The 57,671-nt window shown below is 60.5% G+C and carries 44 protein-coding genes, 1 tRNA gene and 1 CRISPR repeat array (2 of these 46 only partly in view); of the genes, 26 read left to right on the top strand and 19 right to left on the bottom strand.

Annotated elements, in window-relative coordinates:
* Together IPK79_05815 and IPK79_05810 are read left to right on the top strand one after the other, a co-directional pair.
* Nucleotides 1–3,760, top strand: partial view of an ATP-dependent helicase gene (locus tag IPK79_05815; protein ID MBK8189950.1) — the 3' portion only. The gene continues 509 nt to the left of window position 1, outside the view; only the last 3,760 of its 4,269 coding nucleotides appear in the window; its start codon lies beyond the left edge, outside the window; its stop codon occupies nucleotides 3,758–3,760.
* The gene (locus IPK79_05810) at nucleotides 3,739–4,284 is read left to right on the top strand and encodes a hypothetical protein (GenBank protein MBK8189949.1); all 546 of its coding nucleotides are present in this window, start codon (nucleotides 3,739–3,741) and stop codon (nucleotides 4,282–4,284) included. The genes IPK79_05815 and IPK79_05810 overlap by 22 nt, the downstream gene beginning before the upstream one ends.
* On the opposite strand, the gene IPK79_05805 is transcribed toward IPK79_05810, so the two are convergent.
* Entirely contained in the window at nucleotides 4,281–5,027 is a 747-nt protein-coding gene (locus IPK79_05805) for a hypothetical protein (GenBank protein MBK8189948.1), read from the bottom strand. The two genes, IPK79_05810 and IPK79_05805, sit on opposite strands and share 4 nt — an antisense overlap.
* Nucleotides 5,028–5,411: 384 nt before the next feature.
* Here IPK79_05805 and IPK79_05800 point away from each other — a divergent pair, with 384 nt between their 5' ends.
* Nucleotides 5,412–8,369 (top strand): HEAT repeat domain-containing protein, encoded by a 2,958-nt coding sequence (locus tag IPK79_05800; GenBank protein MBK8189947.1) that lies wholly within the window; start codon nucleotides 5,412–5,414, stop codon nucleotides 8,367–8,369.
* A 20-nt stretch (nucleotides 8,370–8,389) separates the two neighbouring features.
* Here the strand turns inward: IPK79_05800 and IPK79_05795 are convergent, their stop codons facing one another.
* The 3 genes from IPK79_05795 to IPK79_05785 form a co-directional block, all read right to left on the bottom strand.
* The gene (locus tag IPK79_05795) at nucleotides 8,390–8,572 is read right to left on the bottom strand and encodes a hypothetical protein (GenBank protein MBK8189946.1); all 183 of its coding nucleotides are present in this window, start codon (nucleotides 8,570–8,572) and stop codon (nucleotides 8,390–8,392) included.
* 143 nt (nucleotides 8,573–8,715) lie between these two features.
* Entirely contained in the window at nucleotides 8,716–10,623 is a 1,908-nt protein-coding gene (locus tag IPK79_05790; GenBank protein ID MBK8189945.1) for a PAS domain-containing protein, read from the bottom strand.
* Nucleotides 10,624–10,705: 82 nt separating this feature from the next.
* Nucleotides 10,706–11,635 carry a hypothetical protein gene (locus IPK79_05785; GenBank protein MBK8189944.1) on the bottom strand — a complete coding sequence of 310 codons (930 nt, stop codon included), beginning with the start codon at nucleotides 11,633–11,635 and terminating at the stop codon, nucleotides 10,706–10,708.
* 129 nt (nucleotides 11,636–11,764) lie between these two features.
* Between IPK79_05785 and uvrA the strand changes: the two genes are divergently transcribed.
* Entirely contained in the window at nucleotides 11,765–14,782 is a 3,018-nt protein-coding gene (gene uvrA / locus IPK79_05780; protein ID MBK8189943.1) for an excinuclease ABC subunit UvrA, read from the top strand.
* Between the two features lie 62 nt (nucleotides 14,783–14,844).
* Here uvrA and rpsO read toward each other — a convergent pair whose 3' ends face one another.
* Nucleotides 14,845–15,117 carry a 30S ribosomal protein S15 gene (gene rpsO, locus IPK79_05775; GenBank protein ID MBK8189942.1) on the bottom strand — a complete coding sequence of 91 codons (273 nt, stop codon included), beginning with the start codon at nucleotides 15,115–15,117 and terminating at the stop codon, nucleotides 14,845–14,847.
* Between the two features lie 195 nt (nucleotides 15,118–15,312).
* On the opposite strand from rpsO, the gene IPK79_05770 reads away from it, so the two are divergent.
* The 9 genes from IPK79_05770 to IPK79_05730 all read left to right on the top strand — a co-directional run bounded on the left by IPK79_05770 (nucleotide 15,313) and on the right by IPK79_05730 (nucleotide 25,179).
* A complete protein-coding gene (locus tag IPK79_05770; GenBank protein ID MBK8189941.1) occupies nucleotides 15,313–17,466 on the top strand; it encodes a hypothetical protein in 2,154 nt (717 codons plus the stop codon).
* Nucleotides 17,467–17,681: 215 nt separating this feature from the next.
* Nucleotides 17,682–18,119 carry a hypothetical protein gene (locus IPK79_05765; protein MBK8189940.1) on the top strand — a complete coding sequence of 146 codons (438 nt, stop codon included), beginning with the start codon at nucleotides 17,682–17,684 and terminating at the stop codon, nucleotides 18,117–18,119.
* A gap of 8 nt (nucleotides 18,120–18,127) precedes the next feature.
* Entirely contained in the window at nucleotides 18,128–18,730 is a 603-nt protein-coding gene (gene rimM, locus IPK79_05760) for a 16S rRNA processing protein RimM (GenBank protein ID MBK8189939.1), read from the top strand.
* Nucleotides 18,731–18,863: 133 nt separating this feature from the next.
* Nucleotides 18,864–20,198, top strand: coding sequence for a VWA domain-containing protein (locus IPK79_05755; protein ID MBK8189938.1), 1,335 nt, complete (start codon nucleotides 18,864–18,866; stop codon nucleotides 20,196–20,198).
* A gap of 162 nt (nucleotides 20,199–20,360) precedes the next feature.
* Nucleotides 20,361–20,573 (top strand): hypothetical protein, encoded by a 213-nt coding sequence (locus tag IPK79_05750; GenBank protein MBK8189937.1) that lies wholly within the window; start codon nucleotides 20,361–20,363, stop codon nucleotides 20,571–20,573.
* Nucleotides 20,574–20,670: 97 nt separating this feature from the next.
* Nucleotides 20,671–21,723 carry a GDP-mannose 4,6-dehydratase gene (locus tag IPK79_05745; protein MBK8189936.1) on the top strand — a complete coding sequence of 351 codons (1,053 nt, stop codon included), beginning with the start codon at nucleotides 20,671–20,673 and terminating at the stop codon, nucleotides 21,721–21,723.
* Between the two features lie 3 nt (nucleotides 21,724–21,726).
* A complete protein-coding gene (locus IPK79_05740) occupies nucleotides 21,727–22,935 on the top strand; it encodes a DegT/DnrJ/EryC1/StrS family aminotransferase (GenBank protein ID MBK8189935.1) in 1,209 nt (402 codons plus the stop codon).
* A gap of 36 nt (nucleotides 22,936–22,971) precedes the next feature.
* Entirely contained in the window at nucleotides 22,972–23,838 is an 867-nt protein-coding gene (gene ylqF, locus IPK79_05735; protein MBK8189934.1) for a ribosome biogenesis GTPase YlqF, read from the top strand.
* A 45-nt stretch (nucleotides 23,839–23,883) separates the two neighbouring features.
* A complete protein-coding gene (locus tag IPK79_05730; protein MBK8189933.1) occupies nucleotides 23,884–25,179 on the top strand; it encodes a nucleotide sugar dehydrogenase in 1,296 nt (431 codons plus the stop codon).
* Here IPK79_05730 and IPK79_05725 read toward each other — a convergent pair.
* Nucleotides 25,176–25,901: a hypothetical protein gene (locus IPK79_05725; protein MBK8189932.1), complete on the bottom strand. Its 726-nt coding sequence runs from the start codon at nucleotides 25,899–25,901 to the stop codon at nucleotides 25,176–25,178. The genes IPK79_05730 and IPK79_05725 overlap by 4 nt on opposite strands.
* Between IPK79_05725 and IPK79_05720 the strand changes: the two genes are divergently transcribed.
* The 3 genes from IPK79_05720 to IPK79_05710 all read left to right on the top strand — a co-directional run bounded on the left by IPK79_05720 (nucleotide 25,900) and on the right by IPK79_05710 (nucleotide 28,532).
* Complete coding sequence (locus IPK79_05720; protein MBK8189931.1) at nucleotides 25,900–26,058, top strand: hypothetical protein; 159 nt, start codon at nucleotides 25,900–25,902, stop codon at nucleotides 26,056–26,058. The two genes, IPK79_05725 and IPK79_05720, sit on opposite strands and share 2 nt — an antisense overlap.
* Nucleotides 26,059–26,139: 81 nt before the next feature.
* Complete coding sequence (gene serS / locus IPK79_05715; protein MBK8189930.1) at nucleotides 26,140–27,438, top strand: serine--tRNA ligase; 1,299 nt, start codon at nucleotides 26,140–26,142, stop codon at nucleotides 27,436–27,438.
* Nucleotides 27,426–28,532, top strand: coding sequence for a PilT/PilU family type 4a pilus ATPase (locus IPK79_05710; GenBank protein MBK8189929.1), 1,107 nt, complete (start codon nucleotides 27,426–27,428; stop codon nucleotides 28,530–28,532). The genes serS and IPK79_05710 overlap by 13 nt, the downstream gene beginning before the upstream one ends.
* Nucleotides 28,533–28,562: 30 nt before the next feature.
* Here the strand turns inward: IPK79_05710 and IPK79_05705 are convergent, their stop codons facing one another.
* Nucleotides 28,563–29,945: a hypothetical protein gene (locus IPK79_05705; protein ID MBK8189928.1), complete on the bottom strand. Its 1,383-nt coding sequence runs from the start codon at nucleotides 29,943–29,945 to the stop codon at nucleotides 28,563–28,565.
* A 184-nt stretch (nucleotides 29,946–30,129) separates the two neighbouring features.
* Here IPK79_05705 and IPK79_05700 point away from each other — a divergent pair, with 184 nt between their 5' ends.
* The 3 genes from IPK79_05700 (at nucleotide 30,130) to IPK79_05690 (ending at nucleotide 33,785) form a co-directional block, all read left to right on the top strand.
* A complete protein-coding gene (locus IPK79_05700; protein ID MBK8189927.1) occupies nucleotides 30,130–31,944 on the top strand; it encodes a cache domain-containing protein in 1,815 nt (604 codons plus the stop codon).
* A gap of 291 nt (nucleotides 31,945–32,235) precedes the next feature.
* A complete protein-coding gene (ftsE, locus tag IPK79_05695; protein ID MBK8189926.1) occupies nucleotides 32,236–32,910 on the top strand; it encodes a cell division ATP-binding protein FtsE in 675 nt (224 codons plus the stop codon).
* The gene (locus IPK79_05690) at nucleotides 32,910–33,785 is read left to right on the top strand and encodes an ABC transporter permease (protein ID MBK8189925.1); all 876 of its coding nucleotides are present in this window, start codon (nucleotides 32,910–32,912) and stop codon (nucleotides 33,783–33,785) included. Before ftsE ends, IPK79_05690 begins: the two co-directional genes overlap by 1 nt.
* Nucleotides 33,786–34,536: 751 nt before the next feature.
* A CRISPR array of direct repeats spans nucleotides 34,537–37,512; the repeat unit is 37 nt; unit sequence GTTTCAATCCGCATCCGCCTTGTGGGGCGGATGAAAG.
* Between the two features lie 193 nt (nucleotides 37,513–37,705).
* Here the strand turns inward: IPK79_05690 and cas2 are convergent.
* From cas2 to IPK79_05640, 10 genes are all read right to left on the bottom strand, one after another.
* A complete protein-coding gene (cas2, locus tag IPK79_05685) occupies nucleotides 37,706–37,996 on the bottom strand; it encodes a CRISPR-associated endonuclease Cas2 (GenBank protein MBK8189924.1) in 291 nt (96 codons plus the stop codon).
* An 8-nt stretch (nucleotides 37,997–38,004) separates the two neighbouring features.
* Entirely contained in the window at nucleotides 38,005–39,039 is a 1,035-nt protein-coding gene (gene cas1c / locus IPK79_05680) for a type I-C CRISPR-associated endonuclease Cas1 (GenBank protein ID MBK8189923.1), read from the bottom strand.
* The gene (cas4, locus tag IPK79_05675) at nucleotides 39,024–39,686 is read right to left on the bottom strand and encodes a CRISPR-associated protein Cas4 (GenBank protein ID MBK8189922.1); all 663 of its coding nucleotides are present in this window, start codon (nucleotides 39,684–39,686) and stop codon (nucleotides 39,024–39,026) included. Before cas4 ends, cas1c begins: the two co-directional genes overlap by 16 nt.
* A gap of 4 nt (nucleotides 39,687–39,690) precedes the next feature.
* Nucleotides 39,691–40,578 (bottom strand): type I-C CRISPR-associated protein Cas7/Csd2, encoded by an 888-nt coding sequence (gene cas7c, locus IPK79_05670; protein ID MBK8189921.1) that lies wholly within the window; start codon nucleotides 40,576–40,578, stop codon nucleotides 39,691–39,693.
* A gap of 32 nt (nucleotides 40,579–40,610) precedes the next feature.
* Nucleotides 40,611–42,371: a type I-C CRISPR-associated protein Cas8c/Csd1 gene (cas8c, locus tag IPK79_05665; GenBank protein MBK8189920.1), complete on the bottom strand. Its 1,761-nt coding sequence runs from the start codon at nucleotides 42,369–42,371 to the stop codon at nucleotides 40,611–40,613.
* The gene (cas5c, locus tag IPK79_05660; protein ID MBK8189919.1) at nucleotides 42,368–43,036 is read right to left on the bottom strand and encodes a type I-C CRISPR-associated protein Cas5; all 669 of its coding nucleotides are present in this window, start codon (nucleotides 43,034–43,036) and stop codon (nucleotides 42,368–42,370) included. Before cas5c ends, cas8c begins: the two co-directional genes overlap by 4 nt.
* A 374-nt stretch (nucleotides 43,037–43,410) precedes the next feature.
* Nucleotides 43,411–45,723, bottom strand: a complete 2,313-nt coding sequence (locus IPK79_05655; protein ID MBK8189918.1) for a CRISPR-associated endonuclease Cas3'' — start codon at nucleotides 45,721–45,723, stop codon at nucleotides 43,411–43,413.
* Nucleotides 45,724–46,179: 456 nt separating this feature from the next.
* A tRNA-Val gene (locus IPK79_05650) sits at nucleotides 46,180–46,255 on the bottom strand.
* A gap of 70 nt (nucleotides 46,256–46,325) precedes the next feature.
* Nucleotides 46,326–46,730, bottom strand: coding sequence for a helix-turn-helix transcriptional regulator (locus IPK79_05645; protein MBK8189917.1), 405 nt, complete (start codon nucleotides 46,728–46,730; stop codon nucleotides 46,326–46,328).
* Nucleotides 46,731–46,966: 236 nt separating this feature from the next.
* Complete coding sequence (locus IPK79_05640; GenBank protein MBK8189916.1) at nucleotides 46,967–47,404, bottom strand: hypothetical protein; 438 nt, start codon at nucleotides 47,402–47,404, stop codon at nucleotides 46,967–46,969.
* 429 nt (nucleotides 47,405–47,833) lie between these two features.
* On the opposite strand from IPK79_05640, the gene IPK79_05635 reads away from it, so the two are divergent.
* The 7 genes from IPK79_05635 to IPK79_05605 all read left to right on the top strand — a co-directional run bounded on the left by IPK79_05635 (nucleotide 47,834) and on the right by IPK79_05605 (nucleotide 56,125).
* A complete protein-coding gene (locus tag IPK79_05635; GenBank protein ID MBK8189915.1) occupies nucleotides 47,834–48,163 on the top strand; it encodes a pentapeptide repeat-containing protein in 330 nt (109 codons plus the stop codon).
* A 7-nt stretch (nucleotides 48,164–48,170) separates the two neighbouring features.
* Nucleotides 48,171–49,616, top strand: a complete 1,446-nt coding sequence (murF, locus tag IPK79_05630; GenBank protein MBK8189914.1) for a UDP-N-acetylmuramoyl-tripeptide--D-alanyl-D-alanine ligase — start codon at nucleotides 48,171–48,173, stop codon at nucleotides 49,614–49,616.
* A gap of 47 nt (nucleotides 49,617–49,663) precedes the next feature.
* Nucleotides 49,664–50,635, top strand: a complete 972-nt coding sequence (locus IPK79_05625; protein MBK8189913.1) for a phospho-N-acetylmuramoyl-pentapeptide-transferase — start codon at nucleotides 49,664–49,666, stop codon at nucleotides 50,633–50,635.
* A 78-nt stretch (nucleotides 50,636–50,713) separates the two neighbouring features.
* Entirely contained in the window at nucleotides 50,714–52,219 is a 1,506-nt protein-coding gene (gene murD, locus IPK79_05620; GenBank protein MBK8189912.1) for a UDP-N-acetylmuramoyl-L-alanine--D-glutamate ligase, read from the top strand.
* The gene (gene ftsW, locus IPK79_05615; GenBank protein ID MBK8189911.1) at nucleotides 52,210–53,394 is read left to right on the top strand and encodes a putative lipid II flippase FtsW; all 1,185 of its coding nucleotides are present in this window, start codon (nucleotides 52,210–52,212) and stop codon (nucleotides 53,392–53,394) included. The genes murD and ftsW overlap by 10 nt, the downstream gene beginning before the upstream one ends.
* The gene (gene murG / locus IPK79_05610; protein ID MBK8189910.1) at nucleotides 53,391–54,524 is read left to right on the top strand and encodes an undecaprenyldiphospho-muramoylpentapeptide beta-N-acetylglucosaminyltransferase; all 1,134 of its coding nucleotides are present in this window, start codon (nucleotides 53,391–53,393) and stop codon (nucleotides 54,522–54,524) included. The genes ftsW and murG overlap by 4 nt, the downstream gene beginning before the upstream one ends.
* Nucleotides 54,521–56,125, top strand: coding sequence for a peptide ABC transporter substrate-binding protein (locus IPK79_05605; GenBank protein ID MBK8189909.1), 1,605 nt, complete (start codon nucleotides 54,521–54,523; stop codon nucleotides 56,123–56,125). Before murG ends, IPK79_05605 begins: the two co-directional genes overlap by 4 nt.
* Here the strand turns inward: IPK79_05605 and IPK79_05600 are convergent.
* Together IPK79_05600 and gatA are read right to left on the bottom strand one after the other, a co-directional pair.
* Nucleotides 56,070–56,561, bottom strand: coding sequence for a thioredoxin family protein (locus IPK79_05600; protein ID MBK8189908.1), 492 nt, complete (start codon nucleotides 56,559–56,561; stop codon nucleotides 56,070–56,072). The genes IPK79_05605 and IPK79_05600 overlap by 56 nt on opposite strands.
* Nucleotides 56,561–57,671 carry the 3' portion of an Asp-tRNA(Asn)/Glu-tRNA(Gln) amidotransferase subunit GatA gene (gene gatA / locus IPK79_05595; protein MBK8189907.1) on the bottom strand. 440 nt of this gene lie beyond the right edge of the window, so only the last 1,111 of its 1,551 coding nucleotides appear in the window; its start codon lies off the right edge, out of view; its stop codon occupies nucleotides 56,561–56,563. Before gatA ends, IPK79_05600 begins: the two co-directional genes overlap by 1 nt.

Genomic DNA, 57,671 nt, shown 5'->3' with positions numbered 1-57,671 from the left:
CCTGCGCCTTCGGGCTGAAAACCGTCTGAGTCGCGCAGAGATGCGTCAGCGCGCCGTTCAACGGCAAGAGCCCTGCGCGCGCGACACCGCCCAACTGGACGCAGCCTTTGATCGCCTCTGCTATCAACTGCGCGCGCTGGACGCCAACAAGCAGACGGAGGCGTTTTTCGGCCTGTTATCCCACTCAGAGGAAGCGTCCATGGGCGCGCTTACGCCTTTTGCCGCGTCAATCCGCCGTGATATCCGGCATTTGCTGGTGGAAGACGTCGATGAAACCACGGCCGCCCAACAGGCATTTATTCACTGGCTGGCGCCGTCGCTGCACACGCTGACGATGACCTGTGATCCGCAAGGCGGCTCGCGCCAAGGCTATCTCAACGCCTACCCGCAAGGCTGGCAAGCGCTCAAAGCACTGCGTCCAGACGCTCAGCTACTGGCGCTGACACGCGACGACAGGCCGTATCGCAATGCCGGGATTCTGGCCAACAACTGGCGACAAGCGCCAGAAGCAGCCATCCCGCTGGAATCAGGGAGTTTCAGCGCGGCGCCGCGCAGCGTGACGCGTCTGGAGATGCTGGACCAATTGGCGAGCGATATCGTTTCGTGGCTGGATCAGGGACGCGCGCCGGGTGAGATCGCCATTATCACGCCTCACGACGATATTCTGACGCGCCAGGCCTTGCAAGCGCGCCTGCAACAACGCGGGATTCCGTTGCAATGGCTGTCCGGGACTGAACGGCCTTACGATCAGCCCGCCTGTCGCGCATACGTCACGTTGCTGCACTGGCTTAACGCGCCACGGTGGCAGGCGCCGCTGTCGCCGGTGGAAATCCGGGCCCTGCTGGTTCATGGCTTGCGGCTGGGAGGCAGCGACCCGGCGAGTCTTCAGGCCATTGCCGCGCAATGGGCGGGTCTGGCAGTGGACGTTACTCAGGATGCGACTCAAGACGCCGCGCTTGCGCTGAGCGAGGCCAATCAGCAACGGCTTGCGGCATTTCTGTCCTGGAGCGGGCAGGCACGGGAATTGCCGTTTGAAACCCAGTTATACAAGGGCTTTAGCGAGGTCATTGCCGAATTTTCTTCTGGCGGCGAGGACTTGTCGCAGATTCAGCGGGTGATGGAGAGCTACGTTCGCCAAAAAGCCCTTTGGCAAGGACTCAACGCCTTGCGAGGACCAGCAGAATCCCCCGACGCGCACGCGTTTGAGCGGCGCTGGCTGGCGCAGGTGAAATCCGGCGTGGTGGCCGATACGCCGGATGCGCCGGTTCGCCCGGATCCCGAGGCTATTCTGGCGGGAACGCCTCAGAAGATCATCGATGCAGGCGCTCGGCGCGCAATTCAGGCATGGCTGGACGTGGGCAGCCGTCACTGGACGCGAACCGACCGCGCGCCACTCTACGACGCTGCCGTCTACGCGCCTGACGCTCTTCATACCGACGCATCAGACGATGGGCCTGAACGCGAGGCCTCACGCGACGCCCTGCGCGCCGCCTGCCTCACCCGGACGCTGATGGCGCTGGCGGGCGAGCGGACCCGGGCCTACGCCAGCGAGCTCGATGACGCAGGAGAACCGCAAACCGGCGTACTCGAAGCCCTTCTCAAGACAGAATCGCCTGAAACCCTTGACCTTTCGACTATTTCGCGCCCCCGACTTCGCCCGGACCAGCGACCGATTCTCGATTACCGCCACGGGACGCTGGCCATCAGCGCCGCGCCGGGCGCGGGGAAGACCTACGTCAATACGGCCCTGATACTGGAGCTGATCGCCTCCGGCGTCGCCCCGCAGCAGATTCTGGCGCTAACGTATATGGACAGCGCTGCGCGCACGCTTCAGACGCGCCTGAAAAGCCTTCTGGGCGGTCACGCGCCGTTACCAACAGTCTGCACGATTCACAGTCTGGCGCTGCGCATGCTCAGCGAGCGCGATCATGCCGCGCGCGTGGGATTCTTCCCGACAGAATCTGAAGAGAGCGGCGGGATTGTGGACGAAAGCGCTCAGGATCTCATTTTATCCACGTTCGCCGCGCGTCTTTGCCCAGAAGACGTGTCAATTCCCGCCTGGATGGGGATGATGCGCCGGGGGATTTCACACGCCAAGACCTGGCGGCTGTCGCCCGACGCCTTGGCGCATGCCCGCGTCACGCCGCCATTTGCGTCGCGGCTCAAGATGTTTCAAGAGGCCTACAGGCTATATGAGGAACACTTGAAGGCCACTGGCCGCGTGGACTTTACCGATATCATCCTGAAAGCCGTTGAGCTCCTGGAGCAGCACGCAGATGCGCGGGAATACTATCAAGCGCAGTTCGCCTACGTGCTGGAAGACGAGGCGCAAGACTCCTCTGCGCTGCTGCAGCGTCTCTTAACGCTGCTTGGCGGCGAAAAGCCCAATCTGATCCGCACCGGCGACCCCAACCAGTCGATCACCACGACATTCAGCGCCGCAGACCCGCAGGCGTTTCGAGACTTCGCCGCGCAAGCCGATCACGTCGTGACGCTGGATCGCAGCGGACGATGCGCGCCCGAGATTATGCGGCTGGCCAACGGCTGGCTGGCAGCAATGCGCGCGCGCGGCGATCTGCCCGACGCCTTCTCGCCGATGACCATGCGCGGCGTGTCGTCCCAAGAGGGCCCGACGAATCCCTCGCTGCTGCTCACGCCAAAGGCCGTCTGGCTGGAAAGCGACCTCGAAGAAGGCGACTGGCTGACCGCCGAAATTCAGGCCTTCCGTCGGGCGCACCCACAGGCCAGCGTCGCCGTGCTGACCCTGACCAATGATCAGGCGCTGGCGTGGAGCGATCGATTGCAACGAGCGGGCATTGAAGCCATTGCCCTGACGGACCGGCTGAATATGAATGCCGCGTTTTCTGTCTTACTGGCCTATTTACGGCTATTGGCGTCTCCTGGGGATTGTCAGGCGCAGCTTGCCTGCTACGACGCCATGGTGTCCGCACGACTGACGGCGTTTTCAGCCGAACAGCGGGCCTTCTTGAGTGAGCGCGCGCTCATGGCGCAATCGCCCGCCACGCTGGCAGGGCTGCACGATGCGTTTCTGGCGCAGTGGGCCTATGATTTGCGCGATTTCAGCCGCGACAGCCTGGGTCGGCGCATCACCCGCCTGTTGACACGCTTGAGCGACAGGCTGTTTACATCGCCAGCGGATCGCAGTAACGGCTACCTGTGCGCGCTTCAGGCCGAATCGTTCCTGCAGCGGCGCGCCGACGAGCTGGATGAAAGCATGACAGAATCGCTGTCACCCTTAGAATGGGTGATTCAGGGGTTTGAAGCATTGGAACGCTCGCCGCGCCAGCGCCGGTCGTTTTCGGATCTGCTCAACGCCGAGGCCGCAGACGGCTTTGTCCGTGTGATGACGCTGCACAAGGCCAAGGGCCAAGAGTTTGATTTGGCCTGCATGCCCGGCTTGCGCGCGGATAAGTTCCGGGTGGACGAGACAGACAAGACGATTCTGGCGCTGGAGGCCGCGCGACTGGGCGAGGCGCTGGCCCCTGACGCGGCGCAGCGCCTCTTACGGCAGAAACAGGAAGAACGCGCGCGCCTGATTTACGTTGGGCTGACGCGCGCACGGCGCGGGCTGTTGCTGAGCGGCGCGCGGCTGACGCGAAACCGTTTCGGCAGACGCGAAACCGCCGAGCCTTCGTTGGCCTTCGAGACGCTCAGCCGCCTGATTTGCGAACCGGACTCTGATATAATTCAGACCGGTCCTGAGCAGGAGAGCGCCCCATGCGCCGGTTTATCGTCCTGATACGCGCCTACTGCGCAAGCGTTTTAAGCGTCCGGCTGCCCGTTCGCGCACTGACCATAGCCCTTTTTGCGATTTCCGCTTTTGTTATGGTCGCGGGAGCCTCCGAGCCGTGGGAATCCGCGACGTGGACGCCGTTGGCGAGCGGTCGTGACGGCGCGCAGCATTTTATTGCGGAAGACGCGATCCTGCGTCTGCCGCACGCGCCGCAAATGGCGTCGTTTTACCGAAAGATTCTGTTTGCGCAGGCGCAAGAGGTCGACGGCCTGCCGGTGGATGGCGAGGTCGCAGAAATAGTCCTCGACTGTCATTCGGGGCGCATGGACCTGATTCGCGCCACGCAGTTGTATCAGGGGCAAGCGGTGGCGCGCCGCTATTTTCGCGAAGAAAACGCGCGCCGCGTCAAGCTGGACACCTTGGGCGAAGACGCCTTGCGCCGGGTTTGCGGCAAAGACCTGCCGCGATACGTCCGCCGTAAGGATAATCCGCCGCCGATTGGGTCGGATCCGGGGGATTTGAAGCGCTAGCCTCTTTTTAAGAATGCCGCGCGGGACAGCTTTTGGGGCGGGCTTCTGTCATGGAGATAGCGGGCAGCGGCGCTTGGGGCATCGACGGATTGTGAAGACGCAGGCGTAAGGGCGAAGCGCCAGAAACGCCCGCCGTCAGAACGCCGGTTGGCTTGGGTTGCGCGCCATGGGTCCCTTTTTCGCTCATTGCGTGGGCGCAGCATCCGTTCGAGGCGACGCCGTCGCTGCATCGCGCTCGTGTTCGTAAACGCCGCCCCACAGACGTCATCCAGCGGGGTAATGCGCCGATCGCGCCCTGTCATGGCGTGATGACGCCGCCAGAAGGTCTTGCGCGTGAGCCAGCGTTGTAAAACCTGGATGGGAGAGAGCGCCGCGCGCGGCGTTTGCCGACTGCAAACCGCAGCGGGGGCTAACGTCTGCCGCGGGATCGCGCGCGAGGCCGGACGGCGCGCGGCGGGTTTCAGAACCGCTGCTGAAGCCGCCTGCCTGCAGTCGGCTTCGACGCTTGCTGTTGTTACGGGCGCGAGATCGGCAGCGCGCCGTGAACCGGCGCAGTTGAGCGGACGGCGTCTGGAGACGGGAATGTAGTTTCGACGCGCGGGGCAAAGGCCGCGGGCCCAGGCGAAGACGGCTTGTTGTGGGGCGTGAAAAACGGCGCGGGTCAGATCACGCATCCGCTGGCCGTCTTTCATGAGGGTCATGAAAAACAGGGCAGGTCGCGAACGCATCAGCGTGACAGACACGACGAAATACCTCCAGAAGTCAAAACGCCAGGCATCAACCCGTCCAGAATTTTAAAACCAGAACCCCGGAAAGCGAGCCAGACATCAAACGCATAGCAATACTAATACAATACTGCATATATCTATATTTGTCTAGTGTTTAAATCTTAAGATTTATAAGGCCCGGCCCCCGGCTTCAGGGCAGTTTCAGGGGGGGCGGACAGAAGAGCAAGGCGAAGAGCGGGGGATTGCGGCGTCACGGCGTGGGTCGGCGCGGGCGGCGTCTGATAAGGGGGATTTATTATATAATCATGTCAAGAGAGCGCTGGAGACGGGCGGCCCCTTCGGCGTGACGGCGTGCGCGCGAATGGCAGCGGCGCGCTTGCCCCCTTTGCCGCTGGAGTTATGGTGAACGCGTCTTCCCAATTGCCCGTAGAACGGTCGTCGCCGCCCACGGTACGCCGCTATGAACGGCCCGCGCTGGCGGATCGCGATAAAGATCTGCGCCAGCTGATTCGACTGGCGGGTCTGGCCAAGACGGGTCAGCCCAAGTCAGTACTGACCTGCGGCGATGCTGGCATTGGCAAGACCGCCCTGCTGGACGCCTTTTGCGACGCCATCCGCGAGCGGTATTTCTGCCGTCTGGTGGATTTACGCGCGTGTCAGCCGGAATCGGTCGAGCAGCTTTATATTGCCTTCATCGATGCGCTGCAAACGGAGGCGGGCGCGATTTTCGATGAAGCGCTGGAGGCCGTTAACGAGATTCTCGCCCCGCTGGGCCTGCGCTGGGAGCGCCCGGATCTGGCCCGCGCGGTGGCGCTGGTGAAGCTACAGGAATCCATCGGCGGCAAACAGGCGCTCTCGCAAGAAAGCCTGGTCAAGGCCATCCGCAGCGCAGTCGCCCTGCCGTCTAAAAAGCTGCGCGGCGCGGCGCTGGCCGACGTCATCGAGCAGCTCGTGCATATCATCGTCAACCCGTGGCTGCTGGTGGCGGTGAATCTCACCCAGCCGCTGACGCCGACGCTGCGAGAGGCAGTGGAAATGGCGCGCCGTCTGCGCTCAGGCGAGTCCATTGAGGCTGCCCAGAAAGCCATCGAGCGGGCGCGGCGCGCATCAGACGCCGGGAGCGGCGATACGGCGATGGACCATCATCTGGATCAGCTTCATACGCCTGCGCGTTCGACGCCGGGCGGGCGCCATGACGACGCGATACATCTGCTGGCCGCCGCGCCTGAGAGCCTGAGCGATGACGCCACAGCGCTTCATTTCGCCTTACCCGTCGCGGCGAGTCCTTCACCTGCGCCCGCCGGGGTTGCGTATGAGGCGGAAGATGATGCGCTGGCGGGTCGCGACGCGCTGGGGATTGAAACGCTGACGCGCCATCTGATGAACGCGCTGCTGTTTGTGAACAAAGCCATCGAATCGCTGGACAGCGCCCTGATTATCGCGCTGGATAGCTGGGAGCGGGTATTGTCGTTGCCCGAGCGGCGGCGCGACGACTTGAAGGATTTTCTGGCGAGTCTGCTGCGCGAGACGCTCGATGCTCCCAATTGTCATCTGATGCTCGCGCTGGCCTGCCGTAGCGAAGGGCAAAGCGAGTCGCTGGGCGGTCCGCTGTATAGCCTGTTTCGTAATAAGCTCCTATTGGCCGATATTCAGGAACGCCCGCGCCGCGCGCTCTTTCTGGCGCCGTTTCGCGAGCAGGGCGTCGAGCTAGAAGACGCCGTGCTGTCGGCAGCCTTCCGGCTGACGCAAGGGAATCCGCTCTGGTTGCTGAAATTGCGTCATGTGATACTGGAGCGCGCCTTGGCCAATGGCGTCGATCGGGTGGATATGGCGTTTTTTCGCCGCTTGGGCGTCGAGCGACGCGAAGACGTCTGGCAGGCCAGTCTGACTCGGCTTGAATTGGCGTTTCTGAATCAGGAAGACGCTCTGTACCGCGTGATTGCTGGCTTGCTGCGGCAATTTGGCGAAGACCCCTTTGAAGCGCCTGCCGCCATCGTCGAACTTAGCGCCTCTCAAGGCGTCAGCGAATTGCTGGCCGCAGAGGCTTTGCGCCATTTGTATTTACATGATTTTCTGGCAGAATGCCCGCCGGGCAACGCGGAAGGCCCGCCGCGCTATCGCGTGCAGAGTCGACAGGCGCTCGCCTTTCTGGAAGAGAAAACCCGCGAAGTGCCGGTCGATGTTTCTACACACGAGAAAATCGCGTACCTGCGTAAGATTATTCCCCTGTCGATTCAGTCCGGCGAGCTGGACCGCGAAAAAACGCGCGAAGTGCTGCAACTCTGCGCGGCAATGAACGATTTTGAGATGGCCGGGTTTCTCGAAACCTCGTTTCTGGCGTTTATTCACGACGAAAAACCAATGACGCGCTTGTCTGCGCTCAATAATCTGGCTGTTCTGGAATCGAAGCCCGCGCTGGGGGCGATTCTCGAAGCGGTCAGCGATGCGGACGCCATTGTCCGCGAGTACGCCGTGCGCAATTTGGCGGCCATGGCGCGCAAACCGTGGGACGCCGCGACGCATGAGGCCATCGTCTCGGCGCTGATTGCCGCCATTGACGATGAAAGCGACGCCGTGCGCAGTCAGGTCTATCTCGCGCTGTCGCGCTATCAATGGAATCGCGACCTGACGGCGGTGTTTATCAAGGGCCTGGCCGATGGCTGCGATGCGGTGAGAGTGACCGCCATCACGGCGTTGAGCGAGATTGAAAGCGATGCGCCGCTGGTGCGCGCGACGTTTCTCGACGCCTGCGACGATCGTCTGGCCGACGTGCGCCGTCTGGCAGTTCGCGGGCTTCAGCGCTTTGAGGGAGACGATATTATTCATCGCCTGGTGGCGATGCTTCGCGAGGAGCCGGAAAGCGCCCTGCGCGCCGCGGTGGCCGACGCCCTCAGCGCCATGAACTCCGACGCCGCTCGCGAAGCGCTGATGCAGGCGCTGACCGACGACCCGGACGAAGACGTTAAAATCACCATTGTGCGCGCGCTGGGCGGACGGCGCGGCTGGACGAGCGAATCGTGCCTGCTGCAACTGCTGCGTCCGCAAGACGGCTCGCCGGGCGGGGACGCGCTGGAGACGGATTCGCCGGGCCTGCTCTGGGCCTGCGTTCGCGCGCTGGGACAGGCGGGCGCAACGCCTCAGAGCCTGCAAACGCTGCATGGGCTGCGGGCGCGCACGCGTAACGAGATTATTCGACTGGCGATTGATGTGGCGATTCGCCGCATCAGCGATCGCGTGGAAGAGATGCGCCAGTTTGAGCGACAGTTTCATTCCGCCTTGCCGCTGGTGGTGGCCGAAGCCGAGCCGCCGCCGGACCCCGATGCGGATTTGCCGCCCATTGAAGAAGATATTTCCTAGAAAAAGCCTTAAGACCGGGCTTAGCTGAACAGCACCGCCAGGCACACGATTTGAATGGCCATGGCCACAAACCAGAGCTTCATCACCGGGCTGTTGTCGCGTACCAGTACGCCCCATAACCCGCGTCCAGACTCGCTGCGCAGGGCAGGAAACAGCTCAAAGTCGTCATGCGTCGCCGCTAACTCTCGAAACGTCATCATCATGTCCCTCACGGGATTGTCTACACTCTCACACCTGTTTGCTATCGTAGCGCGGCGCGAGACGGGCGGCATCCTGCGGACGGATTATAACTGTTTTTAGAATCTAATATTTTTAGATGAGCGTCCACGCTCTGGTGAGCTGATGGTTATACGCTGGCGCGGCTTTTTCGGGCGCGTTCGGCGCGTGAAGAGCCGGACGCGGCGATCGGCGCATCTTCTTCGCGCGGCAGCAACGACAGCCGAAACCCAAAGGTGCTGCCGACGCCGACTTCGCTTTCTACAAACACTTCGCCGCCGTGATACGTCTCGATCGCGGATTTCACCAAATGCAGGCCCAACCCTGTGCCTTTGACGGTATGGACTTCGTTTTCGACCCGGTAAAAGCGGTCGAAGATCTGCGGAATATGCTCAGGCGCGATGCCAATGCCGCTGTCCTTGACGGACACCTCGATGCAGTCGCCTTTTTCGGTGACTTCGGCCCGCACGCGGATGCGACCGCCGGTCTCCGTATATTTGACGGCGTTGCTCAGCAGGTTGCGCATGACCCGCTCAATCGTGTCGCTGTTAATCAGCACGCGCGGCAGGTTGGATTCCAGCGCGGTGGTGACGCTGAGTTCTTTTTGCTGGGCCAGCACCTTGAACGACTGCACCGTGAGATTAATGATCGGGGTAATGTCCTGAAGCTCCATCTCGAGACGGTCGCCGGATTCTTCCAGCCGCGAGAAGTCCAGGATGTCGTTGACCATTTTCTTGAGGCGGTCGGTTTCCAGGTGGATGGTTTCGAGAAATTCCTGATAGGTCTCGGCATCGAGATCCTTGCCGTGGGTGTAGATGGTATCAATGTAGCTCTTGATGGTCGTCACCGGCGTGCGCAGCTCGTGGCTGACGTTGGAGATGAAGTTGGTCTTCATGCGATCGACTTCAGCTTCGCGGGTGATGTCGTGGGTGATGATGACAAAGCCCAGTTCTGCGCCGTCGGCGTCCTGAATGGGGGAAATCATGACGTTAAGGGTGATGGCGGGCAGGGTGAGCTGTTTGGCCAGCGGCTGGCTCAGGCGGCCATGCTGGGCGCGCAGGAGATCCATAAACTCATCGACCAGCGGCGAGAGGCTGCGCTCGCCCTTGACCGAGACGTATTCGCGGATGTCGCGGCCAATTAACATGGAGGCCGAATCAATCGACAGATGGCGACAGGCCGAATTGTTGAGGATAATCACCTCATCGTCGTTGTTACAGACGATAATGCCGTCGGCGATACTCATCAGCACGGCTTGCAGCTTGTTGCGCTCAAACGTAATGACGTCGAGATTCTGGTCTTCGTAAGCGCGCAGGCGAATCGACATGTCGTTAAACGATTCGGCCAGCGTGCGCAGCTCGCCCCACAGGTCGTTTTCTGAGATTTTATAGCCAAAATCGCCGGTCGACAGGCGTTTGACGCCTTGCACCAGACGATTGAGATGCTGATGCAGAATATACGTATTGGCCGAGACCGCCAGCAGCGTCAACAGCCAGGCGCAGCCAAACACCACCAGCAGAATATTGCGCGTATAGCTGGAAATTTCGTGAATGGATTCGCCTGTAAGCTTGATATGAACGGAGCCCAGATAGCGACCGCCGCCGTTGGCCGTGATGTCTTCGATTTTGGCCATATACACCCGCGCGCTCTTGAGATCGGCCGCAGGCAGCGGCTTGTGATTCTCGTAGACGACCGCGCCGTTGGCGTCCTGGAATTCGACCGAGGCGAGATCGTTGCTGCTTTGCAGAATGTAGTCGACAAAGCTGCGAATGCGCAGTTCGCGGCTCAGAGAAGATTGCACGCGGTCTGAGCCTTCGGCGGCGACGACTGAAGCGAGCAGCGTGCCGAATTTGTCGTAGTTCTCGTTGAGCGAGGTCTGATAGCGGGCGTAGAGAACCGTGGCCAGCGCCAGAAAGAACACCGAAATGGCTCCGACGATGGCCAGCAGAATCTTGTTTTCAGAAGAAAATCGCGACAGCCAGCCCGGCGCAAGCGCGCGGGAAGCGGGGGCGTCATCAGCGACGGGGGGGGCGGCCATCAAGGCGGGAGAGGCTCCATCCTGTTTACGCCTCTTATTGTACAGGAATCCGCCCGCTTGGCGTAGGAATGCGTGAGCTGTTTTAGGGAAGCATCCTGCGCAGAGGGCCGCTCAGAGCGAGCAGGCGCGCGAAAAACCGGGCGACCGCCGACGGGCCGGGCGTTTGGCCGCGCAACGCTTCCAGTTGCGTCAGCAGGCGATCGTAGGCGTTAATGATATCGCTGACTTCGGCGGCGCCCGCCCCGCGAGCGGCTTGCCGGGCGGCAAACATCTGGGCGAGATCTGTCAGTTGGGCCTGAATACGCTCGCGCTGGCGGCGTTTCGGATTCAGGCGGGTCAGCAGCGCGTCTAGAGAGAGCAGGCCCAAGGTCGTCGTCACGGCGCGCATGACGCGCTGGCGGGCGTGGCGAAAGCGATCGGACCACAGAAAGGCGGGCGCGCCGGACAGAAACAGGGCTTTCAACTGCGCGTCCACGTCGTCTTCGTGCGCGCGCATAATTTGCAAGCGCGATTCCAGCGCGGCCATTTGCTCAGACAGCGCGGGCGAAGGGTTTTTCATCTGTTCATACTGCTGGGCATACTGCGCCAGGCGGGTCGTCAGCGCGATGCGCTCGCGGGTCAGACGCTCCTTGACGATACGCAGGCGAATTGAAGGAGATGGCAACAGGTGCTCAATGCCGGCGTTCATCTCGGTGTCCATGCCATCCAGCCGTCGCCCGCTGACCGATGCGGGCAGCGACGGCGCGCCCGGATACGAATCGCCCACGGGAATCAGCAGAAACGGGCCCTGACTGTCAGCGAAATCCAGCGCGTCGACGGGGCGCGCGTCCAGGTCTTGCGGCTGCCGCAGACGTTGTGCCAGATAATCGTGAAGAGACGTCAGCCCGTCATTATCAGGCGCGCTCATGCCAGGATCGGCGGCAAGAGGGCCTGCGCTCAAAACATCTTCCGTCTGAAACCACGTCGCATCGAGGCGTCGGCGTTTGGCGCGGGGACGGGCGTTGGAAGGCAAGGGGCCATCATCCTCTCTTCTGTTACTTGTGGATAAGATTCACGGATAGAAAAAGGCGGGCTCTTGAGCCCTCTATCGGCCAACGGGTCCGACGCTTGAATATTCGTCGGCGCATTCCAGAGGATACGCATGTTTACGCGCGGGGCAAGGCGAGCGGGGCGATGCGGCGGGTTTGCGCTAGACTGGCAGCAGGCTTGTCGCGACTTCCTGCCGGAGCGATTCAGATTGGACGCCATCGAAATCCGCCGCGCCAGTGCGCATAATCTTCAGGCCGTATCGCTGAGTCTGCCGCGCGATCGGCTGATCGTGATGACCGGCGTGTCCGGCTCCGGGAAGTCCTCGCTGGCCTTTGACACGATTTTCGCCGAAGGGCAGCGACGCTACGTCGAAAGCCTGAGCGCGTACGCGCGGCAATTTCTGGAACAATTTGAAAAGCCGGATGTCGAGAGCATCGACGGCCTGTCGCCCGCCATCGCCATCGACCAGAAAACCGCCAGTCGCAGCCCGCGATCCACGGTCGGCACCGTCACCGAGGTGTATGACTACCTGCGCTTGCTCTATGCGCGCGTCGGAAGCGTCCATTGTCCGACGTGCCAGGCCCCGGTATCGGCGCAATCGCCTGAACGTATCGCCGAACAGGTCGCCAGTTGGGGCGACGGCGCGCGCTTGCAGGTTCTCGCGCCAGTGGTGCGAGGCCGAAAAGGCGATTACAACGCCCTGTTCCATCAACTGCGCAAAGAAGGCTTCACGCGCGCGCGCATCGACGGCGAGGCGCATCTGCTGGAAGAATTGCCCGACGATCATCGCCTGGCGCGCCACAAAACCCACCAGATCGACGTGGTGATGGATCGCATTGTGCTGAAGGCCGACGAGACGACCCGTCAGCGGTTGTTAGACGCCATCAGCGCCGCGCTGCGCAAGTCCGACGGCTTTGTGATTGTCCAGCGCGTGGGCGAGGCGGCGCGCGAGCAGTTTTTCGCCAGCCATCTGGCTTGCCCCAACGGTCATGCGCTGGCGGATGAAGCTTCTGGCGGGGCGCTGGAAGAAATGGCGCCGCGCCTGTTCAGTTTTAATTCGCCTTACGGGGCCTGCGCCGCCTGCGAAGGACTCGGCGCGCATCATGAGATCGCCGAATCGGCGCTGATTCCTGACCCGTCGAAATCGTTGCGAGAGGGCGCCATTGGCCCACTGGAGCGCTTTTCAGGCCGATATTATCAGGCCTTCCTGCGCATGCTGGCCGCCCGGCATGAAATCGATCTGGACACGCCTTATCGCAAGCTTTCCAACCGGCAGAAGCGGTTTTTACTCTACGGCGACGGCAAGAACGTCGCCCCCGAAGCGTCTTCGGGCGATGAGGCCTCGGCTTGGGAAGAAATGCTCAACGCCTTTGATGGCGTCGTGCCGATTCTCAAGCGCCGCCATCGCGACGGCTCGGACGCCTCGCGCGCCTACATCGAGGGCTTTATGCGCCAGACCACGTGTCCGGCATGTGAAGGCGCGCGCCTCAAGCCACTGGCGCTAAGCGTTCAACTGGGCGGGCTGAATATTTTTGAGCTGTCCTCGTTGCCGCTGGCGCAGGCATGGCGATTTCTGTGCGACTTGCCTGCCTCGTTGAGCGAAACGCAACTCATCATCGGGCGGCAGCCCATCGCCGAAGCTGAACAACGGCTGCGCTTCCTGCTGGACGTCGGCCTGTCCTACCTGACGCTGGCGCGGCCCGCCGCCACGCTCTCAGGCGGCGAAGCCCAACGGATTCGGCTGGCCACCCAACTCGGCGCCAACCTGTCCGGGATTCTCTATATTCTGGACGAGCCGAGCATCGGCCTGCACCCGCACAATAATCGCCAACTGATTGAAACGCTCTTGCGCCTGCGCGATCAGGGCAACTCGGTCATTGTGATTGAGCATGATGAAGAGACCATCCGCGCCGCTGACTGGGTGGTGGACATCGGCCCCGGCGCGGGCCGTCTGGGCGGGCGTATCGTGGCGCAAGGTCCGCCCGAATCGCTGGCGCAGGCGAGCGAGTCGTTGACGGGCGACTATCTGTACGGTCGCGCACAGATTGCTTTGCCGACCGCCCGCCGCACATCGACCGAGGCGGGGGCGCTCGTTGTGAAAAACGCGTCGCTGAATAATCTCAAGGGCATTGATGCGGTTTTCCCGCTGGGCAAGTTGATTCTGGTCACCGGGTTGAGCGGATCGGGCAAGTCGACGCTGGTTTTTGACCTCTTGCGCGGGGCGCTTCGTCATGCGCGCGATCCCCAGCAACCGCGCCCCGAGGGCTACGATGCGCTTCTGGGCGTCGAAGCCATTGATCGCGTCATCGAAATCGATCAGGCGCCGATTGGGCGTTCGCCGCGCAGCAATCCGGCGACTTACACAGGCGTGTTTGACGAGATTCGCCAGGTGTTTGCGGCGAGCGAGGACGCAAAAATCCGCGGGTACAAGCCCGGTCGCTTTAGTTTCAACGTGAAGGGGGGGCGCTGCGAGGCGTGCCAGGGCGCCGGTCATACGACCCTTGAGATGAATTTTCTGCCGGATGCGCAGATTCATTGCGACGCATGCGACGGGCGGCGCTATAACGCCGAGACGCTCTCGATCCGCTATCGCGGCCACTCGATCGCCGATGTGTTGGCGATGCCCATTGCGCAAGCCTGCCAGACGTTTGAGGATCATCCGCGCATTCACCGGCAATTGTCGGTGATATGCGAAGTGGGGCTGGAGTACATGACGCTGGGCCAAAGCGCCACGACGCTTTCCGGCGGCGAAGCGCAGCGCCTGAAGCTGGCCTGTGAATTCGTTAAACGCGCCACCGGCCGCACGCTGTATCTGATGGATGAGCCCTCGGTCGGCCTGCACTGGCGCGATCTCGACAAGCTCATCGCGATTTTGCAGCGCCTGGTGGATCAAGGCAATACGGTTGTGGTGATCGAGCATAATCTGGACCTGGTAAAAGTCGCCGATCACGTCATCGACATGGGCCCCGAAGGCGGTGACGGCGGAGGATTCATTCTGGCGGAAGGCCCGCCGCAGGTCATCGCGGCGTGTCCCGACTCGTATACAGGGCAATTTCTAGCGCCACTGCTCGCCTCGCCCGCCGCTCCCTCGCCGCCAGCGAAAAAAGGGCGGGGGAAGGTCAAACGCTAACGGACCCGCTGCCTCGATGGCGGCGGATCCGTTTTAAGTCTTAAACGCGTAGCGGACGCGCCCTACTTGCGCAGGTTGAGCTTTTGAATGAGCTCTTTGTAGCGCTCAGGGGCGGCGGCGTTGCGGAAATAGGCCTGCAGGCGGCGGCGGCGGCCGACCATTTTCATCAGGCCGCGGCGCGTGGCGAAATCTTTCGGGTGGAGCTTGAGATGCGCCGTCAGCTCGTTAATGCGATCCGTCAGGACGGCAATCTGCGACTCCGGGCTGCCGGTATCCTTGGCGTGGCGGCCGTACTGCGAAAACAGGGCTTTTTTCTTCTCTTGGGTCATTGCCATGGGAAATCACGGGTCTCCAGTCTGGAATGCATCGTCGAGCGATGACTGTACCACTCGCAGACGGGCGATGCAAGGACGACGGCGGCTCGAAAAAAAGACCGCACAAAAACCGAATCGTTAGTTTTTATATTCATAGAATCAAAATCACGGGTGGTTTCCGTTTCCAGAATAATAACAGGGTGGGGATTTTGGCTCATGGGATGGACGGACTGGAGCAATTGGCTTCCGGCTGAAAACTATTCGCAAACCGTGCTGCGGCGCGCCGATACGATTGCCTCGGGCGACCCGCAGGCGACCCGGCAAAATCTGGCGGACGCTTTGAAACAGGACGGCTTCACGCTGTCAGACCAGCAGTTGAATCAGGCGATCGCCGCCTTCGGGAAAAGCGATGGGAAGGGATCCTCGGATCAGCAGTTATCGAATACGGAAATCGCCGCCTTGTTATATGCGGCCTCCGACCCTCAAAAAGAAGGCGTCACTGCGCAGTCGCGTCAGGAATTTCTCAGCGCCCTGAACGGCAATGCGTCAGATTTATCCACATTTGCGCAACAAAAGAATCACGAGGCTTTTACGCGACCGGAAGGCGAATTGGGACGCGTGCAAGTCCTGAATGCCGTGGGCGAGGGCGGCGCAACGGCCGCCAAAGGCGTCATTGGGGGAAGCGTCGCCGCTGGCGCCCTCATGGCGGCTGGCGTTCCGGCGATCGCGCTGGGCGTTCTAGGCGCTGCGGGAACCGGCTACGCGGGGTATCAGACCTATCAAGGCGTCGACGCCTATCAGAAGGCCAGCGCCAATAACGACGCCGAAGGCAAGTTGACCGCGATCGCCGACATCACGACCAACGGCAGCTTAGGCGTATTGGGCGTCGCGGGCGGGGTTTCTGCCTTGCGCGGCGGGGTAAAATCGCCGGGGACGAGCGCGCCGGCCAGCGCAAAATCGCCCGTAACGCCTCAAGAGCCCGCGCCAAGCGCTCCCGTCCCACCGCCGGTAGAGGCGCCGCCGGTCTTAGCGCCTGGATCTGGGGGCGCGACAAAGATCGTCCAGCCTGCCGGGCCGTCTTCGGGATCAGCGAATACCGCCCCTTCTACGCCAAGCATTCCTGCCCCACCGCCGTTGGAGGCGCCGCCGGTTGCCGCCAGCGCGACCCCCGCAGGTCCGTCGACGACGGTTTCGGCGCCGATGGGCCGTTCGCCGCGACTGACGCGAAAAATTGAGGCCCAGCAAGCCAAGCTGGAAAAGTTGACAAACGAAAAGGCAACGCTTCCCGAGCAACGCCTTAAATCTGCCGAGCGAACCAATCTACAGGAGGCGCAAGCGCGCTTGGAAGGGGAAATCAAGGCTCTCGAGCGACAACTCCCGGGTCGCGCCCGCGCGAATATGACAGAAGCGCAGCAAGCGCAGTGGAAAGACTTGAGCGACAAGCGTCAGGCCTTCGCCGACAATAAAGCGCAATTGGAGCAGCATAATACCGCGCTCCATCACTACAATCCTAAGCGCACGCAAACCCACATCGATAAGGACATTCACGCGATCGAGCGCCGGATTGCCAAGCTTCAGGGCGAAGGGGTTCCGCCGAGTCGAAAAGCGCGCGTCTTACCGATGAGCGCCGCAGGCGCGGGCGCGTTGCTGCCCGTCGCATCTTCCGGGCTTTCCAAACTGAATCCTATCCGCGAGGCGATCGCCGCAACGCCGCCGACAGCCGCTCCGGACAAGCCAGCGCTGGATTCAGCGAAACCGAAATATGATTTTCATATGGCAGAACGCCGCGCCGAGCGCGAGGCGGCGGAAAAAGCCAAAGCAGAGGCGGTCCAAAAACCAGAAAACCCTGCGCAAAAGGCGATTCCGCCAGAAAAAGCGAACTTACCGCCCATCGAGCTTGTCTCGCTTCCGGGACGCTCGCCTGCCCCGGCGCCGACGGCGACGCCGCACGCGCCAAAACCGGCGGCCCTGCCCGCTAAGCCTGCGCCCACGCCTGTTCAGACGCCGCAGACGCCGGCGGAATCGGTTCAAGACATGTTGAAGCGCCTTCAAAACCAGCCCGCTTCAGCCGGGCCGCGCCCGGCGTCTGTGGCCAGCGCGCCTGCGCCGTTACCGCCTATCCGGTTAATTGGTAAATCCGAACCAGCGACCAAAACAGCCGCGCCTGCCCGGACGATCGCCAAGCGCCCGCCGGCGGCGGTAAATTATCCCGAGCCGGATCGGCCGATTCGGCGCAGTATCGAGCGCACCGTCGTGACGCCTGCCCCGGCGCAGCGACGCGAAACAGCGCCCGTCGCGTCGCTGGCCGCGCGTTTTCCGGCGCCCGCCAGCGCGTGGGACGACAACGGCATTGGCTGGAATAATCGCTAATACGCGCCTCAAGTTCACCCTGTAACCTCCATACCTCAGGCCGGGAGCGTCTTTAAGGCGCTTCCGGCCGCCCCTTTTGGCGGACGTCCGATGGACAGAGGAGCCGCGCGCGCGCAAGCGATGGTAAAATAGCCCCAATGGCCCGGCGGCTGCGGTTGCCGTTTCGCCAGACGCATCCCGACAGAGATACCCCCGCGCAAGGAGCGAGCCCGCCCATGTCAAACGCCCAGACCGTCCGGGTCAAACGCCAAATGACGGTAAAAACGCTGGTGAACGACGCGTTTCGTCAACAGGCCAAAACCGATCTCACCAATGAAGTGCGCCTGATTGAAAATCAGCTGGCGACGCTCGATCAGCAGTATCAGCAGACCCTGCGCCAGATTGAAGATCTGTCCCAGCAAGGGCATAACGTCTCGCGCCAGCTCGAAGGCCTGAATCAGGAAGCCCAGGGCAAGCGCAGCCAACTGACGGCCCTTAAAATGGAAGTGTCCAAGCAACTGAGCAATCTGGACAAAGTCGCTAACGGGGCCTATGTCATTACCGGCGTGCTGGAAAGTTACGTCGATATCGCCGTAGGCGAAAACCTCTACGAAAAAGTCCAGAACTGCGAGCTGCTCGTCGAAGACGGCGTGATACGCGAGATTCACGGGTAACGGGGGCCATGGCGACCTGTGAGTCGCCAGACGGCGAACCGTTGATTCGCGTCGGGGCGCTGGCGGGACCGCATGGACTGGCGGGCGATATCAAGATTCGAACGACAGACGACGCGCCGGATTGGCCGGGCGTCGCGCAGGATGCCTTTATCGCCCCGGCAGGGACGTCGTCTCCTGCTGTAGCGACGCTTAAAGCCGTTCGCATTGAGCGGATTCAGATGACAGGCCCCGGCATGGCGCGCGCGCGTTTGCAAGGCTTCGCTTCGCGCACGGCGCTGGAGCAGGCGCTGGGCCCGATGCTCTCGAAGGGGACGCTGTATCTGCGACAGCGCGATGTGCCCGCGCCGCCGCCGGATGCGTTTCATGTCGACGCGCTCATTGGGCTGCGCGTGATTGAAGCGGAATCGGGACGTGAGAGCGGCGTGGTGCGCGACGTGTTGAGCGCCGGCGGGTCGGATTTTCTGGAAATCGAGCCGGCGGGCGGCGGCGAGCGGGCGACCATCCCCTTTAACCGGGATTTCTTCCCCGAGGTGGACGTCGCGGCGGGCTGGGTGCGGATGGCGCATCTGGAAGGATTTTTAGATCCCCCTTCGGGATCGCCTGCTTTGTAATCAATTGTAACGCGGCCCGTTTAATGCGATCCCTCTTGGGGGAATAACATCGGTAAGGCGCCGATTCTGGCGCAAGGCTGAGGCATTGAACGCGTGTTGCTGGCGTGTGGCTGATGGCATGAGGGCTTGCAGGATGAAACGATCGTGGATATCCGCCAAAGGGATTGGCAGCGGTCAGGTGCTGATGATCGGCGTCATGCTGACCGGGATGATGTTTTCGTCGCTGGCGGTGGACCTGCCGTTTTACTTTGCGACGCAAAATCAGCTCCAGACGGCGGTCAACGCCGCCGCGCTGGCCGGGGCCTCGCAACTGCCAGACGGCGAAGCGCAGGCGCAGCAAGCCGCTTACGAGTACGCCTCGCAAAATCCGGTTGCGGGCAGAACGCTTGCCGAAAGCGATTTGAGTTATCACTACGACGGCAGCGCCTTTGAAGTCGAAGCCCGCATGCAGGCGCCCACGCTCTTATCGCGCTTGATGTGCGGTTTGAGCGGCACGCTGAGCCAGGGCGGCGGCGGTCTTGATGGCGGCGGCTCCGGCGGGGAAAGCGTCGGCGGCGGCGGCGAAGGCGATGGCTCTGGTCCGGCGGTCGATTGCTCGTCGATGACGATCGCGGCCCATGCCAAGGCGGTTCCAGCAGCGCGCGACGTCGTGCTGGTGCTGGACACGTCGGGTTCGATGAACCGCGGCAACGGCTACCCGATGGAAGATGTGAAAGACGCCGCCGTGGCTTACGTCGATAAGGTCATCGCGCTCGATAGCGAATCGGTCGATCGCATTGGCGTGGTGAATTTCGATTTTGATTCGCGCATTGCGGCCTCGTTAACTTCAACCTACGACTCGAACGGCTACGCTACGGTGAAATCCGCCATTAATAACCTGTACGCCTATAGTGGATCCGAATGGTGGAATACCAACTATTATTCGGGCCTGAAAAAAGCGCTGGATGAACTGGAAAGCCATGGCCGCAAAAACGCGACCAAATTCGTGATTTTCTTGACCGACGGCTTTCCCAATATTCCAGACGGCCCGGACTGGAACTATAAAGACTGCATCAATGCCGATGACGCAGGCGACAACTACATGAAGCAATATAATTACTACAGAAGCCGGGGCCAGATCTCGACGGCCAACTACTATTACACCAAGGCCCAGCAGAAATACGCCTACTCGCTGAGCTGCACGCAAGGCTACACCGATTACATGATCAACGTGACCCAGGCTCAGGCCCAGCGCGCAGAGGGTATGGACGTAACGGTCAGCACGATTCAGATTGGCCCGGTCAGTGACAACAGCCTGTCGAAACTGCGCAAGATGCTCAGACAGCCAACCTGGGAAGCCGGGCTGCTGGATTACATCGCCGACACCACCGACGGCAAGCAGTATGCGGCCACCAACTATGACATGGACGCCCTTCGCGAGATTTACGACACGATCGCCCATGACGTCCACATGCGCCTGGCTTCCTGAGGCCGTTGGCCCGCTTGCCCATTGACGCGTCCGCCGCTCTGGTCGCGCGCGCCGTCATCGGCTATGATCCTCTTGTGACCCGCAATGATGCTTGTCTTTACGCCTCTGTTTTCATCCGGTTGATTTCATCCTCTTGAGCCCGTCTATAAGGAGTTCGCTGCTATGTCCTTACGAGATGCCGCCTGGTTTTTCTGTTCACTGGCGCTCTGCCTGACGCTGGCCCCTGCGCTGATGGTCCCCGCCGGGGCTGCCACGCTGAATGTCCCCGTGCTGGGCATTGCCATGGACAACGACGCCGGAACCGCCGACGGTCCGCCGGACTGCAATCCCGACGAAGAGGACGACGGCAGTTGCTCAGCCCCGCCGATTGAGTAACGTCTCCCTGGCATCGCCTCTTGAGGGCATCGCGTTTTGACAGCAAGCCTCGCTTTCCCGTATGCTCAAACGGCGGCAGACAGGAGGCGCGAAGGCAATGGCATTACGCGATAAACGGATTCTCGTCACCGGCGGCGCGGGCTTTATCGGCAGTTCGCTGGTAGACGCGCTGGCGGCGCGGGGCAATCGCGTCACCGTGCTGGATGATCTTTCCACCGGCAAGCGCGCGAATCTGGCGGACGCCCTGCAAACGGGCCGCGTCACGCTGGTCGAAGACAGCATTCTCAATTCCGACATCTTGCAAGCGCTGGTTCCGCAGGCCGACGTGATTTTCCATCTGGCCGTGCAATGCCTGCGCATCTGTTTTGATCAGCCCCATCTGGTGCATGACGTCAACGCCACCGGCACGCTTGGGCTCCTGGAGACGGCATACCGGCTGAATCCCGGTCTTGAGCGCTTTGTCTACGTCTCCTCATCGGAGGTCTACGGAACGGCCCGGCGCGCGCCGATGACCGAGAGCCATCCGCTGGCGCCGACGACGACTTACGGGGCCAGCAAACTGGCCGGAGAACTCTATACGCAGGCCTACGTCACGATGTACGGCATGCCCGCCGTCATTGCGCGGCCGTTTAATACCTACGGCATCCGCGAGCATCACGAAGGCGCCAGCGGCGAGGTGATTCCGCGCTTTATCGTCAATCTGCTCAACGATCGCCCGCCGGTCGTCTTTGGCGATGGCCAGCAAACCCGGGATTTCACCTACGTCAGCGATACGGTCGACGGCTTGATTCGCGTCGCCGAGTGCGATGCGCTGCTTGGAGAGGCCGTCAATATTGCGTATGGCCAGGAAGCGACCATCGACGCGATCGCCCGCCGCCTGCTCAGCCTGATGGGTCGCGATGCGCTGGCGATTCAATACGAGGCTGAGCGCCCCGCCGACGTGCGTCGCCATTACGCCGACATCACCAAACTGCGCAACGCCACGGGATTTGAGCCCGCCGTGAGTCTGGCCGAAGGTCTTCAGCGCGCCGTCGACTGGTTCAAGTCCTGCGCCCAGGGCGACCCCGCTGCGCTGCTGGCCCAATGCGGCGCGGCGCGCAACTGGGAAGGCGTTCAGAAAACCCCATGCGCCCCAACTTCGGCGCGATAGGCGATGACTCCGGCCTGCGCCCTACCTAAAATTCCGATCGCCCGGCCCTGCTTTGCCGACGATGCGCCGCGCGCGCTGGCCGAAGCGCTTAAAAGCGGCTGGGTGTCGCAGGGGCCGCTGGTTCAGGCGTTTGAAGACGCAATTGCCGCGCGCGCGGGGGCCGCTTATGCGGTGGCGACTACCTCGTGGACAACGGCTTTTCATCTGGCGCTGCTGCTGCACGGCATTGGGCCGGGCGATGACGTACTCTGTCCGTCCTATTCGTTTATCGCCACGGCCAACGTCATTCGCCACGTGGGGGCGACGCCGCGCTTTGTCGACATTGATCCGCAGACGCTGAATCTGGACGCCGCAACCGCCGAAGCCGTGATTCTGGCGCACTATCGCCCGGGGGCCGACGGACGCTGGCGCCATGGCGAAAGCGGCGGCCAATTGCGCGCCATTTTAGGCGTTCACCAGATTGGCATGCCGTTTGACATTGATGCGCTCGCCGCGCTGGCCGAGCGCTACGGGCTGGATCTGCTGGAAGATTCGGCGTGCGCGCTGGGCTCTGAATATAAAGGCCGCCCGGTGGGGGCGTCCGGTTTTTGCGGGGCATTCAGTTTTCATCCGCGCAAGATTATTACCACCGGCGAAGGCGGCATGCTGCTGCTGGCCGACGACAAACAGGCCGAGCGCGCCCGCCGCCTGCGCCTGCACGGCATGTCGCTGTCCGATCTGGCGCGCCATGGCGCTGGCAGTACGGTTTACGAGACGTATCCCGAAGTCGGCTATAACTATAAACTCACGGATCTCCAGGCGGCGTTGGGCCTGAGTCAATTGGCGCAACTGGATGATTTTCTGGCGCAACGTCAGGCCATTGCCCGGCGCTATGATGCTGATCTGGGCGCGTTGCCCGGCGTGAGCGCGCTGACCCCGCCGCCGTATGTCTCCTGCTGGAATGCGCAGTCCTATCCCGTGCGCCTGCTGGGAGCCGATGAACGCCAACGCGACGCCGCGATGCGGGCGCTGGATGAAGCGGGCGTCGCCACGCGGCGCGGAATCCCTCCGATTCATCTTCAGGCGGCTTATGATGAGGGGGCGATCTCGCTGCCGATGAGCGAAGCGGTTTCGCGCGAATCGTTTTTTCTGCCGATTTACCCCGGTCTGAGCGCAAATGAGCTGGATCGGATCGTCGAGGCCGCCGTGCGGGCGATTCGAGCGGTTTCTTAGACGCAACCGCGCGTTGCCGCGCGAGAAGGCTTGCTGATGACCATTCAATGGTACCCTGGCCACATCGCCAAGGCGGAGCGTAAACTGGCCGAAGCGCTCAAGCTGGTAGACGTGACCATCGAAGTGGTCGATGCGCGCCTGCCCGTGTCGACGGTGAATCCGCGCCTGCGCAAGGCCATGGCGGCCAAGCCCACGCTCACGCTTCTTAATAAGGCCGATCTCGCCGATCCGGCGCAGAATAAAGCCTGGCTGAAAGCGTTTCAGCAAGAACGCGAGGCCGCCCTGCTCTATGACGCGCACAGCGGCAAGACCCGCCAACGCCTGATTGAAGCGCTCACGGCGCTGGGAGAAGCCAAAATGCAGGCGCTGACGGCCCAGGGACGCAAGCGCCGTCCCGTGCGCGTGATGGTCGTCGGGATGCCCAACGTGGGCAAATCGACCGTCATTAACAGCGTCGTGGGGCGCCGCAAGACGCGCACCGGGCATAAGGCGGGCGTCACGCGCGCCTCACAATGGATTCGTATCCATCCTGACGTTGAGTTGATGGACACGCCCGGCATCATTCCGCCGCGTCTGGACGACGAGCAGACCGGGCTGAAACTCGCCTGGGTCAGTTCAGTGTCCGACGCCGCCTTTGACGAGGAAATTGCGGCTCAAGCGCTGCTCTCGTACTTGAGCGCCCTGTATCCGCAAACGATTCGCGCCTCGCTGCGCTTGCCTGCCGACGCCGCGTTGACGCTGGATGCGATGGCCGCCTCGCGGGGATATCTGGCGCGCGGCGGACAGGCAGATATTCTGCGGACGGCGCGGGCTGCGCTCAGCGAGTTTCGTCAAGGACGCCTCGGGCGGCTGACGCTGGAGTTTCATCCGTCGGGCGCGGCGGATATGTTGCTGCTACAATAAGGGGCGTTGTCCGCTTGTGATCGTCTCGCCCAAGGCCGATGTCGTATGATGCAGCATCCTGTCGCCCCGTCCGCCGCCGTTTCAGAAGCGTCTGAAACTTCTTCTGACGCCAGCGCGTCTTCTCTTGCAACGCTGCGCATTTGCGTGGTGGGTCTGGGGTATGTCGGCCTGCCGACGGCCCTGCTGTTTGCGCGCAAGGGCTTTGCGGTTCAGGGCGTGGATATCGATCCCGCCGTGCGCGCGATGATTGAAACCGACGCCATCGCCGAACGTTATCCCGAGTTGGCGCCGTGGGCTCAGGCCGCGCGCGATCAAACCATGCTGCGCGGCGCGCCCGCCTTCACCATCGGGCAGACGCCTGAGCCTGCTGACGTGTTTATCATCACCGTGCCGACGCCGGTGCATCCAGAATCGCGACGCTGCGATTTACGGGCCGTGCGCGCTGCGGCCGAATCCATCGCGCCTGCGCTGCGCCCCGGCTGTCTGGTAATGCTGGAATCGACGGTTCCGCCGGGAACCACGCGCAACGTCGTGCGCCCCATTCTGGAGCGCTCCGGCCTGACGGCGGGCGAAACGTTTCATCTGTGCTTCTGCCCGGAGCGCATCCTGCCGGGCAATACCACGCACGAGCTGATTCATAATCATCGCGTACTGGGCGGTCTGACCCCCGCCTGCGCCGCCCGCGCGCAAGCCTTGTGGCAGGGCGTGATTGCGGGCGAGTTGTTTCTCACCGACGATATGAGCGCCGAATTCTGCAAACTGGCCGAAAATACCTACCGGGACGTCAACATCGCGCTGGCTAACGAGTTATCGCTGATCGCCGACGAATCGGGCGTCGATCTGAAGGCCCTGCTGCCAATCATCAACCAGCATCCGCGCGTCAACCTGCACACGCCGGGCATTGGCGTCGGCGGGCACTGTATTGCCGTCGATCCATGGTTTTTTGTAGAATCATCGCCCTGGAAAACCCGTCTGATTCGGGCTTCGCGCGAAGTCAACGATCAAATGCCCGCCTATTGCGGCGAAAAAATTGCCGCCGACGTGGCGGATCTCGATCATCCCGTCATTTGCGTCGCAGGACTGGCCTATAAGCCGGATGTGGCCGACCTGCGCGAGAGTCCGGCAGTGCGCATCGCCGATTGGCTCGACGAGCGGGGTTTGACGACGCGGCGCTACGATCCGCTGCTACCCCAATATCGCGACATGACGCTGGCGCAAGCTGCCGCTGGATGCGATTATCTGGCGATTTTAATTCCCCATGCGGCCTTGCGCGCCGATCTGGCGCTGAATCGCGGGGCGATTGCCGCAGCGATGCGCACGCCGCGCATCCGGTCGTTTTAATACGGCAGTTCGGGTCGATCGTCGCGCTCGGCGGGTAGCGGGTCGCTGACGTATAGACGCGCGCCTTCGCGCACCGTGATCGTGAGAAAACGCCCATCCGCGCTAAGCGACACGTCCAGACGCGGCGCAACGGCCACGTGGTCCTGATGAATCGATTCCACCGGCTCTGGCGACGGAGCGCCGCCGGGACGCAACGGTACGAGGCCCATCGCACGACCGCCCGCCGACAGGCTCAAGGCCGGCGCCGCCCCTGAAGCCGATTGCAGCCTGGCCAGATAAAAGCCGGGCGACAGGCGCCGCGTACTGTCGAGCGTCACCGGTCGCGGCAGACGCAGCAACATCCCGGCGGAAGCCGCATGCGCGCGCGGCCCGACATTGATGATTTTCTCTTCGCTGGGCGGCGGCGGTTCTTTTTTAAAGGGGCTGCGCCGCCAGAACGATTTCTTTTTGCCGGGAATCAGCCCGCCGGCGCCGCGCGTCGGCGAGGGGGCGGCGTTGGGCGTCATACGCTCGGCAGGGCTGGGGTCCGCGACATCCGCAGGCCAATCGCCGGTGTCGGCGGTATCGCTTTGGCTTTGGGCCCACAACGCGCCGTCGCCGCCCAGCGCCAGCAGCACCCCCAGCAAGAGGAGGCCATTCAAGATCCGGGCGCATCCGCCGAAGACGCTCTTGTTAAAGCGCATCAGGCGCCCGTTGCGAGGGTGCTGGAGGAAGTTGGTCATGAAGCTGCCATCCCGGTCGTTTCGTCTGAGCAAAGAATCGATTTTGCTGATGCTGGCCCGCGCGGTCTCGTATGGCATCAACGCGCTGATTATCGCCGTGATTCTGGGGCTGGCGGCGGGCGGCTGCTACATGCTGTATCTGGCGATCACCGCCTAACGGCGAATGGGGCTGATTTGGCCTATAATCAGTCTCGTGATAACAGTCGTGATATGAGTATTGTAAGCGGGATAAAGCGTTATGCTGGATATTAAATACATTCGCGAGCGTCCGGAAGAAGTCAACGCCGCGCTGAAACGGCGCGATCCGGGGCTCTCGGTCGACGCCGCGCTGGCGCTGGACGTACGGCGCCGCCAGTTACTGAGCGAAGAAGAAACCTGCCGCAGTCGCCGCAACGAGCTGACTAAAGCCATCGGGGAAGCCAAACGCCAGGGCGGCGACGCGGACGCCTTACAGGTCGAAACGCGCCAGCTCGCCGAACGCATCAAGGCGCTGGAGTCCGAAAAAGAGTCGCTGGCCGCCGAACAGGACGACTTGCTGCTAAATTTGCCGAACCTGCCCTCGCCTCAAGCGCCGGATGGGCGCAGCGAACCCGATAATGTCTGTTTACGGCAATGGGGCGAGGAGTTTAAAGCGCGGGTGCGTCCCGACGCGCTCGCCCACTGGGATATCGGCCCGAACCTGGGCGCGCTGGATTTTGAACGCGGCGTGAAGCTGGCGCAATCGCGCTTTTCCGTCTTGCGCGGCGACGGGGCCTGGCTGGCGCGCGCGCTGAAAGATCTCATGCTCGACCTGCACCGCGACGCGGGCTATGAGGAAATCAGCCCGCCGTATCTGGTGAATCGCGACACGATGATCGGCACCGGCCAGTTGCCGAAGTTCGAGGCCGATATGTTTGCCTGTCGCGACGACGCCCTGTTTCTGATTCCCACAGCCGAGGTGCCGCTGACGAATTTATATCGCGGCGAAGAGATCGCTGAAGCCGCTCTGCCTGTGAATTTAACCGCCTATACGCCGTGTTTTCGGCGCGAGGCGGGCAGCGCCGGCAAGGACACGCGCGGCCTGATCCGTCAGCATCAGTTTGACAAGGTGGAACTGGTGAAGCTGACGCATCCCGATCAATCGCAGGCCGAGCATGAGCGCCTGATCGCAGATGCCGAGCGCGTCCTCCAGACGCTGGAATTGCCGTACCGCGCCCTTGAGTTGTGTACGGGCGATATGGGCTTTTCGGCGGCGCGCTGCGTGGATCTGGAAGTCTGGATGCCGGGCCAGGGCCAGTATCGCGAGATTTCTAGCTGTAGCAACTGCTGGGATTTCCAGGCCCGGCGGGCCGGTTTGAAATATCGTCCAGCGGATGGCGGCAAACTGGCCTATGTCCATACCCTCAACGGCTCAGCGCTTGCCATTGGGCGAACGCTGATTGCGATTCTGGAGAATTATCAAATCAGCGATCAGGAGGTGGCGATTCCCGCCGCGCTCTTGCCATACTGGAGAGGAGCCGGAAAAACAATCAAGGGAGCCTCGTTGTGTCCAGCCTGAGCCCACTGTCCATCGCCGAAGATCTCGAAACCTTTCTGCGGATGGCCGTCGCGCAAAATATTTCGGACGTTCACTTGCGCTGCGGATATCCGCCGATGCTGCGCAAAGACGGCGAGATGATCAGCACCAAATTGCCGCCGATGGACGAAGACTCCATGACGGCCTTCGCCCAGCGCATTATTCCGCCCAAGGTGATGGATCGCGTGATGTCGCGCCGCGACTTCGATTTTGGCTACGATCTCGAAGACGTTGCGCGCTTTCGGGTCAACTTCTTCTTTGAATTAAATCGTCCGGGGCTTGTTTTGCGGGTCATTCCGCTCAAAATTCCTAAAATAGAAGAGATCGGCCTGCCGTCCATTATTACGCGTTTCACCGAGCACCACAAAGGGCTGGTGCTGCTGACCGGTCCCACCGGCGCGGGGAAATCCACCACGCTGGCGGCCCTGTTGAATCATATCAATGAGTCGACGGCCCGCCATATCATTACAATTGAGGATCCGGTTGAATACGTGTACCACAACATGCGCTCGGTCATTACCCAGCGCGAGATTGGCGTGGATACGGACTCGTTCCCCTCGGGTCTGAAGTATGCCCTGCGGCAAGATCCCGATGTCATCCTGATTGGGGAGATGCGCGATCGCGAGACGATCTCCTCTGCGCTGCACGCCGCAGAAACCGGTCACCTGGTATTCTCCACGCTGCACACGACCGACGCCGTGCAGACCATTAACCGGATTATCAACATTTACGAGCCCCACGAGCGCGAACCCGTGCGGCATCAACTGGCCGACGTCTTAATCGGGACGATTTCGCAGCGGCTGGTGCGTAAAAAAGAGGGCCGGGGCCGCGTCGCCGTGGCGGAAATCATGAGCGTGTCGCCTGCGGTCAAGGATTACATCAAGCGCGAAGAGCTGGGCGAAATTTACCAGATGCTGGCCGCCGGAGAATTCGACGATATGTGCAACCTGAACGGGTCGCTGTTCAAGGCCACGCGTAACGAGCTCATTGCTCAGGACGAAGCCCTGCGCATCTCCGACAACCCGTCGGAACTGCACCAGATGTTCCGTGGCGCCTACCACGGCTCAGGCGGCTAAAGCCAAGCGCTCTATCCGCCTAGGGGATTCTCACTCGGCTTTGCTGGCGCGTGACGGCGAGGCGAGGCTTTGCAATTGGCGTTTGAGGAACTCGCGGGCCTCGCGGTCCCAGACAAAGGCCAGATGCTTCTCGCCGCGATGCGCGTCGGCGCCCAGCGGCAGCGATGACGCGTCCCCGAGATCCACGGCGCCTTGCTGGGTTAAAATCCAGATGGGTTCGCGATCGGGCGCGCGCAGATAGAGCGGGCGCGGACGCACTTGCAGCTCGTCGAAGCCGAAGGTCATCGACAGGCCGCGCTTGACGTAATGCGCCTGCAACGCGTCGTAAACGGCGGGCATCGTCTCGCGCAGAGGCCCGCTCAGGCCGTAGGCGCGCAGGTCGACGAACTTGAAGATATCGTGTTTCATCAATCGCGTCGCCAATTGCCGCAACAGGGCGTCGTCAGCCTCCAGGCTCCAGCCGTGGATAGCGTCCCAGACGCCGTAATCGTCCAGACGCAGATACTGCGGCACGCTCAGGGCTTGCGGGTCATTCATGAGCTGATACAGCGATTGCGCGGGAGGTCCCACGGCGATATCGCGATCGCGCGCCCATCGAAAACGTTCCAGCGTCTTTTTAAGCGTGGCTTCTGAGGACTTGTCGAGCGAGTGCAGCGCCATTTTATAGGCTTCGTGGCGACCAAACAGATAATGTTCGACCGCCGGCAGGGCTTCTTCCCGTACGGCAAGCGTGGGCTGACCGCCGGGCGTCTGCGCCAGGGTCAGGTTGCCGATAATGCGCTGGCTCTCGATCTGGCCGTAGCGAACCCCCAAGAAGTGACTGTCGCGCAACAGATAGTCGAGCCGGTCCATGTCCAGCTGGCTGGAAATCAGCGAGGCGAGAAAGTGGGTGTGCGCGCCTTCGCCAGTCAGGCGAATGACGGCATCGGGCAACTGCGCGCCGTAGCGCTGCCAGATGACGCCCAGCTCGTCATCTTCCCGCAGAATTTTAGCGTTCCAGTAGTCGTCATGTCCCAATCCGCGCTCTTTCAGGCCCAGAATATCTTCTAATGTATGAGACAACGGGCCATGGCCAATATCATGGGTAAGAATGCCCAGCAATAGCAAACGTCCCAGCGCGATGTCCGTATCGGCGAAGGCGTTTTTCAGCAGATCGCGCGTCTCGGGCTCGCGCCGAAAATGCTGAAGCGTCAGTACCATCAGGTGAGTGGCGCCCAAGCTATGCACAAAGCGGTTATGCACCGCGTTGGGAAAGACAAATTCGGCCAGACCCATCTGCTTGAGTCGCCGCAAGCGCTGAAACGCCCGCGTGTTCATGACGTCTAACAACAAGCGATGGGTTTCGTCGTCGCGATCGAATTGGATAATCCCGTGAATGGGATCGGCCACCGACATCCAGCGGTTGGTCCGCATGGTGAGTCCTTTCAAGAAACATCCCGCCAAGGCGCCCGATACGGGCCGGGTATCGTTCTATCCTATCAAAACATCCTCTTTTTGTAGGTTCTGGCGTAGAAAATGGGCGGGCTACGATGAGAGGAACGCGAGGGCTCGCTCTCGCCCGCAGGCCCTTTTACCCTATCGCTGAGGAGATGCGCCGGTGACCCTTACTGACTGGACTGATTTCAAACGGATGAAGCTCACCAACAAAATTACCCTCTTTGTGACGGTGGGCCTGTTGGCGCTCAACCTTATCTCCTCTCTGGCCACCTGGTGGACGACCAGCAACGATATGAAAGAAGAGGCGAGCCAGGACCAGAACGTCTATCTGTCGATGATGGAAACGCTCGTGAGGCACGAAGGGGAGAAGGTTCAACTCACCAATGGCGCGCTGATGGCGGGGGAGTACAAAATCAACGGTCAACATGCGATCCCCGATGCGATTAACAAAATGACCGGCAGCGTCGCCTCAATCTTTATGAACGACGTTCGCATCTCCACCAGCGTGAAAAATGACAAGGGCGAGCGTGTCGTTGGCACTCACCAGGATCCCAAGGTCTACGCCAGCATGCAGAGGAATGAACCTTTTCGGGGCCTGGCCGACCTTAATGGAGTGCCTTACTACGGCGGTTATAATCCGCTGGTCGATGAGAATGGAAAGGTCGTCGGCTCGGTCGGTCTGGCCATCCCCAAATCGCGCTATGACCAGAGTATTGTCAGTCGCGTTTTGACCAATTGCGGCATCGTGTTTCTGGCGATGATCGCGATGCAACTGGCGATCAACTGGCTGATGGGCCGAGAGTTTCGCCAATTGCAACAGGTGCAGGACGCCATGGCCCGGCTGGCGCGCCAGGACACGTCGGTCGAAACCCCTGGCCTGACGCGTCAGGATGAGATCGGCGAGATGGCGCGCTCTGTGGAAGCGTTCCGCCAGGGCATGATTGAATCTGAACGCCGCGCCGAAGAGGGCCGACGCTTGCAGCAAGAAGTCGAGCGCCAGAAAGCTGAGGCCGACCGCCTCTCGCACGAAAAAGCGCAGCAGACCGAGCAGGAAAACGAACGCCGCGCCCATGTTCAGGCTAAAACCGAAGAACTGACGCGCGAGTTCGACCACGCCATGAATCAACTGCTGGCGACGCTGGGTCGCACGGCTGGCAATCTCAACGACGCCTCGCGCGCCCTGAATCAAACGGCGCAGGAAACCAGCGGTCAAACCGCCGTGGTCGCCTCCGCCACCGAAGAAACCTCCACCAGCGTACAACTGGTGGCCGGCGCGATTCAGCAGAACGAGGCGGCGGTCAACGAGATCAGCTCGCTGGTGCGCAATTGCACCACGATCGTGGGCTCTACGGTCCATGAAGCCGAAAGAACCAACGAAAAAATCATGAATCTGCAACAGGCCACCGGCCAGATCAGCTCGATTCTGCAACTCATTAGCAACATTGCCAACCAGACCAACCTGCTGGCCCTCAACGCGACGATCGAAGCCGCCAGCGCAGGCGAGGCCGGTCGCGGCTTTACCGTGGTCGCCAACGAGGTCAAATCGCTGGCAAGTCAGACTAAGAGCGCGGTTGAGGATATCGCCAAGCACATCCACGCCGTCCAGAACGAAACCGAAGCCTCGGTGCAGGCCATTGAGTCGATTCTGGGCTTTATTCGCAATATCAACTCGGTCACCGAGGGAATTGCGGCTGCGGTGGAAGAGCAAACGGCGACCAGTCGCGAAATCACCCGCAGCGTGGACGAAGCCGCCCGCGGCGCCAATGAAGTGGCCGCCAGCATCCAGAAAGTGGCGGTCGCCTCGGGGCAGACGCAGGAGGCGGCCGATCAGGTGTTTCAGACCGCTCAGGGCGTCAATGCCGAATCAGACAAGCTGCGTCGCAATATCGAGCAGTTCCTCGGCGACCTCAAGAGCGTTCAGGATGGCGGCGAGGCCCTCAGTACGCGCCGAGTCGCCGCAGGCGCTTTGCGTTAAGCCCCGCGCGTTCTAGTCGCTCCAGACATAAGTCGTTCCAGACCCGTTCGGCCCGGCGCCGGACGGGTCTGGCGTTTGGACGCGCGAGCGCTTTTGCCGGACGTCTGATGCAGGCGGCCGCCCGCGCGATTCCCGCCGGGGATTCTTAAGCTGGACTTTTTACGCTAGAATAAGAGGCAGGCTGGATAGGGAAGAAGCGCGTTCCTCGTGCGCGCGCGTGCGGGACTCATCAGCGCCAGTCTCTTTTCTGCGGCGAGTTGGATTCGCGTCGACTCTCATGATGATCTTCTGATGATTAAGTTTCTCAACGTCACCAAAAAATACGACAGCGTGACCGCGCTGCGTGACGTTAGCTTTGAAATCGACAACGGCGAGTTTGTCTTCTTCGTCGGCGCGTCCGGCGCCGGCAAGTCGACCATCATGAAGCTGATTTACCGGGAAGAAACCGTCACCAGCGGCATGGTGCTGGTGGGGCGCTTTGACGTATCAAAATTCAAGCCTCAGCAGGTGCCCAAGTTGCGCCGCCGTATGGGCATCGTGTTTCAGGATTTCAAACTCTTGCCGGGCCAGACATCGTTCGATAATGTCGCCTATGTCTTGCGCGCGCTGGGCGTTGCGCCTGCCGAAACGCGCAAACGCGTGCTGGGCGCGCTCAAGGTTGTCGGCCTGATTGACAAGGTGGACGCGCGGCCCGAAGAGCTTTCCGGCGGCGAGCAACAGCGCGTGGGCATTGCCCGGGCCATCGTCAACGGTCCTTCGCTGGTCATCGCCGACGAGCCGACGGGGAACCTCGACCCGGATACGTCGCTGGAGATTATGCACCTGCTGGATCAGATCAACAAACGCGGCACGACCATTCTGGTTTCGACCCATAACCAGACCATCGTCAACCAGATGCGCAAACGCGTGATTACGCTGTATGACGGCGAACTGGTGCGCGATGTCATTAGCGGGGCGTATCGCTGATGTCGAGCCTTGTGATGGATTCGATCGCCACCGAGTTGCGCATTGCCGGGCGCATTGTCCACGAAACCGTCGGCGGCATTCGCCGCAGCGGGTGGATGAACGTTGTCATCACGATTACGATGGCGGCCATTCTGGGGATTTTTGGCACGATTTTTGCCTTCCTGATTGAGACCCAGTTATTTTTCCAGAATATCGGCGCCGGATTCGAGATTTCGGTGTATCTCGCCGACAATGCGCGTCTGGACGACGTAAAGCCGAAAATCATGAGCGTCGGCCATGTCAAGAGTCTGGAGATTATTCCCAAAGAGCGCGCCTGGACGGATATGCGTAAAAACCTCAATGCGCCGGATATCGACAATCCGCTGCCGGATACGATCCATGTCCGAATGGACGGCAAAGAATATATTCCGGGCGCTGTGGAAAAAATCCAGCGCATTTCGGGCGTTCAGGAAGTGAATTACTCACGCGCGTTTCTTAAAAAGCTCGAAGATATTTCTAACGTCGTGTCGGGCGTCGGCTTCCTGCTGTCATTATTTTTAGGCGGGATGACGATGCTGGTTATCAGCAATACCATTCACCTCTTAATTGAGGCGCGCGCGAGAGAGATTGAGATTCTGCGCATGATGGGCGTGGGGAACTGGTATATTCGCCTGCCGTTTCTGTTTCAGGGGGCGATGTACGGGTTACTGGGCGCCATTATCGCCTATTTACCCTTATCGGCGGCGATTCATTATTTGCAAATGCTATTTGAGTCGTTTGATTTTTCCAGCAGCGGCTTCAGCCTGAGTTTCGTCTTTACGGTCCTGGCGCTGATGGGCGTACTTGTCGGCGCCGGCGGCGCGGCGAACTCGGTGCACAAATACCTTAAAATCTAGCCCGCTGAGCGCCGTGGCGGCATAGTGGGAACGTTGAGGGGAAGCGGCGAGAGCGATCCCAAACTAAAAAGATGGCTTTGTTTTGGAGGCTACGGTTTTTTAGTCGTATCCCCTCATGGGCGTTGTATAGGCTGCACAGGCCTGATTAAGGCATTTGAAAAACGTTAAAGCGCTGTATATAACAACATCTAAACGGAAAAGCACAGAGCATGATCTCAAATTTAGAAATCAAGACGAGCCCGCGATAAAACGATTTGTAACACCAGTGGATACCCTTGAAATTGATATTTTCCGATTATGCCTCACCATTTAGAGTGGAGGCGCTCCAGATGGACGAAAATTCGCCACTCCCCAAACCGCCGGGCTTAGAGCATATCGATGCGGATCCGCTCTATCTGTGGGAGCTGATCACTTATCGCGGCGGCCCGGACTATGAAGAGCCGGGTTGACATTTTCCGCCCGCACCGTCATTGATGCCGAGTTGGGCGAGGAGGCGATCCTGTTCGACTGGCGCGGCCACATGACCACGATTTACAGGCGAAACAAGCGCTTCCGCATCCGCCCGAATCAGGAAGGCAGGCCACGTCCCCGAGGCCTGCGACGGGCGAAAACCATAGGCGGTTCAGTCGCCGCATTAAGGCTGCGCCTACAGCGACTTGGACGTAGATCGTCATCCATCGAAGGCTATTAGTTCAAGCGCTTGAGCCTGTTTTGCCAGCATTTTATCGCTGGGCGCGCCTGGATAACGGGAGTTTCAATCCACATCCGCCTTGTGGGGCGGATGAAAGATGTCCTTATAGTTTTTCTGTTTTACGCCATCGTGTTTCAATCCGCATCCGCCTTGTGGGGCGGATGAAAGTTGGCGGGTATGCGCAGGAAATGCATGGCGGCAAAGTTTCAATCCGCATCCGCCTTGTGGGGCGGATGAAAGTCTGGTGTTGACGCGAGTAAAGACCTTATAACTGTTTCAATCCGCATCCGCCTTGTGGGGCGGATGAAAGGCTTTGACGATTTCGCCCTGGGCAATCATGCCAAAGTTTCAATCCGCATCCGCCTTGTGGGGCGGATGAAAGTGGCATCAATACCTGAGCTTGGCGTCAGTTTTGAGGTTTCAATCCGCATCCGCCTTGTGGGGCGGATGAAAGATTGCTGGCGGTAGTCAAACGGGCTGGGGCAAATGTTTCAATCCGCATCCGCCTTGTGGGGCGGATGAAAGTCACAAGGCGCCCGCTTGCTCCTGCAAGCGTCCATGTTTCAATCCGCATCCGCCTTGTGGGGCGGATGAAAGTGCGTCAGCAGCATGGACTCATGTCCGACGCGCTGTTTCAATCCGCATCCGCCTTGTGGGGCGGATGAAAGTCGATTCCTTTTAGAGTTCCACTCGTCTGAGTACGTTTCAATCCGCATCCGCCTTGTGGGGCGGATGAAAGGCCGCCAGTATGCAGCGCCAGCGGCAAGCGATCAATGTTTCAATCCGCATCCGCCTTGTGGGGCGGATGAAAGTGGGATCCTCTGTCTTCAATACACCGGCACCATGGGCCGTTTCAATCCGCATCCGCCTTGTGGGGCGGATGAAAGAGATCATCAGTGGCATCGTCTTCGTACCCGTTGGTTTCAATCCGCATCCGCCTTGTGGGGCGGATGAAAGAGAACCATACCCAGATCCAACACCAAATCCAGAAAGTTTCAATCCGCATCCGCCTTGTGGGGCGGATGAAAGTTTGCGCCAAACCGTCACAATGCGGGCGGGGGAGTTTCAATCCGCATCCGCCTTGTGGGGCGGATGAAAGCGTGTTCGCACCGCGCTGGGAGACGATCGCCGTGTTTCAATCCGCATCCGCCTTGTGGGGCGGATGAAAGTGTGGCCGCAATACTGAGGTAATTTTTTAAAACGTTTCAATCCGCATCCGCCTTGTGGGGCGGATGAAAGTATCACTTCCTGACCGCCTGCGGATGGAAAATGGTGTTTCAATCCGCATCCGCCTTGTGGGGCGGATGAAAGATGCCTACGGGGCGCAAGCCTCCAGCCCGGGCATAAAGGGTTTCAATCCGCATCCGCCTTGTGGGGCGGATGAAAGTTCGAATGCGTCTGCTCTGCCTGCGCCTGCGAAGTTTCAATCCGCATCCGCCTTGTGGGGCGGATGAAAGACTGGCATTGATAAGGGCTCCAGCTATTTGTCACAGTTTCAATCCGCATCCGCCTTGTGGGGCGGATGAAAGGGCTAATCAGGCCCCGTCCCTCCAAAAAGAGCATGTTTCAATCCGCATCCGCCTTGTGGGGCGGATGAAAGCCCTTGCCGGCCTCGCTTATATCCTGATGACACATAAGTTTCAATCCGCATCCGCCTTGTGGGGCGGATGAAAGAAATCATCATAAAGCAGAATGCTTTCTTCCAGTGTTTCAATCCGCATCCGCCTTGTGGGGCGGATGAAAGGGCATCTTGGTGATAAAATGATCGAGTATTCAGGAAGTTTCAATCCGCATCCGCCTTGTGGGGCGGATGAAAGGACGGCCCGGATGAGCTGGCCGCACTCCGGCTAAAGTTTCAATCCGCATCCGCCTTGTGGGGCGGATGAAAGCCAGTCCGTTCAACGATTGCGCCATATCATCGCTGTTTCAATCCGCATCCGCCTTGTGGGGCGGATGAAAGGCGTCAGCAGTTCATCGTCCAGCCAGTCCGCCATCGTTTCAATCCGCATCCGCCTTGTGGGGCGGATGAAAGGACCAGCGCCGAGACCGTCGCGGGCGGGCTCCAATGTTTCAATCCGCATCCGCCTTGTGGGGCGGATGAAAGCGGGATGTAACGTTGTCCGCATCGGCTTAAACATGTTTCAATCCGCATCCGCCTTGTGGGGCGGATGAAAGATCCAGTAATTTGAGAAGCAGGCCAGCCCTTTCGCCGTTTCAATCCGCATCCGCCTTGTGGGGCGGATGAAAGCTCAGACTATCCTTGGCAAAGTCTCGGATGCGCGTTTCAATCCGCATCCGCCTTGTGGGGCGGATGAAAGAGACTGTCCGCGCGTTTTTCGCTGCGGAACGTCAGTTTCAATCCGCATCCGCCTTGTGGGGCGGATGAAAGCACGGGCCAGCCGGGTCGAACTCAGCAAACAGCCGTTTCAATCCGCATCCGCCTTGTGGGGCGGATGAAAGGCCTTGCCTCGCATCGTCGCATCGGGGCTCAGGCCCAGTTTCAATCCGCATCCGCCTTGTGGGGCGGATGAAAGGCCCGTGGCTCTAAACGTGGTCATTGGGATGACCACGTTTCAATCCGCATCCGCCTTGTGGGGCGGATGAAAGCCATCTGGATATTGGCCCCCGCCGCAGGTGGCGCGTTTCAATCCGCATCCGCCTTGTGGGGCGGATGAAAGTGCGCCATTTCTGCGCGGAGCGTCTCCAGCGCGAGTTTCAATCCGCATCCGCCTTGTGGGGCGGATGAAAGCAGGATTTTAAGAGCTTCAATAAGTTGATTCGCAAGTTTCAATCCGCATCCGCCTTGTGGGGCGGATGAAAGCAACGTTTCAGGCGACCGGCAACATGGACTTGATGTTTCAATCCGCATCCGCCTTGTGGGGCGGATGAAAGTCCAAAGATAGACAGGCCGCCCATTGCGTATAGCCAGTTTCAATCCGCATCCGCCTTGTGGGGCGGATGAAAGGTCGTGCAATGGCTTATGGCACTGATGATGTCCAGTTTCAATCCGCATCCGCCTTGTGGGGCGGATGAAAGCCTAACGATTATATATCAGGTAGAGCGCTGATGTCAGGCCCCTCATGCGCGAACATGCATGAATACCATAGCGACATGAGGAATGTTCTACGGCATTAGAATGGTAAATTCGCTCTCTGTCCGAGATTTGAGACATCGCGAATAATTCTTCAACTTTCAAGCGCCCAGGGTTCGCGCATAGCCGCTCCCCTGGCTAACAGATTAACGGATCCTCAAAATTGATCGCCCGAACGTTTCCATGTTCTTTTACATGCAATTCAACAGGCTCGCTAAGCCGATAAATCCGTAAACTGTCCTGAGCATGATCAATCGTGTCCACAAGCTTTGCTTCAAGCGCTTCCAATTGCATTTGGCTGACCTGACACTCAAAAACCGACTTCTGTACGCGCTGGCCAGTCCGCTCGCAGAGTTTCGCCACGCGGCGCAGACGGCGGCGGCCTTCGGGCGACTCGGTAGAGACATCATACGTGATAATCACGAGCATGGTATCGGCTATCGCATTAAAAAAGGGATGTAAACGTCAATTTCGCCGCGCAAATGCCGCGCCAACAAGCGCGCCTGCAATTGCGGCAGCAATCCCAAGGGGATTTTCTCCAACAAGAGTGGATGCGTCACCTCTTCTTTTTTGCGCTCCTGATAGGCAATCAACAGGGTTTTTCGCGCGGCGGCCTCAAGCTGAACCGGGCCTCCCTCAAAAAAATCAAAATCGCTGGCCTTGATCTGCAAGCGGTTTACCAGCGTCAACGCGAGTCGATCGGCCAGAATCGGCCGAAACTCCTCCATCAAATCCAGCGCCAGCGCGGGTCGCCCCGGACGCACCGCATGCAGAAAGCCCAGTTGCGGATCCAGCCCGACTGTCTCTAGCGCTGAGCGGCATTCACTGGTCAGCAGCGCATACAAGAACGACAATAGCGCGTTAAACCGATCCAGCGGCGGACGGCGCGAGCGGCCCCGCATCGAGAACGCCTCGCGTATTTCGGCTCGCAATAATTGAGGCTGCGCGTCAAAATAACGACGGGCGGCGTCGCCCTCCAAGCCGCGAATCGCATCCAGAGTCGTTTGTTCTGGCAGTTTTTTCAGAATGCGTCCCAGTTCGCCCGCCGTCAATCGGCAAACGTCCGCAGACGCGGCCTCGTTGGCGTCGCGCGCACTTCGCAGCAACACATAGCGACAGTTGCGAATCTTGCCCGCAACGCAGGCGCGCGCGATGGCCAGCGTGACCGTTTCATCCTGTGCTTTGGCAAACTGCGCCTGACGCAACAGAATATTACCGCTGACAGGCCCCTCCAGACGGGCCTTGAAACGACCGTTGCGGTCCAGCAGCGTAACTGAGATGCCGGTTTCTGCACAGCGATTCAACGCTGCGGGCGACAGCATCACGTCGCCCAGACATATCAATGCGCCCACGTGATGCAAGGGGACTTGTAAGCGCTTTTCGCGATCGACGTCCACGCGCAGGGTGTCATTCTCCAGATGCACATAGGCATTGGGCTGCGTTACGTATAGGGTGTTCAGAAGCTGACGCATGGGCCGTCGCTGACCTCCTCTGGTTCAAATAACGCGGCGTGGAGCGTCGACGCCTGCCAGGAAGCGGCGGCGTTTAACGCACCGGGCTGACATAGCGGCTTCAGCGAGCATTCGTCGCACCGATGATCCCGAACCGGCGGCGGTAGCGCGCCGGAGGTAAGGACTTCCCGAATCGCGGCGAGGGTGGCGACGACATCCGCAATTAGCGTCCCGTCAATCGCCACCTCCTGCCGCCGATGCGTGGACGTGTGATAAATGGCGCCCGCTGTCACCGGACGGCCCGTCATTTCCGCCAGACACAGCGCCTGCGCCGCAAGCTGAATATAATCATGCCGCTTGCCGCGATGTTTGCCGTGTTTGTACTCCACCGGAAACAGTCGTCCATCCGGGTGCAATTCCACCAGATCAGCCTTGCCGACCAGCCCATAGCGATGCGAGTACAGCGGCATCGCCCGCAGCATGCGCGCGCCGCGCTCCCACTGCTCGCCCGGATCATCCACGCGTTGGTGCGCCAATTGCCCGCGCTGCGTGTGCAGATTGTCCAGAAACTCCTGTTCCAGATGAATCAGCGCATACTGGCGCGGGCAATAGCGATAGTGCTGCAACGCCGAAATGGCGACCGGATCGTCCGATTCAGCGAAGCTCATGGGTTTAGGCCCAGGCAGGTTGCGGGAAGGCGACTTTCTCGAGGAGTTCAACGCCGTGCGGGATCCGATCCCGCTGAATAGTCACCTCGTAATCGCCCACTTCACGCGAGGGTTTACTAGCGTCGCGCGGTTTAACAACGATAGCATCCAGCAATTGATGCGACGGCGCGTTGCCCAGGCGTGACTCATGCCGAAAGACGTACAGGCCGCGCGTGTTCATCTGTCCGCGCGCCGCCGAGTGGTCATGCTCAAACATATTTTGAAGCGCCTCCCAGAAAAGCGCGAGATCGTCGTCACTGAAGCCGGTTTGCTCAGCCAGCGCCGCCGAGATAAAACCATGCGCGCGATACAGGCCGTAGGGCACCGTGTGTTTACGTCCCATGGTGCGGTTATCGCCGTGCTGGCTTTCGGCTTCGCGTTCGGTCGTAACGGCCATACGCGTAATGGAATGCTCCAGAGAAACAATGGGATCCTGCGAGCGGGCGAACGTGAGTTGAATTGGCCCGCGCACCTGACCGCATTTTTCATCGCCGGTGGACATGACGGCGCCGAATGTGCGGACGTCAAAGAAGTTTTGGCACATCCACTGGCGCGCATCTTCAACGCTGGGCTTTGCCCCGCGCTCCTGCTCCAGACTCTCATACGCGCGCTTGTGCTGACGGTTTAAAACCGCTTTTTCTTTGACATAGATTTCATAGGGCGGTTGTTCGTTGCGCGTCAGCCCGACATAATTACGAACTTTTCGTTTGAGGCACACGTCGGTCACGAGCCCATGGCCGGTTTCAACGTCCACGCGCGGCAGGTTGGCGGCGTCTGGATCGCCGTTGGGATTGCCGTCCTTGACGTCAAATAACAGAACGAACTCATAGCGGTTTTGAATAGCATTCGTCATAAAGAAGACTCCTCTCTGATTGATTGCTTAAATTAGACGGAGACAGGTTCAGCCTGCGATTGCGAAGCCTCTGAGGATTTGCTGAAAAAGGCTTGGCGCTGATGATAGTAACCAATAGCGAAACGGCCTTGATCATGGAGGCTCAGCGTGGACGGGAAATCCGAAATATATTCCATAATTCGCGCCAGAAGCCGTTCAAAATTGACAACGCGCCCCCGGTTTTCCAGCTTCGCCAAATGGTGATTTTTCATGCGCATTAAAGGAGAAAAGGCGACAACCGGCGTGCTGCTCGCAGAACCATAGTAACGATCTCGAATTGTTGCGTTAATGCCGGGATGGGACTCCTCCTGAATTTTTTCCAGAACGGCGAATAACCGCCCCAGACAATAGCCGATGTTGTCATTGGTTTCATCAAGAGACACGGTAAGCTCCTTTTCGGTTGAATGGGCCTCAGAACGAATAAACCGGTTGACGCAGGCCTTGATCAAGGCCGCGCGCCAATAAGGAACATCTTGCTCTGCGCGCGTGCGCGTCAGGGCTTCCTGCAAAAAGACGAGCGGATACGGCGCCCCGCTAAAGACCGCGCGCGTCATATCCGCCGCATGATTAGGCGCAACATGGTCGAGTTTGCCTTGAACGGCAACGCTGCGAATTAATGAATTAAGCGGTAGAAAATCCGACATTTTCGGGCCGTGGCAAATTTTAATATCGTTAAAATGTTCTTTGAGACGCTCAACCAGCCCAGAAACCGTCGTCACTTCCCAAAAGCGAATGGAGATGCGCGAAGCGTTTGGCGCCAGACCCAGGACGTAAAAACGAGTTGCGTCGTCTTCGTCGACAGAAAGCGAACCGCGCCATGGGCTGCTGTAAAGCGCCCGGATTGCCTCACTATTTCGCGTCGGGTCGTCTTTATTTTCTACAAATAAGTCGAAGAGAAAATCTTCTATCGGCTCCTGTTTTTCTGCCCAGAAGACCATCGTCATATCAGCGACCTGAAGCTTGTGACGTGAGCCTTTTTGCAGGAGATAATTCAACGCCGTCGTATAGGCAAAGGCGACCGATTGACTCACGGGAGCATTGTCGCCCGACTCCTTTCCGTAAGATCGAGCGGCTGCAAAATTAAACGATACGATAAAACAGCCACTGATCTGCCCTCCTGCAACCCCTTTAATTGCCGGATGCAACAATGCCAACGGGGCGGGCTTGCCTGAAATTAAACAAATCGAGCGTTCAGATTTTTCAGATAAATCCTGCGTCTTTTCGCGGACTCTCGCCTGAATGGCGGCGTCTTCCGCAATCGGTCGGTAGTCGCTGTCAAGCTGAAAGGTTAGATTTCCTTTTGACTTCACGACTTCGCGCCACAGCGGATGCGATAAAATCGCGTCAAACGATTGCTTCTCTAAAAAACGCCCGAGGGCCCCTAATCCCGTATGCGTCTGACGCATGTCCGAAAAACATTCTTCAAACCGCGCTAAAAAGGCCCGATGACACAGGTTCGCCTTTTCCTGATCGGATGGTTTTTCGGCGTATGCCAATACGTACTTGGGATTATCCCATAATAAATTAGCCCGAACGCCGGACGTACGGCCACAGTCCTTCGGGACAAGGTAGCGTTTGGCGCGCAGATTGCGACCGATGCCCTCTCGCACATCCTGAAGATCCCGAAAATTCCCCTCGGCGTCCAACAGAATCAAAAACGGTATTTCTTTGCGCTCAAAGCCTTCCGGCGCAATGCCTGACTCCGGGTCGGCGGCCAGCCGCTGATAATACTCATATAACGCATGCAAAATCATCCGCGCACCTCCTCGCTTTCCCACGCCGGAACCTTAATTACGCCCTGAACCATTTGGGCGTTAAAAAACCGGGGCGGACGCTGTGGATGGCTGAAATCCATGTCATACAGCATCAGCCCAAAATCGCGACTTTCTGAAATCGGCGCCTCTTGCGCCGGGTCGTCCGGGTCCGCCCATGCCACACACGCGGAAAATTCCCGACAGCCCAAATAGGGCTGATTAAATGTCTGCCCCTGTTTGGCGCGTCGCTCAAACATCGCGTAGTATTTACCGGGCCCGTCTTCGGCGCCCGGCTGACCGGGGACGACTTCCAGTGTGGCATACAAGCGGTAAGCGACATCGCGCAGAAAGCGCCCGGCGCGCTGCTGACGGTCCTCTTCGATGTATATCCCCAGCGTTCCAGTACCCGATTTCATCGCAGATTTGACGTTGCCATACGGCACGACAGAAGCCACTTCGTTGCGACGAACCGAGATCCAGCGAATGGGCCTGAGAACGTCTATTTTCTGAATGCGCCAGCGAATCGAGGGCTTCCAGAACACCGCCTCAAAAATGGCGCGCGCAGCAGACGGCGTAATCACGTCATACGACAGGCGTTCAGTCTTGAGCTCTGGGCGTGTAAAACAAGCGTAATCGCCCGTCACCGTCAGGCAAAAGGGTTTCATATCAGCCTCCATATTTCCGTGTTGAGAAATACACCTATAGAAAGAGAAGAGAAAACCACTGGCAAAATCTTTTTAAAAGTTGAAAAACTCCCAGAAAAATTGCGCTTCGATCCCGTCTTAATTCGTCAGGGAAGGGCTACTGGCTTGAAAAATCGCCGTAGACCTGAAAGCAAAATTGATACATCCCGGACTCCCTCCACCGTTTAGAAAAGCGGCTCCCCTTCTGATAGTTCAAAAGGGGATACTCGTTTCAACCGCTCAAAAAATGTTTCAATCCTCGATAAATCGAATGACATAACGTTCTGAACGGGTAGAGCATAGCATTTTTCCAAGGAGACATCAACTGCTCACAAAATGAAATTAGTTATCTGGCTTTATGTCATATAGTGCTCTGGCTTTGCCATATAAGCTTCTTCTGACATTAACAAGCCAAGATCTCCATCGTAGAGAGCCTCATGAAGAGCAAAAATACCGGGATGAATCTCCTGGACGTCTTGTTGATGCAGCAGCGCGTTCAGTTGATGTTTGTAAATAGTGACGCCGTAACGTTGCGCCGCGCGCAGGCGTTGGCGACTGGGGCCTAATTGCTTCAAAGTCTCGATAAGCTCGGCTCCCCTCCCATAGGGCACAAGCACAGACGCTGTTTTTGTATCGTCAATGATCTTGAAGTTGCGCGCGGCGCGACGGAAGGCGAATGTCAAATCCGGGCGACGCAAGTCATATACAATCTGTTTCGAGTCGAAATCATTAACCTGCGCAAACCAATGCCGGAAGTAATGGGGAAACATCGCCAAGCCCAGCGGATCCTCGTCCACCGGCTGCTGTAAAGCGGCAACGGCTGCCTGACGCGCTTTTCGAAGCAAGCCTTCGATCGGCTCTGACGGCGCATTAAACACGATTACGCGCCCCATCCCGTCCTGCCTGCCCTCGCGATTACAGCGTCCCGCCGCCTGCGCAATCGAATCCAGCCCGGCCATGGCGCGGTACACCACCGGAAAATCGAGATCCACGCCCGCCTCCACCAGTTGCGTGCTGATGACGCGAATGGGCGCATTGTCCGCCAGCGCTTGGCGAATACGGGCAATAACCTCGCTGCGGTGCTCGCCGCACATAAGCGCCGATAGAGGCACGCTGTCCGGCGGCATCAGGCGGAACAACTCCCGGCAGTCGCGCCGACGGCTGACAACGCACAACGCCTGGCGGTGCTGCGCCAGTTCCTCTGCCAGCTCATCCCACGCGCGCGGCGTGGCGAAATCCGGCGGCAATTCGACGCGCACGCGTTTGAGCTGGCGATACAACGCGGGAGGGTCCGGCGCTAATTCACGAATGGCGTCAAACCCCTTCAGCTCACGCGCGTCAATGCCCGCCTGCTGCAAATCGTCTTGACGAAATGCCGGTTGCGTGGCGGTAGAAAATACGATTGAGACGCCATAGGCGTGCGTCAGCTCACGCAGCGTTTCGAGCACGGGTTTGAGGAATTCCAGCGGCAGGAGTTGGGCCTCATCCAGCACAACCACGCTGCGGGCAATGTTATGCAGCTTGCGAAGTCGACTGGTGCGGGCGGCGAACAACGATTCAAAGAACTGAACGGTCGTTGTGACGATAATCGGCGCGTCCCAGTTTTCGCAGGCCGTGCGGCTCTGAGCGGTTTCCTGATCGGGCTCAAAGTTGCTGTGATGTTCAATGAGGTTGGCCTCGCCAAACGCCTCTTTAAAAACGGCCGCGGTCTGCTCAATAATGCTGGTATAGGGAATCACGTAAATAATGCGCCGCTGCCCGCTGGCGAGCGCGTGGCGCAATGCAAAAGCCATCGAGGCCAGCGTCTTGCCGCCGCCGGTCGGAACCGTCAGGGAAAACAGGCCGGGAGGCAGCCCGGCATTTTGAATGCAGGCTTGCAGGACATCGGCGCGAATGCGATTAACAGCGCTTGGCTTGGCTTGCGCGGCCAAGCGTTCCATGTACGTGTCGAGCGACGCCAGCAAGGCCTCGAGTGGGGGATAGGCTCCGCGCACGTTGGCGGCGTCGGGGCGCTGGAAGCGTTCGGTATCCAGAAAATCCGCATCCACCAGGCACGAGAATAACATTCGCACCCAGAGCGAGGCGCTCAGCTCGGAAGACACGGCGCCCCCGCCGGGCGGACGGGAGACGGGGAACGAACCCGCCGACCGGCGTTCGAGGGGGATATGGGACAAGACATCGTCATACAGCGCGCGTTTTTTATCGCTTTGGAGACGATCCCTCAGGGATTTCTCGCCAAACCAGTCGACCAGGCCCGTATGATGACACGCGATCAGCCACGCCAGCAGTCGCGCGCTTCCCGCATAGCCGGGCCCCATGGTTTCAACATGTCGAATGGCATGGAGGGCGCCCACGGTCGCATGGTCTACGCGCCGCAGTTTGGCATCGTCCTCAACATGCGCCTGCATCGCCTCGCGACGCTCCGCAGGCAGCGTGACGGCATGTATGTAACGCTGAAAATCCGGGTTGTATTTGCCCAGATCGTGCCAGCGTCCCGCAAGCCTTGCCCAGTCAGCGTTGCCGAACACGTCTGCGTATTGCGCCGCCAGGTCGCCAACGGCGTCGAGATGTTCGGCCAGCGTGTGAAATAGAGGATCTTCGTCGAGGTTGTCGGGATTATCAAATCGAATATGCGCAACAGCGGGGTTCGGCTCCTGTGTATCCGCCATGCATCGCCTCCCTCCATGGTTGGTGTCTCCACTCTAGTTGGAAAAGCGCCTAGAAGAAGCGGCATATGTTCGGATTTTCAATCCACGGGCGCCCCAAACTAATCGCGCGATAGACTGAGGGGGGAATCTCCTACTGTTGAGCAATCCCCGTTTCTGGGCTCCGATTACGCCCTTGTCGGACGAATTAGCGGGATACTAAATAGATCTTACCCTTGGCGTCGCGAAAGGTGAGTCTTAGCGTGGGATTTTGCCCTACCGGGATCAGGGTGTTGACGGTAAAGGACTCGCCGCTGTTAAGGATCCCCATCGGCAAGACCTCAACCGCCTCCAATGACGCCGTTACCCTGAGCCTTGGCATAATCCAAACGCGGACAATAGCGATCCCCTGCTGATGCGTTCACGGCGTCGATTCGCCGCCCGTCTGGCAAAATCCCCTCTAGAAACCCGCTTGTAGAGTGGTGGGCGGTACTGGACTCGAACCAGTGGCCTCCACAATGTCAATGTGATGCGCTACCAACTGCGCCAACCGCCCACGCCACTGTCACGGATTCTGCTTCTATTCCACCAAAAACGCCGGAAAAGTCAAATCCCGCGCAAGGCGCTCACGAGGCCGACGTCGACGACGAGCGCGCGTCCGCGCCGCAGGGATACCACTTCTCCGCCCAGACGGCCATCGGCAGCAGGGCGCGCGCCAGCTCGCGGCCTTTGTCACTCAGGCTGTACTCCACCCGTGGCGGAATCGTCGCGAAAGGACGCCGTGCTACCAGCCCATAACGCTCCAGATGCTTTAATCGGGCCGACAGCGTTCGCGGCGAAATACCTCCAGCAAGGGTTTCCAGCTCGACAAAGCGCTGGCGGCCTTCTTCGTGCAGGCGATGCAGAATCTGAATACAGTATTTATCGCCCACCAGCGCCATCACCCGATCCATCGGCGCGGCCAGCCCGTAAATCTCCTCGTGAACAAGGCGATTCAGGTTTTCTGCCACGGTCTGGTAAGCGTCAGACAATTACAGGCCCTTTCGATATCCGCTTTACTAGATATAGTAAAGGCTCTTTCAGGAAATTTCAAGGGTGTCGCCGATAGGCCCTCGAAGGCATCGGCGTCAGGGCGCCTACCTGAACAGACTCCCTTCAAGACGAAAGCCCCCGAGCGCAGGGCGTCGCGCCATCGCCTATATGACGATGACCGCGGATCGCGTCCGTCGAGGGCTTTATCAGGCGTTTATTGACAAAAGCGCTGTCGCTAGCTGATTCGTCGTCGCGCGGGAGCGCCAAAGCGGTTGATGCCGCGATTGCGGATAGCGGACTCCCAGGGGCGCAGCATATCGTGAGAAAACGCCTGCCAATCGCCTGCTTTTCGGGCGTCTCCCTTATACGGATCCCACAGCCGGATGGGATCATCGAGCCCATGGAGTTCGTACTCAAAGCCCTGGCGCTGGAGTTCCTGGAAACCCGCGAGCACGTCGCGCTCCGAACAGCCAAAAAAGCCGCTCAGATCCAGAATACTGGGCAATACGACGTCATCGGCCTTCGGCGCCATCAAAAACAGCAGCAGCCGACGGCAATACGACGCCACCTGTAACGGTAATTCTCCCAACGCATGAAATTTCACCGGCGGCATTTTATCCAGCGCGGCCATGCGTTGCGTTTTCGCGTCCTGACATACGGTAGTTGCGACCATGTGGAATCACCTCTTTCGCGTAACATTCAGCCGTGCGCGCTGAACTCGCTGCAACTTTGCCAACGGAACTCGCCATTCCTGCAAAAGCGACCTTGCGACAGCTTCCCTTGTCCTGATTTAAAACGTCTGGAGAGACGGTTTTTGGATAATTCCCTCGTTCTAAGCCTATTATAAACCTTGACGCCAACGTCAGAAATACCCATTGAGCGCGTTTCGACATTGTCCGAAAGTCTAGTGCCCTTGCCCGCCGCAAGAGCGACCCCGAGTGACGCCCCCGAGCGACAACAGGGACGTTAGGATACGGAGGGGGATAGAAGCGCTGTCAAAATGCCATACGGGCGATAGCGCCTCTTGCGCGGATTCCCCCTTTTTTCCGCGGCGCGGCCTATAATACAATTTGCACAGACCCCGACCACAAAGGATGCAGCCATGGCCGATGATCAGGCGGTAAGCCTCCTGCAAGAGGAGCGCGCGCAAGACTTTAACCGCTACGTCGAGGCAAAGGGCGGCAGCGTCGATCTGAGCGGCGCCCAGCTCAAAGGCTTTGACCTGCGTCGATGCAGGCTCGAACGCGCCAATTTGACGAACGCCTACCTGCGATCGGCTGACTTGCGCGCACTGGATTTGAGTCAGGCCAAGCTCGACGGCGCGAGCATCAAAGAAGCGCGCATCAGCGGCGTGCTGTTTCCGCGCGATCTGTCGGCCCACGAGATTCGCCTGAGCGTCCTCTACGGAACCCGGCTGCGACAGGGACTGTAACAAGCGCATGTCGACTGCCCGCTTTAGCGCTCAGGAGCTGTTGCGCGCGACCTCGGGTCGGGCCTTGAGGCCACTGCCGCCCGAAGGCGCATTTTCCCTGACCTCTGACAGCCGCGCCATTGCCCCGCAGAGCTGGTTCGTGCCGCTGGCGGGCGAGCGCTTCGATGGCCACGATTTTCTCGCCGACGCCGCCCGATTAGGGGCCGCAGGCGCGTTTATCTCGGAAGCCCGCGCGTCTGTCGCCGACAGCCTGCCAGAATCGCTTGCCCTGATTGCCGTACCGGACCCGCTGATGGCGTATCTGGACGCCGCTGCCGCCTATCGCCGTCGTCTTGGCGACGGGCTTACGGCGCTGGCCCTGACCGGCAGCTCAGGTAAAACCACGGTCAAAGAGATGCTCGCCGCCGCCTTCGCCCCACTGATGCCGACGCAGGCGACCGCGCGCAATTTCAACAACGAAATCGGCGTCTGCCAGACCCTGCTGGCGACCGAAGCCCACACGCGCCTGCTGATTGTCGAGATGGGGATGCGCGGCTTGAATCAAATCCGCCCGCTGAGCTGCGCCACGCAACCGGATATCGCGCTGGTGACCAACATCGGCCCCGCGCATCTGGGGATGCTGGGCTCGATGGCGGCTATTGCGCAAGCCAAATGCGAGATTTTCGAAGGCCTGAAGCCAGATGGCCTTGCCATTGTCCATGGCGACGATTCGCTGCTGCGCCATCAGGCCGCGCGCGTCTGGAAGGGCCGGCTGGAGGCCTTCTCGCTGCAAGACGCCTGCGACCGGTCCGTGTCAGCGGACGGCGGCCAGTCGTTCATATGGGACGGCTGCCGCATCACTCTGGGCGAGGCGGGCGATCACCGGATCCTCAACGCGCTGGCCGTTCTGACGGTCGGGCGGGCGATGGGCTATCAGCCCTCAGCGCTTCAGCCCGCCTTGCAGGCCTTCCGCGCCCCGGACGGACGCGGCGGACGTCAGGCGATTGCAGGCCTGACCAATGCGTGGGTCGTCAACGATGCCTATAATGCCAATCCCGCCAGTATGTGCGCGGGTTTGCAGGCGTTCTTGCAGACGCCCGTTCCTGCGGGCATGCGTCGCGCGCTGGCCTTGGGCGCGATGAAAGAGCTGGGCCCTGAGGCGCGCGCCCTCCATGAAGCTCTGGGCGTCTGGTTGGCAGAGGCGCCGGGCATCGATCTGCTGATGACCTTTGGCGAAGAGGCCGCCTGGACGGCCAGCGCCGCGCAGGCCGCCGGGGCCAGTTTTCCCATTCGGCATACCGCTCAGGAGCCGCCCCCGGCGGACGCTCTGGCGCGCGGCCTGCGCGAATGCGGCATCGCCTTGCGCGACGTGTCGATTTTTCTGAAGGGCTCGCGCGCCTGTCGGCTGGAAACCCTGATCGACGGCCTTTGCGCGGATGCCGCCGTCCCTTGTGAGGAGCCCGCCTGCCTGTGAACGCTGAATGGATGCCGCTGAGCGTCAAGAGTAGTTCCGCTGTCGTGATGACGGTTTCGCTGCTGGCGGCGCTCATGGCGGGTGGGCCCTTTATCCGCTTTCTGCGCCAGCGCTATCTGGGGCAGTATATCCGCCAGGACGGGCCCCAGAGCCATCACGGCAAAGCGGGCACCCCTACCGCGGGCGGCGTGCTGATTCTGGGTAGCGCGCTGGCGGGCATCGCCGCCATGGCAATCTTTGGGATGAAGGACTACTGGACGACTGAATTCTGGCTGACCCTGGCGGTGACGTTCGCGTTGGGCGCCGTTGGATTTGTGGATGACTACCTGAAAATCGCCAAGAAGCAGAACAAAGGGCTGTCCGGCTACGCAAAACTGGCAATTCAGGGCGCGCTCGGGCTGGGGATTGGCTTGTATATGAGTCAGACGCTGGGCTTATCGGGCGTCGCCGTCTTCAACGGCTTGCGGCTGGAGCTGGGCCCCGTGCTATACCCCTTGTTTACGGCGGTGGTGATGATGGCCGTCTCCAATGCCGTCAATCTCACCGACGGTCTGGACGGGCTGGCTGCCGGATGCAGCGCGCTGACGCTCACCGCCTTGTCGGTCTGCTTTACGGGCAACCTGTATTCTGACGTAGCCAACGTTTACCCGGATCTGGGCATGGCGGCGCTCATTCTCACCGGCGCGACGCTGGGATTTCTGTTCCATAACCTCTATCCCGCCCGGCTTTTTATGGGCGATACGGGCAGTCTGGCGCTGGGCGGGGCGATGGCGGCGATGGCCATCCTCTCGCAAACCGAATTCTGGCTGTTTTTGCTGGGCGGCGTCTTTGTCGCCGAAGCGCTGTCGGTGATTCTGCAAGTGGCGTCGTTCAAGCTGACGGGGCGGCGAATTTTCAAAATGAGCCCGCTGCATCATCATTTTGAGCTGTGCGGTTGGCGAGAGCGGCGCGTTACGGCGGTCTTCGTGCTGACGCAGTTCCTGTTGTGCGCGCTGGCGCTGTTCCTGTACAATAAGTGACGGGACCGTCGCCGCAGGGGTGTTTTCTTGCGATGGGCCGGATGGGTCTTCTGATTAGGGCGATTGGACAAGAATGCGATGAGTCAGGCTCCTGAATCCGCTTTTCACCGCTGGCAGGGGCGTCCCGTCGTCATTCTGGGCCTGTCCAAAACCGGCGAAGCTGTTGCCCGCTATTTACAGGCTTTTGGCGCGGATGTCTTCCTGAGCGAGCGTTCAGAGCCGGGCCCGGACGCTGCGGCCCTGCGCGATCGCCTTCAGGCATTCGGATGCGCGGTCGAAACCGGCGCGCATAGCGAACAATGCCTGTCTCACGCGCCGCTGATGATTGTCAGCCCCGGCATCCCCCCCCATGCCGAGATTCTCCAGCGCGCCGCCGCCGCCGGGATCGAGATCATCAGCGAAGTCGAGCTGGCGGCCCGCGAAAACCGCCTGTCGCGACGTCTGCCCATTGCCGCTGTCACAGGCTCCAACGGCAAGACCACTACCACCACGCTTATTGCCCGTCTGCTGGCCGACAGCGGACAGCGCGTGGTCGCCTGCGGCAATATTGGCCTGCCGATGATCAGTTGTCTGGGCGATAACGCCCTTGAAGCGCTGGTCGTCGAGCTGAGTTCGGCGCAACTGGCGTTCTCGCCGACGTTTCAGGCTACTGTGGCGGCGTTTATGAATCTGACGCCCGATCACATCAACTGGCATGGCTCGCTGGCCGCCTATGAGGCCGCCAAACGTCGCCTGTTTACCGGCGAACAAGTCCCGACGTGGGCGGTGGTGAATGCCGACGACCCGGCCAGCCTTCGTTGGCAAGCGGATTTGCCTGAGCAAACGCTCTGGTTCTCGCGCCGCGACCCGCATCTGGGGCAGAAGCGCGCGCATGCGGCGTTTTTGACTGCGGATGGTCAATTTGTGTTTCAACGAGACGACTGCCCTCAGCCGCTAGGCCTGTCAGCCGCTGACTTGAAGCTAAAAGGCGCGCATAACCACGAAAACGCCCTGGCGGCGCTGAGCGTCGCGTTCCTGATGCATGCCGCCGGGACAAATACCACAGGACAGACTTTTGCCCGGACGTGTCGTGAGTTTTCAGGCGTGGCGCATCGTATCGAGCCTGCCGGAGAGATTACGCGCCTGCACGCGGGCGGCGTGACGCGTATCGCCTGCTATAACGACTCCAAGGCGACCAACACGGATGCGGCCATTCAGGCGCTGCGGGCCTTCTCGCCGCAGCGGACGATTCTGATTGCGGGCGGTCGCCCCAAAGAAGAACCGCTGGAAGGCTTTGTGGAGGCGATTCAGACCCATGCGGCCGCCGTCACGCTCTTGGGAGAAGCGCAACCACGCTTTCAGCGCGCGCTGAACGAGGCGGGCTACAGCGCCGTCTATCCGTGCGACACGCTGGAGCGGGCGCTGGACAAGGCTATTGCCCTCAGTCAAGGCGAGCCGATCCTGTTTTCGCCGGCCTGCGCGAGTTTTGACCAGTATCAGAACTTCGAGCATCGCGGCGACGTCTTCAAGGCCCTCATTGCGCAGCGTCAGGCAACGCCGACGCCCGATGCGCAACCTGACAGGGCGCGCCCATCGTGTCTATGACGCTGAATCCGCCGCCGCCTTCTTCAGCCCCGCCTTCTGACGGCCTGAGGCGCGCGCCGAGCGCAGCGCGGCAATCGCTGGACGCGCCGCTGCTGGCCATCACCCTGTCGCTGGTCCTCATCGGGCTGGTGTCGGTCTACTCGGCCAGCGCCCCCAACGCCCAGGCGGATTCCGGCGCGAGTTATGCCATCCTGCTGAAACAGGCGCTGGCGGCTGGCGTTGGCCTGTGGGGCATGATGCTCGTCTCGCGCCTGCCCTTTACGCTGTGGCGCCGTCTGGCCAAACCCATTGCGCTGACGGCCATCGGCCTGTTGCTGATTACGCTGCTGTTTGGCCAGACGGTCAATGGCAGCGAGCGCTGGATTGCGCTGCCCTTCGGGTTTCAGTTTCAGCCGTCGGATGTCGCAAAACTGGCGGCCATTCTGCTGATGGCGCAAGCTACCTGTCGCCGTCGGCTGCTGACGTTTACCCTGTTTCCGAATCTGGCGCTGGTGGCGGTGATGGTCGCGCTCATCTACCAGCAACCCAACCTCAGCGTCTCGATTATCATTGGCGTGATGACGCTTGCGATGCTGTTCATTGGCGGGTTTTCAGTCCCATTGCTGTTGTTGGGCCTGCCGCTTGCGGGATATGGCGTCTTTCTCAAGGTGATGACCGTCGAATACCAGCGCCGCCGTATTCAGGGCTGGCTCGACCCGTGGGCCGATATGCAGGACACGGGCTATAACCTGATTCAGTCATATTACGCCATTGGTTCAGGCGGCATTTTCGGGGTGGGCTTTGGCCATTCGGCCCAGAAGATGCACTATCTGCCCTTCCCCTATACGGATTTCATCTTTTCGGTGATTTGCGAGGAATGGGGCTTGTTTGGCTCGCTGATTATCGTCGGTCTCTTTGCGCTGTTTGGCTGGCGGGGCTTTACGATCGCCCGGCAATGCGAGAGCCCGTTCGGTCAGATGCTGGCCTTCGGGCTGACGTGCGCCATTCTACTGCAAGCGCTGATCAACATCTCGGTCACCATTGGCATGATGCCGGTTACCGGCGTGACGCTGCCGTTTATCAGCTACGGCGGCACCTCGATGATTCTCACGCTGGTGATGACGGGCATTCTGCTGAGCGTTTCGCGGCATCGCCCTCGCCCGCGCGTGGCGTCGTGGCCGCAGACGGCTTCATGAATCCCCCTGATTCTTGCGCCGGGCTGAGAATCGCGCTTACTGGCGGCGGAACCGGCGGGCATGTGTTTCCCGCGCTGGCGGTGGCCGAATGCCTGCGCGACGACCCGGCGCTGGCGGCGCTGGTTTACATCGGCAAGCGCGACGGGCTGGAATCGCGGCTGATTCCCGCCAGCGGCTTTGCCTTTGAAGGGCTGGACTTCTCGGGGATGCCGCGACGCCCCGGTCTGGGCTTTGCGCGCTGGCTGGCCTCGATTCCACAGGCGGTTGCTCGCGCAGGGGCGGTTCTGGAAACGCTCAAGCCCCATGTCGTCTTCGCTACGGGCGGTTATGTCAGCGCGCCAGTGCTGGCGGCGGCCTTACAGCGCCGCATCCCCTATGTGATTCACGAGCCGGACGCGCATCCCGGACTGGTCAACCGGCTGATGGGGCGCTGGGCGGATCAGGCGACCGCCGCTTTTGCGCAGGCGCAGCGCTCGATTCCGTGCGCGCGCTTCCATGTAACGGGCAATCCGTTGCGCGGAGCGATTGGCGCGCTTGACCAGCGCCAGGGCTTTGACAGACTCGGCCTGAACTGGGATCCCAGCCGCCCGACGCTTTTGGCGACCGGCGGTTCCCAAGGCGCCCGGCGCCTGAATCTGGCGCTGGCGGGCGCGCTCCATACGCTGACAGGCGACATGGGCTTGCAGATTCTGCATCAGACCGGGGCCAAGCTCCATGACGAAACCATGGCCGCCCTCGCCGCGACGGCCCAGCGCGACGCCGGCGCATACTGCGCCCGACCCTTCTTCGAGGAGATGGCCGCCGCGTGGGCCTGCGCCGATCTGGTCCTCTGCCGCTCGGGATCGCTCACCCTGTCAGAACTGTATCGCTGCGGACTGCCCTCGATTCTGGTCCCTTACCCGCATGCGGCTGCGGACCACCAGAGCAAGAACGCTCAGGCCTCGGCGCAGGCGGGCGCCTCTGTGGTGATCGCCGATGATGCCCTGGACGCCGAGCGACTCATCGCTGAGATCCGCGCGTTATTGGGTGCGCCTCAACGTTTACAGTCCATGGCCGCCGCCAGCCTTTCGTTGGGCCGTCCTCAGGCGACGGATGCCATTGTCGCGCTGCTGAAGGCGTATTCTCGTTGAAGGGCGCTGGCTTTTGGCGGGCGCTGACGGTCTGCGCGTGTCTGCTTGCGCTTGCCTGCCAAGGCTGCGGACCGCGCACGCCCGCCCACGATCAGGATGCGGGCGTGTTTCGGATGAATCTGGGCTCAGAGCCCCCCTCGCTGGACCCGGCGCGGGTCAATGATCTGACCTCCTTCACCGTCCTGCAGAACCTCATGCGGGGGCTGACCGTCATTGGTCCGGACGGGCGCGCGATACCCGCTGTCGCGTCGCGCTGGGATCGGCTCGATGGCGGACGGCGCTATGTGTTCCACCTGCGGCGCGACGCGCTTTGGGAGGATGGTCGCCCGGTTACGGCCCAAGACTTTGTCTATGCCTGGCGGCGCGCACTGGATCCGGCGCTGGCGTCCGAGTACGCCTACTTCCTGTTTGAGGTGCAAAACGCCAAGGCTTGGTATGACGGCAAGCTAGGCGACTTCAATGCCGTCGGCGTCCATGCGCCGGACCCGTACACGCTGGATGTTCGCCTCACGCGCGCCATCCCGTTCTTTCTGGACCTGATGGCGTCGCCGGTTGCGCTGCCGCTTCGCGAAGACGTTGTCGCCCGCGCCCCGCAGGACTTTACCGAGGCGGGACGCTTTGTCGCCAATGGCCCCTACCGGCTGAGTCGCTGGCGGCACGAGGAGAGCCTGCGCCTGACGCCGAATCCGGCGTATTACGGGTCGCATCCGCAGGTGAAGGCCGTGGAGATGGCCATGATTGCCGACGCCAACGCCAGCGTCATTATGTATGAGAACGGCGAGCTGGACTTTATCGAGACAACGACCAGCATTCCGGCGTTTGATGCGCGTCGTCTGCGCGCGCGGCCCGAAGCGCGCACGCGGCTGCTGCACCGACTCTCTTACGTGGGCTTCAACGCGCAGGCCCCGCCCTTCAACGATCCGCGCGTGCGGCGCGCCTTTGCGCTGGCGATTGACCGCAGCGCCTTTCCCAAGCTGCTCAAAAGCGGGCAACGGCCATGGAACGGCTGGATTTCGCCCGGTCTGCCGTGCGCATCGCCAGAGGCTGGACTCGGATACGACCCGGCGGCGGCGCGGCGTTTGCTGGCCGAGGCCGGATACCCCGACGGACGCGGATTCCCACGCGTGTCGCTCGCATTTCAGACCCAGTATGACTTGCTGAAGGAAGGCGAGATCCTGCAATCGCAGTGGAAACAGACGTTGAATGTCCCCGTTGCGTTGGAGAATATGGAATGGAAAGCGTTTCTGACCCGCCTGCGTCAGAACCCCCCTGCGATGTTCCGTCTGGGCTGGTTCGCCGATTATCTCGACGCCGACAGCTTTATGGGGATGATGACGCGCGACAGCCGCAATAACTATACCGGCTGGGGCAGCGCCGAATACGATCGTCTGGTCGCAAAAGCCGCGATCACTGGTAATCTTGCCGGGCGGCAGGCGCTGTATGACGCTGCGCAGGTCATTCTCTTACGGCAAGACGTCGTCATCGCCCCGCTATATGCCAGCGAGAAGCTGTGGCTGGTGAATCCGCGCGCGTCCGGCGTGCGCATCAACGCGCTGAACCTGATTGACCTTGAGCGCCTAAGCCTGCCAAAGCCGAATTGAGCGCCGCTTCCAGCCGCCTGGGATTCGACAGCGCCGCAAAGGGAATGGTCTTCTTCTTCATGCGCTTGGGGTCGAAGACAAAGACGGAGGGGACGCTGTCTACCCGAAACAGCGCGGCGGCATCCTGCGACTGGGGGCGGTCCACGTTGATCATCACCAGTTTGAGGCGCCGGGCGAAGGCTGTCGTCGCCACGCGGTGAACCAGCGGCGTCAGTTGCACGCAGGCGCCGCAATCATCTGAGTAGAACTCAATGAGCAAAGGCGTTTGAGCGGTTTTGGCCGCTGCGCTCAGCGAAACGCCGGGATCATACTGCGAAGGCCGTCCGCTGGCGTCAGCCCCCTGAAAAAGCTGCCACGCCAGACTCAGCGTGATGGTGACGGCCACCAGCGTCGCGATGACGCCCATGCTTCTGAGAAACGACGGCGGCGCAGCCATTAGCGCGCCCCCTGAACAGCAGCCAGACGGCCGGGCGTCAGGTTGCGCAGACCACTGCGGGCCTCAAAGGCGGCAGCGGCGCGAAACAGGGTGTCTTCGCCCAGATGCGGCGCCAGCAGTTGCAGGCCGATGGGAAGCCCCTGGGCGTCGAATCCGCAGGGGAGGCTGAGCGCCGGGATGCCCGCCATATTGACCGGAATGGTCGCAATATCGGACAAATACATACTGACCGGGTCGTTCAACTTTTCGCCCAGACGAAACGCCGTGGTGGGAGCCGTCGGACAGATCAGAATATCGACGGAGTCGAACGCATGGCGCAATTCATGACGAATCAGCGCGCGCGCTTTCTGGGCTTTGCCGTAGAAAGCGTCGAAATAGCCCGCGCTCAGACAGAACGTGCCCAGCATAATGCGTCGCTTGACTTCGGGGCCGAAGCCCAGGGCGCGGGTTTTCTGGTACATGCGCTTGAGATCCATGCCGGCTTCTTCGACGCGCATCCCGTAGCGGACCCCGTCATAGCGTCCCAGATTGGAGCTGGCCTCGGCAGTGGCCAGAATATAATACGCCGCAACGGCATAGCGGATACTGGGGATGGAAATCGGCTGGACGCGCGCGCCCATCGCTTCAAAGGCCTCGCGGGCCGCGCCCAGCGAGGCGGCGACTTCGGCCTGCATGCCCTCGCCGTCCAGTTCCTGAATCACGCCGACGCGCAGGCCCTCGATATCGGGGCGCGCCTCGATCGCCGCCAGATAGTCAGGAACAGGGCGATCCGGAATAGACGTTGAATCCAGCGGGTCGAATCCGGCGATGACTTGCAGCAGGGCGGCCGCATCGCGCACGGTTCGGGCAAAGGGGCTGACCTGATCCAGGCTGCTGGCGAAGGCGACCAGTCCATAGCGCGAGACCAGCCCGTAGGTCGGCTTGACGCCGACGATGCCGCACATGGCCGCCGGTTGTCGCACGCTGCCGCCGGTATCGGAGCCGAGACTCAAGGGGGTCATCTGGGCGGCGACCACAGCCGCCGATCCGCCCGAACTGCCGCCGGGAATGCGCTGCAAGTCCCATGGGTTGCGCGTGACGCGCAGGGCGCTGTTTTCAGTCGAGCTGCCC

It is taken from the genome of Vampirovibrionales bacterium (genome assembly GCA_016712355.1).
Classification (GTDB): Bacteria; Cyanobacteriota; Vampirovibrionia; order Vampirovibrionales; family Vampirovibrionaceae; genus JADJRF01.
This window is presented reverse-complemented; position numbering and strand designations above follow the sequence as displayed.

What these genes read in the sequence shown, in the direction of transcription:
- serS (MBK8189930.1), top strand. Translation starts at nt 26,140, where the DNA reads ATGCTGGATATTAAATACATTCGCGAGCGTCCGGAAGAAGTCAACGCC.
- IPK79_05655 (MBK8189918.1), bottom strand. Translation starts at nt 45,723, where the DNA reads ATGGCGGATACACAGGAGCCGAACCCCGCTGTTGCGCATATTCGATTT.
- murF (MBK8189914.1), top strand. Translation starts at nt 48,171, where the DNA reads ATGTCGACTGCCCGCTTTAGCGCTCAGGAGCTGTTGCGCGCGACCTCG.
- cas7c (MBK8189921.1), bottom strand. Translation starts at nt 40,578, where the DNA reads ATGACGAATGCTATTCAAAACCGCTATGAGTTCGTTCTGTTATTTGAC.
- cas4 (MBK8189922.1), bottom strand. Translation starts at nt 39,686, where the DNA reads ATGAGCTTCGCTGAATCGGACGATCCGGTCGCCATTTCGGCGTTGCAG.
- IPK79_05795 (MBK8189946.1), bottom strand. Translation starts at nt 8,572, where the DNA reads ATGATGATGACGTTTCGAGAGTTAGCGGCGACGCATGACGACTTTGAG.
- IPK79_05635 (MBK8189915.1), top strand. Translation starts at nt 47,834, where the DNA reads ATGGCCGATGATCAGGCGGTAAGCCTCCTGCAAGAGGAGCGCGCGCAA.
- ylqF (MBK8189934.1), top strand. Translation starts at nt 22,972, where the DNA reads ATGACCATTCAATGGTACCCTGGCCACATCGCCAAGGCGGAGCGTAAA.
- IPK79_05790 (MBK8189945.1), bottom strand. Translation starts at nt 10,623, where the DNA reads ATGGCCGCCCCCCCCGTCGCTGATGACGCCCCCGCTTCCCGCGCGCTT.
- murD (MBK8189912.1), top strand. Translation starts at nt 50,714, where the DNA reads ATGAGTCAGGCTCCTGAATCCGCTTTTCACCGCTGGCAGGGGCGTCCC.
- IPK79_05730 (MBK8189933.1), top strand. Translation starts at nt 23,884, where the DNA reads ATGATGCAGCATCCTGTCGCCCCGTCCGCCGCCGTTTCAGAAGCGTCT.
- IPK79_05625 (MBK8189913.1), top strand. Translation starts at nt 49,664, where the DNA reads ATGACGGTTTCGCTGCTGGCGGCGCTCATGGCGGGTGGGCCCTTTATC.
- IPK79_05750 (MBK8189937.1), top strand. Translation starts at nt 20,361, where the DNA reads ATGTCCTTACGAGATGCCGCCTGGTTTTTCTGTTCACTGGCGCTCTGC.
- cas1c (MBK8189923.1), bottom strand. Translation starts at nt 39,039, where the DNA reads ATGCGTCAGCTTCTGAACACCCTATACGTAACGCAGCCCAATGCCTAT.
- IPK79_05765 (MBK8189940.1), top strand. Translation starts at nt 17,682, where the DNA reads ATGTCAAACGCCCAGACCGTCCGGGTCAAACGCCAAATGACGGTAAAA.
- IPK79_05640 (MBK8189916.1), bottom strand. Translation starts at nt 47,404, where the DNA reads ATGGTCGCAACTACCGTATGTCAGGACGCGAAAACGCAACGCATGGCC.
- IPK79_05745 (MBK8189936.1), top strand. Translation starts at nt 20,671, where the DNA reads ATGGCATTACGCGATAAACGGATTCTCGTCACCGGCGGCGCGGGCTTT.
- murG (MBK8189910.1), top strand. Translation starts at nt 53,391, where the DNA reads ATGAATCCCCCTGATTCTTGCGCCGGGCTGAGAATCGCGCTTACTGGC.
- IPK79_05690 (MBK8189925.1), top strand. Translation starts at nt 32,910, where the DNA reads ATGTCGAGCCTTGTGATGGATTCGATCGCCACCGAGTTGCGCATTGCC.
- IPK79_05770 (MBK8189941.1), top strand. Translation starts at nt 15,313, where the DNA reads ATGGGATGGACGGACTGGAGCAATTGGCTTCCGGCTGAAAACTATTCG.
- IPK79_05800 (MBK8189947.1), top strand. Translation starts at nt 5,412, where the DNA reads ATGGTGAACGCGTCTTCCCAATTGCCCGTAGAACGGTCGTCGCCGCCC.
- cas8c (MBK8189920.1), bottom strand. Translation starts at nt 42,371, where the DNA reads ATGATTTTGCATGCGTTATATGAGTATTATCAGCGGCTGGCCGCCGAC.
- IPK79_05720 (MBK8189931.1), top strand. Translation starts at nt 25,900, where the DNA reads ATGAAGCTGCCATCCCGGTCGTTTCGTCTGAGCAAAGAATCGATTTTG.
- cas2 (MBK8189924.1), bottom strand. Translation starts at nt 37,996, where the DNA reads ATGCTCGTGATTATCACGTATGATGTCTCTACCGAGTCGCCCGAAGGC.
- IPK79_05810 (MBK8189949.1), top strand. Translation starts at nt 3,739, where the DNA reads ATGCGCCGGTTTATCGTCCTGATACGCGCCTACTGCGCAAGCGTTTTA.
- cas5c (MBK8189919.1), bottom strand. Translation starts at nt 43,036, where the DNA reads ATGAAACCCTTTTGCCTGACGGTGACGGGCGATTACGCTTGTTTTACA.
- rimM (MBK8189939.1), top strand. Translation starts at nt 18,128, where the DNA reads ATGGCGACCTGTGAGTCGCCAGACGGCGAACCGTTGATTCGCGTCGGG.
- IPK79_05755 (MBK8189938.1), top strand. Translation starts at nt 18,864, where the DNA reads ATGAAACGATCGTGGATATCCGCCAAAGGGATTGGCAGCGGTCAGGTG.
- IPK79_05725 (MBK8189932.1), bottom strand. Translation starts at nt 25,901, where the DNA reads ATGACCAACTTCCTCCAGCACCCTCGCAACGGGCGCCTGATGCGCTTT.
- rpsO (MBK8189942.1), bottom strand. Translation starts at nt 15,117, where the DNA reads ATGGCAATGACCCAAGAGAAGAAAAAAGCCCTGTTTTCGCAGTACGGC.
- IPK79_05600 (MBK8189908.1), bottom strand. Translation starts at nt 56,561, where the DNA reads ATGGCTGCGCCGCCGTCGTTTCTCAGAAGCATGGGCGTCATCGCGACG.
- IPK79_05740 (MBK8189935.1), top strand. Translation starts at nt 21,727, where the DNA reads ATGACTCCGGCCTGCGCCCTACCTAAAATTCCGATCGCCCGGCCCTGC.
- uvrA (MBK8189943.1), top strand. Translation starts at nt 11,765, where the DNA reads ATGTTTACGCGCGGGGCAAGGCGAGCGGGGCGATGCGGCGGGTTTGCG.
- ftsE (MBK8189926.1), top strand. Translation starts at nt 32,236, where the DNA reads ATGATTAAGTTTCTCAACGTCACCAAAAAATACGACAGCGTGACCGCG.
- IPK79_05705 (MBK8189928.1), bottom strand. Translation starts at nt 29,945, where the DNA reads ATGCGGACCAACCGCTGGATGTCGGTGGCCGATCCCATTCACGGGATT.